At 53.8% G+C, this 57,671-nt stretch carries 49 protein-coding genes and 1 pseudogene (2 of these 50 cut by a window edge); 25 read left to right on the forward strand and 25 right to left on the reverse strand.

The features are described from left to right. The 5 genes from ACYZT3_RS10345 to ACYZT3_RS10365 form a co-directional block, all read left to right on the forward strand. Positions 1-321, forward strand: partial view of a metallophosphoesterase gene (locus ACYZT3_RS10345; protein WP_462032027.1) — the end only. It extends 411 nt beyond the left edge of the window; 321 of the gene's 732 nt are visible here — the last part of the coding sequence; its start codon lies beyond the left edge, outside the window; the stop codon is at positions 319-321. 137 nt (positions 322-458) lie between these two features. Further along, positions 459-767, forward strand: coding sequence for a hypothetical protein (locus ACYZT3_RS10350; protein WP_462032028.1), 309 nt, complete (start codon positions 459-461; stop codon positions 765-767). A 128-nt stretch (positions 768-895) separates the two neighbouring features. Then, entirely contained in the window at positions 896-1,318 is a 423-nt protein-coding gene (locus ACYZT3_RS10355) for a DUF6957 family protein (protein ID WP_462032029.1), read from the forward strand. Positions 1,319-1,322: 4 nt separating this feature from the next. After that, positions 1,323-1,700, forward strand: coding sequence for a hypothetical protein (locus ACYZT3_RS10360; RefSeq protein ID WP_462032030.1), 378 nt, complete (start codon positions 1,323-1,325; stop codon positions 1,698-1,700). A gap of 27 nt (positions 1,701-1,727) precedes the next feature. Further along, a complete protein-coding gene (locus ACYZT3_RS10365) occupies positions 1,728-2,138 on the forward strand; it encodes an antitoxin Xre/MbcA/ParS toxin-binding domain-containing protein (protein ID WP_462032031.1) in 411 nt (136 codons plus the stop codon). Between the two features lie 1,085 nt (positions 2,139-3,223). Here the strand turns inward: ACYZT3_RS10365 and ACYZT3_RS10370 are convergent. Further along, positions 3,224-4,443, reverse strand: a protein-coding gene (locus ACYZT3_RS10370; RefSeq protein ID WP_462031622.1) for an IS3 family transposase whose coding sequence is annotated in 2 segments (ribosomal slippage) — positions 3,224-4,098 and positions 4,098-4,443 — 1,221 coding nt in all. Because the reading frame shifts where the segments join, the coding sequence is not laid out codon by codon here. Positions 4,444-4,640: 197 nt separating this feature from the next. Here ACYZT3_RS10370 and ACYZT3_RS10375 point away from each other — a divergent pair. Both ACYZT3_RS10375 and ACYZT3_RS10380 read left to right on the forward strand, forming a co-directional pair. Beyond that, entirely contained in the window at positions 4,641-5,138 is a 498-nt protein-coding gene (locus ACYZT3_RS10375; RefSeq protein WP_462032032.1) for a hypothetical protein, read from the forward strand. Between the two features lie 54 nt (positions 5,139-5,192). Next, positions 5,193-6,412, forward strand: a protein-coding gene (locus ACYZT3_RS10380) for an IS3 family transposase (RefSeq protein ID WP_462031622.1) whose coding sequence is annotated in 2 segments (ribosomal slippage) — positions 5,193-5,538 and positions 5,538-6,412 — 1,221 coding nt in all. Because the reading frame shifts where the segments join, the coding sequence is not laid out codon by codon here. A gap of 311 nt (positions 6,413-6,723) precedes the next feature. Here ACYZT3_RS10380 and ACYZT3_RS10385 read toward each other — a convergent pair. From ACYZT3_RS10385 to ACYZT3_RS10400, 4 genes are all read right to left on the reverse strand, one after another. Continuing rightward, positions 6,724-7,035 (reverse strand): type II toxin-antitoxin system HicB family antitoxin, encoded by a 312-nt coding sequence (locus ACYZT3_RS10385; protein ID WP_462032033.1) that lies wholly within the window; start codon positions 7,033-7,035, stop codon positions 6,724-6,726. A gap of 89 nt (positions 7,036-7,124) precedes the next feature. Further along, complete coding sequence (locus tag ACYZT3_RS10390; protein WP_462032034.1) at positions 7,125-7,334, reverse strand: hypothetical protein; 210 nt, start codon at positions 7,332-7,334, stop codon at positions 7,125-7,127. An 84-nt stretch (positions 7,335-7,418) separates the two neighbouring features. After that, a complete protein-coding gene (locus ACYZT3_RS10395; protein WP_462032035.1) occupies positions 7,419-7,736 on the reverse strand; it encodes a DUF7693 family protein in 318 nt (105 codons plus the stop codon). A 344-nt stretch (positions 7,737-8,080) separates the two neighbouring features. Continuing rightward, a complete protein-coding gene (locus tag ACYZT3_RS10400; protein ID WP_462032036.1) occupies positions 8,081-10,348 on the reverse strand; it encodes a patatin-like phospholipase family protein in 2,268 nt (755 codons plus the stop codon). Positions 10,349-10,703: 355 nt separating this feature from the next. Here ACYZT3_RS10400 and ACYZT3_RS10405 point away from each other — a divergent pair, with 355 nt between their 5' ends. The 5 genes from ACYZT3_RS10405 (at position 10,704) to ACYZT3_RS10425 (ending at position 16,043) form a co-directional block, all read left to right on the forward strand. After that, positions 10,704-12,254 carry an amidohydrolase family protein gene (locus ACYZT3_RS10405; protein ID WP_462032037.1) on the forward strand — a complete coding sequence of 517 codons (1,551 nt, stop codon included), beginning with the start codon at positions 10,704-10,706 and terminating at the stop codon, positions 12,252-12,254. A 1,281-nt stretch (positions 12,255-13,535) separates the two neighbouring features. After that, on the forward strand, positions 13,536-13,949 hold the full coding sequence (locus ACYZT3_RS10410) for a hypothetical protein (RefSeq protein WP_462032038.1): 414 nt from the start codon (positions 13,536-13,538) through the stop codon (positions 13,947-13,949). 107 nt (positions 13,950-14,056) lie between these two features. Further along, on the forward strand, positions 14,057-14,893 hold the full coding sequence (locus ACYZT3_RS10415) for a hypothetical protein (RefSeq protein WP_462032039.1): 837 nt from the start codon (positions 14,057-14,059) through the stop codon (positions 14,891-14,893). 3 nt (positions 14,894-14,896) lie between these two features. Then, positions 14,897-15,304 carry a hypothetical protein gene (locus ACYZT3_RS10420; protein ID WP_462032040.1) on the forward strand — a complete coding sequence of 136 codons (408 nt, stop codon included), beginning with the start codon at positions 14,897-14,899 and terminating at the stop codon, positions 15,302-15,304. A gap of 493 nt (positions 15,305-15,797) precedes the next feature. Continuing rightward, complete coding sequence (locus ACYZT3_RS10425; RefSeq protein ID WP_462032359.1) at positions 15,798-16,043, forward strand: antitoxin Xre/MbcA/ParS toxin-binding domain-containing protein; 246 nt, start codon at positions 15,798-15,800, stop codon at positions 16,041-16,043. Between the two features lie 528 nt (positions 16,044-16,571). On the opposite strand, the gene ACYZT3_RS10430 is transcribed toward ACYZT3_RS10425, so the two are convergent. The 3 genes and pseudogenes from ACYZT3_RS10430 to greB form a co-directional block, all read right to left on the reverse strand. Beyond that, positions 16,572-16,733: a hypothetical protein gene (locus ACYZT3_RS10430; RefSeq protein ID WP_462032041.1), complete on the reverse strand. Its 162-nt coding sequence runs from the start codon at positions 16,731-16,733 to the stop codon at positions 16,572-16,574. 33 nt (positions 16,734-16,766) lie between these two features. Continuing rightward, positions 16,767-17,096, reverse strand: a complete 330-nt coding sequence (locus ACYZT3_RS10435) for an antitoxin Xre/MbcA/ParS toxin-binding domain-containing protein (protein ID WP_462032042.1) — start codon at positions 17,094-17,096, stop codon at positions 16,767-16,769. 94 nt (positions 17,097-17,190) lie between these two features. Further along, positions 17,191-17,643: pseudogene (gene greB, locus ACYZT3_RS10440) on the reverse strand (transcription elongation factor GreB). A gap of 638 nt (positions 17,644-18,281) precedes the next feature. Between greB and ACYZT3_RS10445 the strand changes: the two are divergent. The 3 genes from ACYZT3_RS10445 (at position 18,282) to ACYZT3_RS10455 (ending at position 21,468) form a co-directional block, all read left to right on the forward strand. Continuing rightward, positions 18,282-19,262, forward strand: coding sequence for an Abi family protein (locus ACYZT3_RS10445; protein ID WP_462032043.1), 981 nt, complete (start codon positions 18,282-18,284; stop codon positions 19,260-19,262). Between the two features lie 405 nt (positions 19,263-19,667). Continuing rightward, on the forward strand, positions 19,668-19,967 hold the full coding sequence (locus tag ACYZT3_RS10450; RefSeq protein WP_462032044.1) for a hypothetical protein: 300 nt from the start codon (positions 19,668-19,670) through the stop codon (positions 19,965-19,967). Position 19,968: 1 nt separating this feature from the next. Further along, positions 19,969-21,468, forward strand: a complete 1,500-nt coding sequence (locus ACYZT3_RS10455; RefSeq protein WP_462032045.1) for a hypothetical protein — start codon at positions 19,969-19,971, stop codon at positions 21,466-21,468. A gap of 188 nt (positions 21,469-21,656) precedes the next feature. Here ACYZT3_RS10455 and ACYZT3_RS10460 read toward each other — a convergent pair whose 3' ends face one another. The 3 genes from ACYZT3_RS10460 to gapS4a all read right to left on the reverse strand — a co-directional run bounded on the left by ACYZT3_RS10460 (position 21,657) and on the right by gapS4a (position 24,619). Beyond that, the gene (locus tag ACYZT3_RS10460) at positions 21,657-22,355 is read right to left on the reverse strand and encodes a hypothetical protein (protein ID WP_462032046.1); all 699 of its coding nucleotides are present in this window, start codon (positions 22,353-22,355) and stop codon (positions 21,657-21,659) included. Positions 22,356-22,536: 181 nt separating this feature from the next. After that, on the reverse strand, positions 22,537-23,691 hold the full coding sequence (gene gapS4b, locus ACYZT3_RS10465; RefSeq protein WP_462032047.1) for a GapS4b family protein: 1,155 nt from the start codon (positions 23,689-23,691) through the stop codon (positions 22,537-22,539). 4 nt (positions 23,692-23,695) lie between these two features. Further along, positions 23,696-24,619 (reverse strand): GapS4a family protein, encoded by a 924-nt coding sequence (gene gapS4a / locus ACYZT3_RS10470; RefSeq protein WP_462032048.1) that lies wholly within the window; start codon positions 24,617-24,619, stop codon positions 23,696-23,698. Positions 24,620-24,860: 241 nt separating this feature from the next. Between gapS4a and ACYZT3_RS10475 the strand changes: the two genes are divergently transcribed. From ACYZT3_RS10475 to ACYZT3_RS10485, 3 genes are all read left to right on the forward strand, one after another. Next, the gene (locus ACYZT3_RS10475; RefSeq protein ID WP_462032049.1) at positions 24,861-25,157 is read left to right on the forward strand and encodes a hypothetical protein; all 297 of its coding nucleotides are present in this window, start codon (positions 24,861-24,863) and stop codon (positions 25,155-25,157) included. 34 nt (positions 25,158-25,191) lie between these two features. After that, the gene (locus tag ACYZT3_RS10480; protein WP_462032050.1) at positions 25,192-26,541 is read left to right on the forward strand and encodes an RES family NAD+ phosphorylase; all 1,350 of its coding nucleotides are present in this window, start codon (positions 25,192-25,194) and stop codon (positions 26,539-26,541) included. A 159-nt stretch (positions 26,542-26,700) separates the two neighbouring features. Continuing rightward, positions 26,701-27,066, forward strand: a complete 366-nt coding sequence (locus ACYZT3_RS10485; RefSeq protein ID WP_462032051.1) for a hypothetical protein — start codon at positions 26,701-26,703, stop codon at positions 27,064-27,066. A gap of 136 nt (positions 27,067-27,202) precedes the next feature. Here ACYZT3_RS10485 and ACYZT3_RS10490 read toward each other — a convergent pair whose 3' ends face one another. From ACYZT3_RS10490 to ACYZT3_RS10510, 5 genes are all read right to left on the reverse strand, one after another. Then, complete coding sequence (locus ACYZT3_RS10490) at positions 27,203-28,870, reverse strand: hypothetical protein (RefSeq protein ID WP_462032052.1); 1,668 nt, start codon at positions 28,868-28,870, stop codon at positions 27,203-27,205. Positions 28,871-28,883: 13 nt separating this feature from the next. Next, positions 28,884-29,693: a TIGR02391 family protein gene (locus ACYZT3_RS10495; protein WP_462032053.1), complete on the reverse strand. Its 810-nt coding sequence runs from the start codon at positions 29,691-29,693 to the stop codon at positions 28,884-28,886. A 53-nt stretch (positions 29,694-29,746) separates the two neighbouring features. Beyond that, positions 29,747-30,913: a reverse transcriptase family protein gene (locus ACYZT3_RS10500; RefSeq protein ID WP_462032054.1), complete on the reverse strand. Its 1,167-nt coding sequence runs from the start codon at positions 30,911-30,913 to the stop codon at positions 29,747-29,749. Positions 30,914-31,105: 192 nt separating this feature from the next. Beyond that, positions 31,106-32,407: a phosphoribosyltransferase-like protein gene (locus tag ACYZT3_RS10505; protein ID WP_462032055.1), complete on the reverse strand. Its 1,302-nt coding sequence runs from the start codon at positions 32,405-32,407 to the stop codon at positions 31,106-31,108. Positions 32,408-32,640: 233 nt separating this feature from the next. After that, on the reverse strand, positions 32,641-33,744 hold the full coding sequence (locus ACYZT3_RS10510) for a hypothetical protein (RefSeq protein WP_462032056.1): 1,104 nt from the start codon (positions 33,742-33,744) through the stop codon (positions 32,641-32,643). Positions 33,745-33,878: 134 nt separating this feature from the next. Between ACYZT3_RS10510 and ACYZT3_RS10515 the strand changes: the two genes are divergently transcribed. After that, positions 33,879-34,373, forward strand: a complete 495-nt coding sequence (locus ACYZT3_RS10515) for a hypothetical protein (RefSeq protein WP_462032057.1) — start codon at positions 33,879-33,881, stop codon at positions 34,371-34,373. 224 nt (positions 34,374-34,597) lie between these two features. Here the strand turns inward: ACYZT3_RS10515 and ACYZT3_RS10520 are convergent, their stop codons facing one another. The 4 genes from ACYZT3_RS10520 to ACYZT3_RS10535 are packed head-to-tail and all read right to left on the reverse strand — an operon-like array spanning position 34,598 to position 41,055. Next, complete coding sequence (locus ACYZT3_RS10520; RefSeq protein ID WP_462032058.1) at positions 34,598-36,016, reverse strand: site-specific integrase; 1,419 nt, start codon at positions 36,014-36,016, stop codon at positions 34,598-34,600. Then, positions 35,997-36,602, reverse strand: coding sequence for a hypothetical protein (locus ACYZT3_RS10525; RefSeq protein ID WP_462032059.1), 606 nt, complete (start codon positions 36,600-36,602; stop codon positions 35,997-35,999). Before ACYZT3_RS10525 ends, ACYZT3_RS10520 begins: the two co-directional genes overlap by 20 nt. Positions 36,603-36,620: 18 nt before the next feature. Further along, complete coding sequence (locus tag ACYZT3_RS10530) at positions 36,621-38,699, reverse strand: integrase (RefSeq protein WP_462032060.1); 2,079 nt, start codon at positions 38,697-38,699, stop codon at positions 36,621-36,623. Next, positions 38,677-41,055, reverse strand: coding sequence for a hypothetical protein (locus ACYZT3_RS10535; RefSeq protein ID WP_462032061.1), 2,379 nt, complete (start codon positions 41,053-41,055; stop codon positions 38,677-38,679). Before ACYZT3_RS10535 ends, ACYZT3_RS10530 begins: the two co-directional genes overlap by 23 nt. A 23-nt stretch (positions 41,056-41,078) precedes the next feature. Here ACYZT3_RS10535 and ACYZT3_RS10540 point away from each other — a divergent pair, with 23 nt between their 5' ends. Further along, positions 41,079-41,363 (forward strand): 50S ribosome-binding protein YggL, encoded by a 285-nt coding sequence (locus ACYZT3_RS10540; RefSeq protein ID WP_027921750.1) that lies wholly within the window; start codon positions 41,079-41,081, stop codon positions 41,361-41,363. A 143-nt stretch (positions 41,364-41,506) separates the two neighbouring features. Here the strand turns inward: ACYZT3_RS10540 and ACYZT3_RS10545 are convergent, their stop codons facing one another. Beyond that, positions 41,507-42,697, reverse strand: a complete 1,191-nt coding sequence (locus tag ACYZT3_RS10545; RefSeq protein WP_282380481.1) for a benzoate/H(+) symporter BenE family transporter — start codon at positions 42,695-42,697, stop codon at positions 41,507-41,509. A 227-nt stretch (positions 42,698-42,924) separates the two neighbouring features. On the opposite strand from ACYZT3_RS10545, the gene ACYZT3_RS10550 reads away from it, so the two are divergent. Then, entirely contained in the window at positions 42,925-43,689 is a 765-nt protein-coding gene (locus ACYZT3_RS10550) for a GntR family transcriptional regulator (RefSeq protein WP_282380479.1), read from the forward strand. Between the two features lie 131 nt (positions 43,690-43,820). On the opposite strand, the gene guaD is transcribed toward ACYZT3_RS10550, so the two are convergent. The 4 genes from guaD to xdhA all read right to left on the reverse strand — a co-directional run bounded on the left by guaD (position 43,821) and on the right by xdhA (position 49,967). Next, on the reverse strand, positions 43,821-45,125 hold the full coding sequence (guaD, locus tag ACYZT3_RS10555; RefSeq protein WP_282380477.1) for a guanine deaminase: 1,305 nt from the start codon (positions 45,123-45,125) through the stop codon (positions 43,821-43,823). A gap of 8 nt (positions 45,126-45,133) precedes the next feature. Next, positions 45,134-45,979 carry a xanthine dehydrogenase accessory protein XdhC gene (xdhC, locus tag ACYZT3_RS10560; RefSeq protein ID WP_282380475.1) on the reverse strand — a complete coding sequence of 282 codons (846 nt, stop codon included), beginning with the start codon at positions 45,977-45,979 and terminating at the stop codon, positions 45,134-45,136. Between the two features lie 141 nt (positions 45,980-46,120). Then, a complete protein-coding gene (xdhB, locus tag ACYZT3_RS10565; RefSeq protein ID WP_462032062.1) occupies positions 46,121-48,520 on the reverse strand; it encodes a xanthine dehydrogenase molybdopterin binding subunit in 2,400 nt (799 codons plus the stop codon). Next, positions 48,513-49,967, reverse strand: coding sequence for a xanthine dehydrogenase small subunit (xdhA, locus tag ACYZT3_RS10570; protein ID WP_282380471.1), 1,455 nt, complete (start codon positions 49,965-49,967; stop codon positions 48,513-48,515). The genes xdhB and xdhA overlap by 8 nt, the downstream gene beginning before the upstream one ends. A 266-nt stretch (positions 49,968-50,233) precedes the next feature. Here xdhA and ACYZT3_RS10575 point away from each other — a divergent pair, with 266 nt between their 5' ends. The 4 genes from ACYZT3_RS10575 to ligA all read left to right on the forward strand — a co-directional run. Further along, the gene (locus tag ACYZT3_RS10575; protein ID WP_282380469.1) at positions 50,234-50,893 is read left to right on the forward strand and encodes a GntR family transcriptional regulator; all 660 of its coding nucleotides are present in this window, start codon (positions 50,234-50,236) and stop codon (positions 50,891-50,893) included. Between the two features lie 2 nt (positions 50,894-50,895). Next, a complete protein-coding gene (gene smc, locus ACYZT3_RS10580) occupies positions 50,896-54,384 on the forward strand; it encodes a chromosome segregation protein SMC (RefSeq protein WP_282380467.1) in 3,489 nt (1,162 codons plus the stop codon). 258 nt (positions 54,385-54,642) lie between these two features. Continuing rightward, entirely contained in the window at positions 54,643-55,497 is an 855-nt protein-coding gene (gene zipA / locus ACYZT3_RS10585; protein WP_282380465.1) for a cell division protein ZipA, read from the forward strand. Between the two features lie 91 nt (positions 55,498-55,588). After that, on the forward strand, positions 55,589-57,671 hold the 5' portion of the coding sequence (ligA, locus tag ACYZT3_RS10590) for an NAD-dependent DNA ligase LigA (protein ID WP_462032063.1). The gene runs 275 nt beyond the window's last position; 2,083 of the gene's 2,358 nt are visible here — the first part of the coding sequence; the start codon lies at positions 55,589-55,591; its stop codon lies off the right edge, out of view.

Below are 57,671 nucleotides of genomic sequence, written 5' to 3' on the forward strand. Positions count from 1 at the left end.
TTCGACCTGGTCAGCCGAAACCAAATCTCGCACGATTGGCTAGCTGAGGAATTGGACAACCCCTTTGATGGCGAAACCATCGTCGTGACGCATCACGCACCTGTTCCCGAGGTAATGGGTGGGAAACATGATGGTCATCTCTGCGCGGCGTACACGAACCGTTGGCACGTTCTGATTGAGAAAGCAGATCTCTGGATTTTCGGTCATACGCACAGGGCTATCGACATAACGCTGGGTCGATGCCGTGTAGTCTCGAATCCTCGGGGTTATCCAGGTGAACAAACGGGGTTCGACCCTGGCCTCGTGATCAGCCTTTCCTGAGTCCGCTCATATCCATGGACTGTAAACGGGCTCCGTGTAGGCCTAGTTGATAAGAAAGGGAGACTGGATGATGTATGGAGTAGACAAAGAAATACCTAGCTCGACTATTCCGGCTGACCTGACTGGTGTGTTTCGGCATGACTGAGCAACAGCGTGCACCATCCATTCCTACAGCGGTCGCCGAGGCAATGGAAAAAGATTTCGGCGTGTCTATCACCGCGTTCTTGTTCGCAGCCGTCGACAGCCCACCTGTGATCATGGGAACGATTTATGGCGATACCACGGGCCGATTTCGTGAGGGTGCGAGTGTGCGGACGTCCAGGATAACGAGCGTCCTCTTCATCGATGGGTATTCATTATTTCAAACGGTCTCAGGCAGCCGCTATGTAGTGGTCAGTTGGGCGCCTGGCGGCCACAACATCTACATGAACCGCATTTATCACTGAGCGATCTGCGGCTACGGATACGCGGCGCGAAAAAGGCTTTCGGGTTATCCAGGTGGTGATGGGAATCGGGAAAAATGATTCTTAACCTGGTACTCGCGGGGGAGAACAGTTAAAGCGAAATGAAGAATATGAGCGTTACAGACAATGAGCTGCTGGGAGATTTACTGTATGGGTCAGCACACCCCCTTGGGGGCTCAAAACTTGGCGATGATGAGTTGGTCGAACTAGCCGCTGATACCTTCAAAGAAAAACCGTTCTGCGTCGTCCGACACTGGCTGATTTTGGATGTCATGCTTCCAGAATCTACTGAGCAGGAAATCAAAGCCCAGGGCCTTGATGCGACTGTCTTGTATGCCCAAGCGGCAGTGTTCGACAGCCAGAACAAGCATTCACCTGGTGACAGCATTTTGAGCGGTTACCAATGTGACTTCGACGGCTGCATTTTTGAAAGCAAAACCACGATTTTTATCTTGGCCGGCCGAGGCGCTCGCAAACACGTGAGCTTGCCCGCTGTTCAGTCAATGGCCGCATACATAAACCGGAAACAATAATCCTATGATTGAAGATTTGTTGCCGATCCTGCGCGATCGCTATCCGGAGTTTTTCTCCCACGCGCCCCTTCGCGAAATCGCCTGTTTGCCGGGCTGGCTGGATTTGATAGATGAGCTGTGCCGCACGCTGAAAACTCACATGGATGCTCACTCTGAGCTGTCGCCAATCCAAGTCCGTCAGGTCAAGGAAAAATTCGGAGGGTTACGCTTCTACTATTCCGGTGGAGATTTGGTTTGCCGTGAAGCGGTGGCCGCTGCAGAACAGCGGTCATTTACGACATGCGAAGTGTGTGGCCATACCGGGACGTTAGGAGGGGAGCGCTGGCTGAGCGTGCGATGCCTCGATCACGTCAATTGGACACCCTCAGACGACTGCGCATGAGCTCACGAAAAGCTTCTTGTTGAATCCATGCAAACAGACATTTGGGTCACTGTGAATTTGCCTTCGCCGAGCGTTGAACGTCACGATATCGTTCGGCGCCGCATGCCTTTTCCGTCATTTCAATTGCTAGCCGAGATGTTGTGTATCGATGAAGAGCTGCTTAGTAAGCACATGGGTATTTCTTCCGAACTCTTGTCGAACGCGGCGACTGTAGGTTTTTTTTCTTTGTGCGAGAGCAGACGTCTGTATGGATTGATTGTTGCGTTACAGGCGTCCTGCGAACTGTTCGAAGGCGATGTCCAGGCAGCGAGGGCTTTCTTACGCTCGCCCCTGCGTTGTTTTAAGTCAAAAGCACCTTTGGAAATGCTCATTACCGAGGAGGGCGCGAGCGCCGTGATCGATCTGATCGGAAAGCTTGAACACGGCGTCCTCCCCTAAATAGTTTCCTTTTTACGCGCTGACAAAATGACGCCGGATGGGGAGCTTCTTGAAAGAGTATTTCGCAGTAGACCAGATGCTGACTTTGTTGAGCGCTGACATTTTTCACCGGCCCGAACGGTTGCAGCCGTTGAACTGGGAGTTGATCGCACGCATCACCTTACTCGTCGGTGATGGAGACGTTGATCTAAACGTATCGCTCGTATTCGATGATGAATGATGCAGGCGATCCTCTGATCTTCGTCAAACTCGGGTTTCACGGGCTGGTGTTGAGGTCATGCCATCATGCTGAGGTGCTCGATCAGTGTCTCTCTAAGACCCGTAGGGCATAGCAAAATCGTTAACCTTTGCGGCTGTAAGCCGCTGCTTTCAGGTTTGACTTCAAACAACGGGTATTTTTTAAATACCCGTGTTGGGCAACATGCCACGCAAAGCCACGTAATAAGGGGCGGTAATGTATAGAGAGCGTGAATCGGCCATTTGGAGGTCTGTGTATGAGACATGTGGTGCCCCTACATTTGTGCGCCTGATCGAAGAGGCGCTCGACAGCTACAAGCGTGTACCTTTGGTTGATTGGCCCACTCGACTTCACGTATCCGAAGTCGGGTTACCGTGCGTTCAGGTATTGCACGGCGTAGTGAGCAGTCGAGGGTTATATGCCAGCATCTCGGAGAATTACATCGAGATCGGATCCCGTCTGACAAATCATCTGTGTCAGCAGCTGCAATGGCATCTCGTGGTCAATGACCTGGCGTCTGACGCAATGAAGGAGGATCAATTGGGCATAGATTTAGGTCTGTAACCGGGTCACTTGCTGACAGGTCGCCGTATCTTCGAGTCGGGCTTTTTCATGCGTGTCAATTACTTCAGCCCGCACCTCAAGGCTCGGGTACTCCATTTGAGCGAACTTGATCACCGTGCTTCGTGGTCTTGACTGGCAGAGAACGACCCATAGCTGCCTATCGTGAAGGGCCGCAGTCGACCCATAGCTGCCTTTCGCGCAAGGTAGCTAACGGCCAATTTCTGCATGTGACGACTGATCTGAATCTGGACTTGCCCCTACAAAACCGGACACCAACTCCCCGTTAAATTGATGCTGCCGCCAAGCGCCTGAACTCCCTCGGTGAGCGATAGTTCAAGGCGCTGTGCGGATGCTGCTCGTTGTAATGCTCAAAGGCAATTGCCAGGTTACGCAGCGCCGTTTCTCGATCCGGCTTGGGCATGTGCGCCACGTAGTCACGCTTGATCGTCTTCACGAAGCTCTCAGCCATGCCGTTGCTCTGCGGACTGCGCACAGGTGTGGTCACCGGCTGCAAACCGATCTGTCGAGCAAACAGGCGCGTCTGTTCGGCGGTATAGGCTGAGCCGTTGTCGCTTAGCCATTGCACCGGCGTGGCGGGCAGTTGATCACCAAAGCGCTTTTCCACGCTTTCCAGCATCAAGTCGCGGATATCATCGCCGCTGTATCCCGTTGGACTTGCAACCCAGCCGATGGCCTCACGATCACAGCAGTCCAGGGCGAAGGTCACGCTCAGTTTGGCGCCGTCCTCGCAGCGGAACTCAAAACCGTCCGAGCACCAACGTGTATCGCTGGTTTCCACCGCAATACGGCCTTCGTGCCGACGCGGCATGCCGGGCTGTTTGATCCGGCGCTCCAGCAGCAAGTTGTGATCGCGCATGACCCGGTAAACCCGCTTCACGTTGATCGCCGGCAGCGACTGGGTTTCACGGGCGCGACGCAGCAATCCCCAGACACGACGGTAGCCATAGCTGGGAAGCTCGCTGACCTGTTGCTGGATTTCGACCACCAGCGCAGCATCGTCCACAGGCCTGCTTCGCCGTACTTTGGGCGATACTGATTGCTTGATTCGAACCGTTAATTGCGAGCGCGCCACACCGAGACATTCGCTGACCAGCTTCACTGGTCGTCCCCCGGCAACAAGGGTGAGTGCGCAATCCATTTTCGCGACCGGGCAATCTCCACGGCCTCTTTGAGGATTTCTGCTTCCATCGTTTTTTTGCCCAGCATCCGTTGCAGTTCACGGATCTGCTTGAGCGCATCACTCAGCTCGGAGGCCGGCACTACAGCCTCGCCAGCACTGACCGCCGACAGGCTGCCGTCCTGATACAGCTTGCGCCACAGGAACAGCTGGTTGGCATTGATGCCGTTGCGCCGAGCCACCACCGAAACGCTTTGCCCTGGCTCAAGACTCTCGCGAACCATGGCCAGTTTTTGCTCTGGGCTCCAGCGGCGCCGCCGCTCTTGGCCCAAAAGCTCCCCACTCTTATCGTTGCTGTTAGTCATAAACATAACCGTTTGCCTATCCCTTATCGTAAGGGGGAAACGGTGTCCTGTCTTTCATGGGGCTCGTTCAGAATCCAACGATTGCGGCTTCTGACTAGAGACATTTATGCGGATGTGGCTGCCGCGTTCTGCAAAATAGGCGAGTGGTGATAGACGGGAAATTGGTGTTGAATACGAGCCTTTTCAGGAAGGGTCGTATGAAGAAGGATTTGTTTGCTCTGGCCTTTGCCACCTCGCTGATTGCTGGATGTGCATACCAGGCGCCCTATGGAACTCCGGAGGCTACCTCTCAACTGGTGAGCGACCTTGCACTTGATGGAGTGCCGGAACTTGTTGTGCCGGCAAACTGGATGTCTGTGCCCTATGGGGTTACGAAACCAGCTGAACCGACAAAAGGGCTGCTTGTCTCGGAGCGTAGTGGTTTACGTTTGGTAATTTTCGACAATAAGCACTACCGGCAAGCTGGCGAACTTCGCGCGCCCAAGGTGCAATGCGGTTACATCTGGAGGGGGGAGCAGGACACGATGCCTGTGCACCTATTCGAGGCGGAGCATTTTTACGCGTTGAGCCTAGGCGAAACTGTAGGAGCAATGGACGTGAAAAAAAGGGCGCAAGTAGTTCGGTATTTACAGTCCCAACACATACCGTTGCTCACCGTACAAGACGGCTTGTTTGTTCGTGAACGAGCCCCATGAAAGACAGGACACCGTTTCCCCCTTACGATAAGGGATAGGCAAACGGTTATGTTTATGACTAACAGCAACGATAAGAGTGGGGAGCTTTTGGGCCAAGAGCGGCGGCGCCGCTGGAGCCCAGAGCAAAAACTGGCCATGGTTCGCGAGAGTCTTGAGCCAGGGCAAAGCGTTTCGGTGGTGGCTCGGCGCAACGGCATCAATGCCAACCAGCTGTTCCTGTGGCGCAAGCTGTATCAGGACGGCAGCCTGTCGGCGGTCAGTGCTGGCGAGGCTGTAGTGCCGGCCTCCGAGCTGAGTGATGCGCTCAAGCAGATCCGTGAACTGCAACGGATGCTGGGCAAAAAAACGATGGAAGCAGAAATCCTCAAAGAGGCCGTGGAGATTGCCCGGTCGCGAAAATGGATTGCGCACTCACCCTTGTTGCCGGGGGACGACCAGTGAAGCTGGTCAGCGAATGTCTCGGTGTGGCGCGCTCGCAATTAACGGTTCGAATCAAGCAATCAGTATCGCCCAAAGTACGGCGAAGCAGGCCTGTGGACGATGCTGCGCTGGTGGTCGAAATCCAGCAACAGGTCAGCGAGCTTCCCAGCTATGGCTACCGTCGTGTCTGGGGATTGCTGCGTCGCGCCCGTGAAACCCAGTCGCTGCCGGCGATCAACGTGAAGCGGGTTTACCGGGTCATGCGCGATCACAACTTGCTGCTGGAGCGCCGGATCAAACAGCCCGGCATGCCGCGTCGGCACGAAGGCCGTATTGCGGTGGAAACCAGCGATACACGTTGGTGCTCGGACGGTTTTGAGTTCCGCTGCGAGGACGGCGCCAAACTGAGCGTGACCTTCGCCCTGGACTGCTGTGATCGTGAGGCCATCGGCTGGGTTGCAAGTCCAACGGGATACAGCGGCGATGATATCCGCGACTTGATGCTGGAAAGCGTGGAAAAGCGCTTTGGTGATCAACTGCCCGCCACGCCGGTGCAATGGCTAAGCGACAACGGCTCAGCCTATACCGCCGAACAGACGCGCCTGTTTGCTCGACAGATCGGTTTGCAGCCGGTGACCACACCTGTGCGCAGTCCGCAGAGCAACGGCATGGCTGAGAGCTTCGTGAAGACGATCAAGCGTGACTACGTGGCGCACATGCCCAAGCCGGATCGAGAAACGGCGCTGCGTAACCTGGCAATTGCCTTTGAGCATTACAACGAGCAGCATCCGCACAGCGCCTTGAACTATCGCTCACCGAGGGAGTTCAGGCGCTTGGCGGCAGCATCAATTTAACGGGGAGTTGGTGTCCGGTTTTGTAGGGGCAAGTCCAGTTCGTGCAACCGGAAACTGGTCTTCCAATGTCCCCTTGCCGAACAACTATGCCCCATGGGACATCGGAGTACCTCTTCCCCGTGGGGAGTTGGAGGCATTCAACCCATGCAAGCATTAATCGGTACTCCGGATCACTCCAGATTATCCAAACACATCTGACTGGCTGCTCCTGGCCGCTCTCTGCCGGTCACGGTTACAAAGCCTCAATGCGTTGGTGTTCAGAACGGAAGCAAATGACGGATGAGGTCGAATGCAAAGGGGTGGACAAGTCATCAACCTCCGTTGCGCCGCAAAGTAGGTGAGCCAGTGTGTCTCGCTCCATCATGGCGTTCCATAGCGCGATCCTTCGCCACGGTTACCGCTGGCAAGCGGACTACATGCTCACCAGCCTCCGGAGCAGATGCTACTGGTATGACTCGTCGCTGATCGACGTAAATGGATAGAGTTGTCTCGATCGCGTCCAGGGCTTCGCTGATTGCTCTCTCCCGATCATCGCCATAGCTGTTCAGCTCTGGAAGGTCGCGGCAGAACATGGCAAGTCCTGAAGCACTGCATTCCTCGAAGCGGATTGCATAGTCGTACATGGTCACTCCTCGGAGGTCATCGCGGTAATTTCACTCGCGCACTGCGTCGGTAGGCGTCCTTCAGGTACGCATACGGATCATGGGGTAGATCATTCCGGTGCCATTAGCACCGCTAAAGTCATGGTGATGAACTCCTCATTCTTGCTGGTCGTTTCCAGCGCACCACGCACATTGCCTCCAACCTCACCCGATCCACGCTGCTCGACCCAGAGCGTAAGTTCCATGATGGCAGCCTCAAGGGCTTGCCGGTTTTCATTGATCTTGAATAGCAGGGAAGGGAGCAGGTCAGAGTTTGGCATCGCGATTCCTCCATGGAAAAAGGACAGCGTAGCAGTAGGAAAATTTGGTGGGATCTTGTCGCTGATATTGATGGTCGCACAGAGTCAGAGTGCGTTCAGCAGACGCTCAAGCTGATCACGCTCCCACCCACTCAATAGGTCGACTGGATCAGTGCCATAGCGCGGCCAGGTTTCAAGTGATCCAACTCTGCCATCTGGTGCCCGGCAATCCTCGCAGTAATTCAAGGCGCCGCCGTCATTGAAAAGCGTGAGATACCAACCATCGATCGCAACAGGTATGTGGCCGTTGTAGATTTCGCTCAAAGACTGGCTGCTGGTTCTTCTCATGATGCGTATGCCGAGCGCGACGTCCTTCAGGAACTGGTAGACCTCGCGGGAGGTGAGAGGGGCGTTCGTGTTCAAAGTAGTCTCTGCATGAATCATGGCTCTTACGTAGATAGCTCTAAGCGAGTGGATGCTGATTGGGTAATGCCACCCTAAGTCTATGAGCGTTTGATGCCACTCGCTTTGGCTTAGAATGGTACGGTCTTGGCCGTTTACTGGAACCCTGACAGCGCGCGACTGCCATGACAGACATCTGGGCGCCCAGGATCATTCCTACGTGGCGCGACTGGGAAGCCGCTGGGTACCAATATGCTGAGCGGCCGGAGATGCATGTAGAAGAAAATAGGAAAAAATCAAAGCCAGCTTAAATGACGAGATCAGTGTAAAGGACAACCCTCGACTCGTGCCCCTTTACGTCATTGCTAAGTCGATTTCATTGTCTGGCTCGGTGCTTTGAACTCGCATGATTTTGTTGCCCCCGGTCTACGCAATTTGGCATCCACTAGCAAAGGCATCGCATTGCCACGCTGGTAACGCAATTCTTCGAGGAAGCGATCTTCTTGGACGGCGCCCCCTTCGGCGAAGAACCAACTGACACGATTGGAGTAATAAGCTGCAAGATCGCGCATGGCGCCATAGATCCAGGGCGATGAGTCCATTGTCAGGGCGACGGTGCCGAACTGCGGATAGTTCGGACAGCCGTCGCTGGCTATGCCATCGCTATTGCCGAAGTTTTTGCTGATAAACGCATACACCTCGCAGGATGGAGGTGGGGCGCCTTGCCACATAGGACTGTCTTTCGTCCCATTAGGTGTGGTGCACGCATGGCGCACGATTTCCTGGCATTTTTTATTACTGCTTTCGTTGCAGGCGCCGCTTATGGATTGCAACTGAACCCGCATTGACTTCGTCCCCAATGCAGGTTTGATCAAGAACAGGTGAGCGGCGTACTGATTTTTGCTGAGATTGGCGGGAAGGTTTTCGCAGTCCGAATTGGCCAGTGCTGTAGAAACGATGCAGCCGACCAATACCGGGTGCTCCCAGGCGTAGATGTCGTAACCGGTGAGTTCGTACTTCACGATTTTGCACTGCTTATCCAGACTGCTCAAACCAGGCAGCAGCAGGGTCAGTCCTTGATCTACCAATCCTTCCTTTAGTCGACAGATGTCAGCCATCCAACCCTCCCGGTCTTGCGAATGGTCGGAAATGATCAGGTTGGAGACGCCTCGGCGAACGAGCGCGTAGGCGCCAAGATTCTCTGACATGCCGCCGTCTGACAGGTGAATAAAGGTTGAATGTTTGGCGTCGCCCAAGCGATCGACATGGTAGAGCGGGAAGGGCAAAAGGTAGTGCATCGCATAAATGGTATCGCTGGTGTTGTTTGGATTGGGAAATGAAAGACCCCAGTCCAGCGCTGCGATTTTTTGTCCGGCATTGTAGATATTGCGCAGTGGAGGTTCGGCTTCCACTTTCTGCTGGGAATCGAGGAAAGCTGCGGATGACACAACGGCTTTGGCAGGCGTCAGGCCCGGTAAAGCACCTGGCCAATACCCGTAAAGTCCTGAACCGTAGTGGTAAGAGTTGACCTCGAATGCAGAAAGGAAAAATGGCTGCTGCTCTCCGATGTCGAACACGCTGCGATCTTCCCCAGCGGTGGCGTTAATGATCCATAGTGGCGCACCCTTTACCTCGTAAGCCCTCTGAAGTTGGGTATAGCTTAGAGATCTGGCTTGCTCAATATCGCCTTCCAGTCGCACGCTGGTGCCGTACATCGTCGTCATGCAGGCGTCGTCTTTTTCGTCACAATTAGGTGCGCTGGCGCCGTAGGTTCGTGTAATGCCTTTGGCGTAAGCATGTTGTGTGCTTGAGAGATTGATGTTCCAGCCAAAGACAATATTGGCGAACGCATTGAGAACCATCGAGCCGATTTCCATTGGAACCATTTCCAGCGTTTCATTGGTAAATCGCTGGTCATCCTCAGTGGTGGTGTAGTCGAAGGCATGGGCGCCAAACATGTTCCGCCCTGTGCTGAACATGTCCTGGTAGCCACGTAAGGCATTCTGTACGCGGTATGGATCTTTGCCTAACTCAGGTCGATTCAACGTAGCTAGGCGCAGGTCATATTGATGCTGGGTATGCCGGCGCTTTTCGTCGCTCTCAAATTGATCGTCCCTCGCAATTTTAAGCAGATTCGTATTGTTTTGAGGCGGGCAGGGTAGGGGTTGGCCTACAAGCCAAGATTCCTCCGGTGCCCCGCTGACACCCAAAGTATCCATATACCGCGACGGTAAGCAGTCGAGAAATAGTGTCTGCCGGAATGCATCAGGGGTTGGCTTATTTTGTTCAAATTCTGGGTCGTCGAAGACGAGGCGGGTGTAATACCAGTAGGCGGCGTAGCTGCCACCGGATACCGAGGAAATAACATCCACGTGTTCCATCTGGCCGGACTCCACCAGCCCCTTGAGTATCCCAATGGAAAACCCCGATGCCTTTGTGCCTCCGCCCGCGAGCGCTAAACCAAGATTAGGGGTGTGGCCGGCAACAGGTCGTCGCTCGACAGCAAATTCACGATTTAGGGTTTTGCTGGTGAAATCCAGAGGGGGTGCTTTGGGAGGGGTGCCGCACCCAGCGATCAACAAGCCGGTGAGTACTAGCCAAGTCCACCACGACGAAGCTACTGGAGTTTTCATTTCAATCCCCATCCCTGGCGCGGTGCTGGTCTATTGCTAGTATCCCCAGCGTAGTAGCTACTTCTATGTACCGCTAACGAATAGTGGTGAACCATGCTCGACTGCTTCGCCTGCCTTGAACATAGATTCGTTTGCCGACGGCAAATCCAAATTCGCTTTGCTTGTAACGCAGATGAGTCAATAACCATTGGTTACATAGTTTATGCCGAATCGATAATAGCCCAAACCTCTTTCTGTTCGAAATATTGATCGCGAATAAACTAAGCTTTTGACAACAGCGATCGAACGTGTGGTTTAGTACGCCAGTTTTGATAAAAAAATCTAAATCCCCACGTTCAAAAAAAGGAAATAGCCTATGGACTTCCCGCGCCGAATTGTAGATATGCACACTCACTTATTTAATGCTTGCTATATGCCACTCGCAAGCGTCATCGCGGATGCAATGAGGAATGAGGACAGCGCCCTTGCAAAACATGTTGCAAGCCTTTTGGTGGCCCTTACAGGATCGTCCTACAAGGAACATAGAGGGGGATTCTCAGATACACATTTTTTGAGCGAAGAGGCGAAGAATGAATATCTAATCGATCAGATATGGAAAATCACTCAGCATGAACTTCTAGCTCGATCAGCCTCCAAGAACGCAGTCACCAACGGGCCCCAGGTGCTTCGAGAAATCCCTTTCAGCTCACAAAATTTAAATAGAATCTCTACCAGCGATATTTCAAAAATCGTTGATAAACTCGCAAAAATTAACTACGAAGCCGAAGGCTTTGATGAAGAGCTGCCCAAACCACTTGCGCCACCAGAGGTCATAGATGGCCTGTTGGGCACGACGCTATTTAAGCATGACTTGCCCTTCGGCAGTGTTCTTGACGGCGCTGAGGAGGCGGTCAAGAAATCCTTGCGAGCAGTGACCAAGCTTATGGATCCCATGGCATGGGGCAAACCAGAAAACTACCTAGAGTTCTTCCTTACGATGCTGAAGTCAGAGGAAGAGATGCTGGCGAAGGTATTTGATGGCTATGGCCCTGGGTTGCCTCCGCTTCAGATTGTCCATTTTATGATGGATATGCAAATGGCCTATCCGGGCAAGGAGGAGCCTAAGTATCCATTCTTCCCGACTCAAGTCGAGTATATGCAGAAACTGCAGCGTCTTCATCCGAACGAAGTATATGGCTTCTGCGCCTTTGATCCACGCAGACCGGGTGATTGGCGTAAGCGCTGCCAGGACGCAATCGAAAAAGGCTTCATTGGCTTCAAATTCTATCCACCTCTTGGATACAAGCCTTCGGGCGATAAACCAGAAGTTCAGGAAATCACAAACGAATTTTTCGATTTCTGTGTTGAGGGAGACTTCCCTGTTTTTGCCCACTGCACACCCCAAGGGTTTCAAACCCGTCTGAAAGAAGGGAGGAACGCTCATCCGAACAACTGGAAGGCCGTCTTGGAAAATGAAAGATGGAGCAATCTGAGGCTGTGCCTTGGACATGCAGGCGGCGAAGATGTCGTAACTGACGACATTAACTCTCCTGGTTGGATGGCAGCCGACGACAATGAATGGAAGTCTGCTGATAATTTTGCTCGGATCGTAACCGAACTTTGCACAACCTACCCGAATGTCTACTGCGAAGTTGCCAATATGTTCCCAATGCTTAATCCAGATAATGGTGCAACCTTTGTAGCCAACTTGGAGCGTGCCAGAACTTCAGCCTCCAATCAGGGGCGCCCCTATGATCTGATGGATAAAATTGCTTATGGTACTGACTGGCATATGCCGGACATGGTCGATAACACCAGAAGATACTTTGATGTGTTTTTGAAAATCATGAATAGAGATGAATACAAGCAATTTTTAAACAGGTTTTTCTGGCAGAATTCGTACAAGTACATGAAAATTACTGAGTAGATCAGAGTTAACATGAGTCGTTGATGTGTCGAGGGTTTTACTGGAGTAGCTCTGGTAGGCCAGCGTGACATTGTAATGAAATCTATAAGGAAGTAATTGGAGGATTAGGGGAAAGCGCTCCGAATCCGTATCCAGAGTATGTCCTCAGAACAATAGATTTCGTATGGGCGTCAAGGGTTATGACCAGTTGACGGATGTTGGTGCGAATTTTAGATTTTTAGGTTAGCCGTGAGTGGAAGGTTTTTACGATGTCAGAGCGGATCCTGAAACGCCTCGGTTGTTAGCTGATCACCTTGCGTTTCAGTTAAAGTGCTAAATTGGTGAGACAAAATTGACTGGAGACAAGCGTAAGCCGTTTGAGAACTGATTGTTTACACTGCGTTAAAATAGCGGCATTCAAATTTTTTCTGGTGTTACTTGACTAGGTCGTCATGTGTGCTAAACCTACAGTAGTATATCGTTTTCTTAATTCGTCTTTTTTGTATTTGTGTATGTTTTTAACCTCTGATGTGTTGAGGTGCGCCTAATGGCTATTTGTGTTTTGGTGCCTCCAGGTGCCTTGCTATGTGTCGTCATGGTTTTGAGGTTGAACGCTAATTAAGCGGTTCAACATTCGGTAAAAGTTGGCCGCTTTAAAGTTGGTAGTACTTACGTGCAAATGAGTCTGTCGTATTTCATGTTGGTGCTGTAGTTTTTGAGGTTTCAATGCTCAGTCTTTATTTGTTGCTTTCTCTCTGAAGCGGGTGTGTACACTGAGTGGTATCGTCGGGGTTGCAGATATTTAAATTTTAATTGGAAGAAAGGGGAAGATATGCGCATAACGATTCTCTCTCTAGTTTTTTTTATGTTATCGGGTTGCGCCATAACTTCGACTTCTAATAGAGGGACACCACCTGCAATTGATGATTTTCCCAGCGAGGAGATTTCGTTTCGAGTTGTGGGTGATAACAATACCGTACTCAGGGAAATTCAAGATCATCTAGCTGTCCGTGGGTTACCCTCGATTGAAACAGTTCGGGTGCCTAAAACCTTTATTGTTACGACTTATATAGAGGAACCAAGTACAAAGCAGGATCGTCGCGTCCGGAGGACGGCGTTCCGATTTGGTCTGGCTAAAATCTCTGATATCGCTGCGCCAGTCTGTACGTCGGTTAGTGTTGTTACATTAACAAAGTCTCGTGGAGTGCGCGAGGAGCTATGGTCGGTTCAGGATCAGGATGTTACCTATGTTTCGAGCGCTTGGCCTGACCTGCGGAATCTATTTGAGAAGCGAGCTTGCAAATGACCAAATCACTAATAGGTAGAAGAATTATACTTGTATTAATGCTTTCAGGATTTATTCTTTCGTTCATTGTTTTATGGTGGATTGGTCGGAACGGCGCAATTTCCTTCGAGGCGGCTGCTCCTGCAATTAAAGTGCTCATGCAGCACTATCTTCCACTGTTAGCAATTTTGGGAGGTTTTTATTTTTCGGAGCGCGCTTTCGTAGATCAAGGGGGCGATACTTCAATTGAGACCGTGGCTTTTGCACTAGTAGTGGTCGGGATTTGGGTGTTAGGGCCGCCAATACTTATTGCGATAAGTCAGACGATTGAGGGAGCGATGCGTCTCCTAGATTCCGGCGCGGTAATTGGAACTTCGCTTGTTTCTGCATGTTTGGCTTTCTATTTCTCGAAGAGCTCGAAGACTGCGTAATGTAATAAGGCGTAGTGTTGTATTTTTGGCAGTTATGTAAAAATCCAATAGGTATAGAATGAAGTGTGAGAAATGAATCGTATTAACAAATAAGGAAGAGGTTATATATGAATTCGAAATTCATGAGTCTGGCAGTTATGTCATTGTTGATGACGGGCTGCGTGTCGATGGATGCTGTAACAAAGTACTCCGCGTACTCAAAAGATACTGTAGATAGTATTAATGTTGTAGCGAGAGATTATGCTTTATCGTGTGCAAGAAGTAATAGCTACAAAGCCTTAAGTGAATATAACGATTGCGTTGATGCAAAAAAGGGCTCCAAGGCAATAATTGATGTGTCAAAAGTTCTTAGTGATTATAGTGATGCTTTAGGGGCATTAGCTTCAGACGAGATTGTCGACTATAACACGAATATCGATAAGGTTGTGGCTGAAGCAAAAAATATCAAAGGATATGATGAAGGAAAGGTAAGTTCTTTGAAAAAGCTTTCGGGCTTTGTAGGGCAGATGGCTACAAATCTTTATCGCCAGAAACAAATCTCTGAAGTCATTGTTTCTGCGAATTCAACAGTTGTTAAGTTTTCTGACGATCTTGCTCAGGTAATAGATGAAAACATAGTTTATCAATATGATAATGAGCTTGAGACATGGAGGCAAAGATACCAATACCTTGAGCAATCACAACGGAGCTCTAATCCTTTTGTATGGGAAGGTTATTCAAAAAATCAGTGGGATAAGCGAATCGAGATAGAAACCAAACTAGCTGCCGCAAAGTCGCTAGCAAACGGAGTTCGCGAAATTGGAAAGACTCATAATAAGTTAAGTAAGGATGCTGGGGATTTATCGGGGAAGGAAGTTTATGCTGCTGTCCGTGCTTATGTGAATCAGGCAAAACCTATTTTGAAAGAGGTACAAGAAGCATTTTCAACTAACAAGGGAGATTAGGGTATGAGCAATACACTTGAAACTCAAGATCTTTTCCGAATGGCAAAAATTTTTCATGGCCTCGCCAAATATGTTGGTGACTATATGTATGAAAACTGGGACGATATTTCTGAGGAATCTAGAAAATCTTTAGATCACCAGGCGATGGTGCTGCTCACGATTTCAAGTCAACTCAACTCAAAAGCCTTGATACAAAATATTGATCTTCTTGATGATGAAGCAGAGGCTATCAAGGTCGGAATTAAGAAAATCAAAGAGACTATTGATAATGTGAATGATGTTAAAGAATTGATCGATATCGCCGCAAAAGTTATTGCCTTTGGGATCGCCATTGGTGCAGGAGTATCGACCGGTAACTTAGGAGTTGCCGTTCCTGCTGCAGTGGCACTAGCACAGGAGGTCGGCAACTAGTTTTTAAATAACGTCAGTGCCGATGATGTGAGTCGACGAAGTCAGATGCTGGGAGGAGGTTGTCCAGTAAAGTGTAGAGCCTAAGTCTGCGAGACGAACTCGTTCGAAAGACTGAGCAAACTCATGGATACGATTCTTGATGATCAGAAATTACGGCGTTTCAGTTGTAGAGGGTGCGCTAATCATACCAGTATCCTGCGCCATGTGATGCCCAGGACGAGAAGCAAGTAGTGGCCGAGGAGGCTTTGAATATGCAGGGCAGTGCCCTCGCAGGTCGGTAATGATTTCTAGCTGACAAAGTTAGTTTGAGTACAAAAGGGCCCTTCGAGGGCCCTCTTTTTTGATGTGTATGACAAGTCTGTCTTCGTGGCTGATGATGCTCTGGAGCTAGTCTATAAATTCGCTTTTCGCAGTAGTCTTGCTTCTCACCATCATTATTCAACATCCATATTGAAAGCATCTCTCTGATTTTTTTATCATAGAGAGCGATCAGATATGCGCGCTTGTTGGTGTTCTAAATGCCACTCTTGAACTCTTCGAAGGTGATCTTAGCGCTGCCAGAGAATGGAGGAAGTCACCCGCGCGAGGGCTTAATTCAAGATTGCCGTTGGACATGACAAGCACCTGGGTAGAGGCCCAAGCCGTCATTGATCTCATTGGGCAATTGGAACATGGGTACACGTCTGAATGGCGCCTGGATAGGCTTGACATCTCAAAGGTGATCATCCCGCTCTGGTGACGCAGGTCATATGCCCAAGTCGAGCTGTAGCCTCCATTCAAGTAGATGTCTGGGCAATCGATCCGCTGGTATCGTTTGAACGATGCCGCGCAACAGTTGAGAGCGATGTCCGTTCGGGAGCGCGACGGCGTTTAGATTCTCCTCGAATAGCAATGGCCCCCTTTTTGCCAGGCGCTGACCAGCACGTAGCGCTGCCATTGCTTCAGGGCCTAGCCACTCGCGCCGCAGGTATCCGAGGTTGTCCACTTTGTGGGTATTCACATAGCTTTCAGAAGCACTTCCACGAGCACTTGTAGTTGCTGCGCCCCCAGCGTTTCAACGGCCAGCTTCCAAATTTCCCATTCCCTTGGCACTGTGATCGCCATGCCGCCTCCAAAATCGTTATGTGCTCGGCAATTTCATTGCGGACGCGAGTTTCGTTGCTGGAATCGTTGCAACGCACGTGGACAACATCACGCGAAATGAAGATTTGGCTGGAGTCTTGTTTCGGTCGACAGCGAAACAAACGAGGTAAGAGACGTAGCTTAGCTAATCTGAATCTTTAAGGTGCGACACCAAAGCTTCTCTCAATTCGAGCAACGCGTCACGCAGTCGAGAGTCTTCGCGCGCGTCACCCGGCGCAGGTCTGAAATCTTCAACATGCCGGAGCAGGGCTTCGCTGTCGTTTCTGTTGAGATCAAAAACAATCATGTTGAGTCCGGGGATTTGGAGGAGGGACTCGCATTAGCAGGTGAACCCGTGACTGAGCTTTTCGAGCTCAGCTTTTACGAGGTCGTATCCCGTTTCAGTGTGAGCGACTTGCAGTGGTGTCTTTCCGCCGAGGATAGCTTTCGGTTGGTTTAGCCAGGTGTCGGCTTTGTTTTTGTTGCCAAAGACTCGCTCGGCTTGATGCTGAATCAACTCTACATAATTCATCGTTGGCTCTCGTGAGGTTTGCCGATGTGCGCTCGATTTCAGCTTGCTGCCGTAGCGGGGGGCCTTGGCATAATATTCGCGAAAAGCTTTGATGCCACGCGTGGTTCCGGCAAGTGGAAGCCCAAAGAAGATGCCCACCAAATTGCGTTCATTCTGAGCTCGTTAAGCTGAGGAGGGAAGGCGTGTGTGTTGCGTCCGCGGAGAATACGGAGAGTGGCTGACATGGGTGATTTCATTCACTTATTGAACGACTAACGTTGCCGCTATCTACGGAGTTCTCATCAGAAATGCTGTTGACATACCAAATAGCTTCGCCGGTCGGGGTCTGCACCACGGCCTCGTCACCTTGCCCCTTCTTTAGCAGCGCCCGGGCCATGGGCGAGTCGATCGAGATGTAATCGTTGCGCCCGTAAATTTCGTCGCAGCCCACGATCCTGAATTTCTTTAGCTCTCCTTCGTCATTTTCAACCTCAACCCAGGCTCCAAAAAATACCTTTCCCTCCTGCTCGGGGGAATAATCGACGACCCTGACGTCCTCTAAGCGTTTGCGTAGATATCTAACCCGTCGATCAATTTCTCGCCGCAGCTTTTTGTTGTACTGGTAGTCCGCGTTTTCGCTCCGATCCGCGAGGGAAGCTGCTCACGTGACCTTTTGGGTGATCTCAGGTCGGTAAACGCGCCACAAGTGATCGAGCTAAGCCTTGAGGGCGTCGTGGCCGCCGCGCGTAATAATGTTTGTGGCCAAAGCAGCCTCCTTTTGAAAAATTTTGCATACCAAGGGGGGCGAAGCAGAATGCCTTAAGAGCGAAGATCAGAATCTCGTGGGGCTTTGCGAGTTTGCCCCAGGACATACGGACAAAGGCTACCATGCGAGCGCTAGCGTTCGTACTGGATAGAGATTGAGGTAGGAGAGAGCTTGGAATACCGCCGTTGAAAAGAGTGATCGGTTCTTGATTTATGTGCGGTAAAAAAGATCGGCGAAAACGGCGTGTTTGTTGGAGAACACGGTGGTGATCCAGCGTTCGATAAAAACCGGGATACTGACTGTAGGGTGTCTTTCACCGGCGATTGATCAGCGACTGAGGGGCAGTTGGGCGAGTGCTCGAACGTTTTGATTATCGCCAATTCAGCGTGGGTAATTTACCGATGAATTTTTCCTTTGAATTGGAAAGGAATGAGGTTTCAATGGCCCATTCGATTCGACCTGGATTGGATCAGTAATAGGGCTTGGTTTGATGCCCCGCATTCTGTAAAGACGACCTTGCAGAGGTCACCTTTAAGGTCAAAATCATAGAAGCGGCAGCGAACCGTAGTGGACTAAGAATGTATACGCCAACGCCTGTAAACCTCATCAATTCCTTGGATGCCTTGTCGCCTGCACGGCTGTCTTCGTATCGCCAGTTTTTTTCCCCAGCTTCTGATCAAGAGCTCTATGGCATTTATTGCTGGAATGAAGTCCTTTCCACGAATTTCATGCGCCTGATCGGCAACGTAGAGATCACGCTGCGCAACAAATTTCATTACTACCTCAGCCAACATGTCTCGCGTGTGCAAGGGGCGGCATATGTGGGAACACCCGATTCCAATGATTGGTACAACCATGTGGGGTTAAGAGGTAAAAGTCTCAAAAAAGTGCAGGATCTAACCCACGATAGCCGTTTCAATCCTCGGACGAACCAGCGTGTCTGGACGCCAAAACCGGTGATGCCAACCGCTAATCAAGTGGTTTCAAACATGACCCTCGGATTCTGGGCGCCACTTTTGGATCTGCAGTTGCCCTGGACGGTCTTGATTCCTCAGATTTTTCCTAAGCATCGGTATGCCTCCAACGCCAATCACTGGAGAAGCTCAACGAATATTGGGCAGGTATATGAGCGTCTAAATCGGGTTAGAGACATTCGAAACCGGGTGGCCCATTTTGAACCGCTTTGGAAGATCAGAAATATTGACGAGGAAGTGCGCAACATCCGGGGCGTAACCCCATTGGTGGAATTTATTGCGCCTACGAATGAGGTAGAAGCTCTTGATCGCTTGCAGATTTTTTATGACAGGACGGTGCAGCTGCTGCACTGGTTGTCACCCGATCGCGCGCTTGATCATCGAAGCACGGAGCTTCATCTGAAGACCTGCTTTTTGATGACTCAGAAGGGTCTTGATCGCTACAAGCGAGGTGAGGCAACTCAATCCTATCGGACGAGTAGCTTGACGAAGTCTTGGGGGGCAAAGCTGATGGTGAAGGATCGTCGACCGATGGAGCTGATGCACAGAGGGCAAGTTATTGGTGTTTTCTACCCCACGCCGTAGGCCGACGGCGAGATTTTCAGTCGATTTTTTGGTTCGTGTTTTTCAGTGGAAAAAGAAAAAGCCACCCTTTCGGAGTGGCTTTTTCAATGTTTCTCATTGCCCTTGGATCTTCAGTGGTACTCATAACCTGCTGAGGATGTCTTCCAAGCGCCTACGGATTGAATCTTACACTTTTGGATATAAGGTATCTAGCTATAGGGTGTAGGTGTTTTGATAGGCTGTGACTATTAGAGGTGATCCACCTGCCGTTGGACGCCCCTTTTAGCCGCACGACATGTTGACGAACACTGTGTAATCCCATTCGGCAGAGCTGCGTTCCCGGATTTGTAAGATTCGATCCTGTGACTCTAGGAGTCGTTTCGGTATCGTCCCGCTCATGACGAACGTGCCCTATAGGAGCATATTGTGAGCAACAATATCGTATTTACACCAGGTCGGCAGATGTATCACTTCACCCAGCTTCGCCAAGAGGTCGGCGATCTGCAACTCATCGGACTGATGGCGCAGCGGCTGCTGCATACCAATCAGCTATCCGCCCCCATGGCTGTGAGGGCAGCAGCAGATCAGTTTGAGATTCTTGATCAACTGCAGCAGGGCAGTCCGGTATTTTCGCAGATGAGGGCGGACGCCGGCTTTGGTCGACTCGCCGTAGATCCTGCTTCGATGAATTCAGAGATACAGCTCATTGAGCATAAGGACGAATAAAATGAATGCGCAACAGAGCACATTGCACGATGACGCGCGCTATGAACCGGCGCTCCCGGTAGACACGATCAAACCGTTGGTGCCGTTCAGCAAGAAAGATTTTGCTACCTACATTGAGGGGAGGTTCGATGTCTCAGAGAAGATCTATGAGCCCTTGAAAGACCTGCTGGCAACCTACCGCATTGAGCCCCATCAGATATTGGGCACGGACTTTGCGGATGAGGAAAACAATACAGAGTTGTTCGAGTATGAACAGGCCAAGCTCATGGTTTTGGCGCGAAAAATGTCCATGCGCAATAACAAATGGCGCACGATCGTGAGCCGATCAAAACCCACGATGAGCGCAGTTCTGGGCTCTAGTGCACCCGGCAGCTTGGCTCAGAAGGAAAAGATTGAGCTGTTCCAGTACTACATATCCTTACTCAAAGCTGGCATCCCTGCAGCTCGAATGGACTCAGCTCAGCCATTGCTCGCAAACGCACAGGGTGAGGAGTACGAGGGAGGGCATTTTGAGAAGCTCACAGCACTGATGTCGAAGTACACCGCCGATTTTATCTCGGCGCGCCAGCGTGAGATTTTAGTCGCCTCGAATAAGCAGCACGACCGCGTGCACCCCGAAAAAGGCCATAAATTCTGGCCGGTGGATGTTTCACCCGAGTTCGGCGCGGCAGAGGCTGTTCATGCCGCTAGAGAAAGTTTCATCTCGATGTTGGAATCAACCCCTCCTGACGCAGCGAAGGATATGGCTCGCGTTCGGTTACTGAAGGATTTCTTTCTTGATGCCGAAAGCTCTTATTGGAAGGAAACCCATGAGCTCAACAAAGCCGTCCTAGGCGATCTTCCTCCTGAGCTTGGGAAGGTGAATCTTTCAGCGTCGCGAGAAGATATACCTGAAAAAGTGGCTCAAGCATTCGGTGTCGGCTCAGGTGGTCTTCCTGCCAGTCTGATAGCTGAGGCTGAATGCTTGATCTGGCTTTACGGGCTCAAGCACTGCCCATTCGAAGTCGGAGCAATGGACGACAGGCGAGCTGAGTATTTTGAGCAAAACCAAGTGCCACACTACGTAGCAATAGCTGCAGTGATACTGAATTACCTGCGACTCACGTGTAAAAATATAAAAATCAGCGTTCCCGGAGAAACCTACGGGAAAGTACCGGTCTACAAGGCATTTCGAGAGGCATTGAAGAGCGCAGGTGTAGATTTGGCGCTTGGGGTGGAAGCGAATCAAGCGCAGCTTGCTCAAGCATTTCGCTCAATAGACACCAAGGCGATGACGTACCTGGCATCACTGTTCTCCATCGCTACCAACGCAGACGATGGCCAAGCCCAATTCCTGCGTATGGACTATGTCGCTGGGCATGTAGAAGTCAGAGTCGAGCGCACCGCGCTTCTCGCTGAATTACCGAAGATGCTGAAGCCCTACAGTTGTCAGACTGCCTTCATGCTGATCTGCACCTACATGAGTGCAATGCGTGATTGCACACATAACCCTTTGGCGTGACCCGGGACTTGAGGGACTCGGGAATACACCTGGTTTCGAACCGGAAACAGTGAGCGACGAGCCGCTAGTGATAGCGGCTTCGTACGCGGATGGAGCCGAAGGCGTCGGCTACGTGAGTTTCGATGCCACTGAATTCTCGCACCCTGGGCAACCTGTCTTCTTTACCGACCCTTGAGCATTTGAGCGACTTAATGGCTGTAAAAATGCTGCCCCAGAAGGCTTCCCAGCAAGTCTTCAAAGACCATCGACTCTTCAAGATCCAGTTCGAATGGGCCATAACCCTCGATGAAATAGGTGAGCTTTTCGTAGTTGTAATCGAGCACCTTGCTGACGACGAGCTTGCCCTTGAGGAAATGCACCTCCCCTCTGCTTGCGGGATGAAGCTCCATCATCAGATTTTTGATGTCATCTACCTCCAGCTCATATTGATGCTCATCGATTTTCAGAAGCAGGGTGTCACCACGCCACTGGATATCATTGAACCTGTCCCGCCCAGCACTACATAGTCTGAAGGGGCTCAAAACTTCATTCGCTTTCTTGAATCTTTCGTAAAGCTCTTCAAGAGGCGGAATACCGACGAAGTCAGAGTGGATGACGTTGTTCCTCAGGTTTTTCAGCTGCTTGGCCTCGTCTACAAACTTAGGCCAATATTCTGGGATCTCAGGAAACAGAGGGTAGTCCCCCAGCATTTTCTGAACGATGTGCCCAAGTGGTTGCTGAGGGGCAGTTCCTGACTTTCGGTGGACATAGCTGACAATGGACTTTTCGAATTCGATAGCTTCAAAGCGCAAGTCATCAACGGACGGCACTCCGTAGCCCGGTAATTCCTTGTAATTTATTTCACTGAGAACGTTCATATTTTTCTTGCGGCGTAGGCGTTCAAACATCTCGCTATCGGTTCCTTCGTCAGGTTGGGCCTTGGGGGTTTACAAGTAGACTTAGCCATCCTCGAATGACAAGTATCGAGGTCTTGATCAGGGGGGGATCGGTACTGCCAGGATATTTACGGCTCGCTTTATCCCACACCCATAGCGCCACTCCGAGTTCGAATGGCGCTGGGTCGTTAATCTACGCGGCAGGTGACAGCGGCGTGGGCGTTGCTGGTTTACCCGAGATTGAGAGTGTCTTGAATGTCTCGATTTTCTCTGACTCCAGCTCCTTCAGGATCGTTTCTTTCGCATCGTTCTTGTCAATCGACTTGCCGCTATTGTCGAAGGTGATCTGCTTGATCCGTAACTCGATTTCGCTGTCCTTGCTCTGACCGGCAGAGAATTCTGGGAAGCCAAGGGAAATAACGCAGTTGCCATCGAGGCCCGACGTGCTGAAACGAAATTTTGCGTCCAAGCGATGCAAGAACAAGCTCGGTCGATAGGACACATTGGAGAGAAAGTCCGAATGTTCCAGGCTGAATCCCTTCAGATCCAGGTTGCGGATTTTCTCTTTCATCCACTCCAATTCGTTTGGAAGCAGGATGTCGGGATCCGGCGCTATCCCCATGTCCACGACCTCGATAAACGAGATGGCCACCAACTTGCTGTGCTGAGTCAGGCCCAAAAGATATTTGAATCTGTTCTCATTGGTAAAATCGCAGAAGCGGATGGCCGTGACCGTCTCGTTCTCGTCGATTTGCTTAACTGATTTGAAGTGCGAGACCAGGTGCTTGGACATCGCTTTGTTCGTGGTTCTTGTCTCTGGTGCAGTATGCGTGCTGATCAGGATCAGTTCATCCTGGGCCTTGTTTTTCTTGATCTCGATTGACCCTTTGAAGGTCTTGTGCGAATCCGCCCAGCTTTTGGATCGATCAATTCGTTCCAGGAGGTAGTCCATCCGGATGGTGTCGAGGTCTTTGTTGACGGGATAGAAGCCAGGCGTGCCCAGTACCTTGAAATTCACGAAGTCGAGGTCGAGGAGTTTGTTTACGTCGATCGAGTCGGGTACAGAGTCGAGCAGCGTGTCTTGCCCTTGCCACTTGATGGTTTGGGTGGTGATTTTCGGATTGTCTTCCTTCGTCGTGTAGGCAAGCTGGAGCTGAGAGAATTCGCTAGGCCTGATCAGGGACAACGTCAGGGCAGGGATAGACTGTTCCTTTTCCTGACTGTTGATGAAGACGCCCCGACTTTTCAGCACAGTCTTAATATCAGCTGCGCCGATGTAGGGTTGGGCCAGATAGGTGCGCAGCGCCTCACCTTGCGGCAGGATCGAGTCAATATTCTGATTACTCACTGTATCAACCTCTGAAATCTGCCTGGTAAGACTCCACATCTACTATGGAGGCGAATTCTTTGTTCGCGATTGCCAGCTTGGCAATGTTCGCGATTTCCTCGTGTTCAACGTAGTTGAAGTCAGGGAAGGCAAGCGTGACCTTATGTGGAAATTCAAGGGCGATCGCCATCGAAAATCCGATCATGCGTTTCACCGCTTCTTCGCTGAAACCATCCTGGCAGCAGATGACCAAATGCTTCTTGTCATACTCCTGAACGAAGAAAGGGATGAGGCCGCTGTTGAGATATTCGGGAGGTAAAATCGGGCCATTAGTCAGCCTTTGGATGGGACTGACGTTCTTCCCTGTAGAGGGATACAGGAAGCTCACGTTCTCAGCTCCAAACGTGTTTCTAACGTAAGTGATGGTGTCGAACAGGAAGCTCGCGCGGTAGTTGTCCACCACATAGATGGTTCCATAATTGGAGTCATCAAGCTTGCGCGAACCTGCGACCTGACTGACCACATCTGCCTCGGCATCTGATTTTGCGCTGAGCCAAAAAAGGACGCCTGCGATCGCTTGGGAGCTTGCATCGGTGTAGCCCGAATTGATGGACTTTTTTACGGTCGAGCGATTGAAGCATTCGACCGTTGTCGCCAGGTCGACGAAGTGTTCTTTGAATTTGGTTCCCGGTGAGGTGGGGTAGGACACACTCGAAAACTTGGACGAAATGACCATGTGCTTGAGCACGCCATCCTCAAGGGGGGACAGGCAGCTGAAGATGAAATCCGCCCCATGCGTCTGCCTCGGGTTCTCGGACGTACTGTGTGGCTTTGGCTTGACGCAGTCGATGCTTGTTCCCTTGAGTGCCGCTTTCCATCCGATGAGGTTGAGCAGAGTCTCAACAACGTGTTCCCCACGTTCACCCAATTTCTTTGACCATTCGCCCATCACAAGTCCTTTATAAGTCGAGACGCACCAACCCTATGTGAGCCGAACGCTACGGAGTCTGAGCGGTGATGTCTAGTGGCACTTTGTCCACAAAACTGAAGCACAGCGTTGCGTACTGTGGATTGCTGAATATTCAACTGATAGACAGCAGGGGTCATGAGCTTAAAAGGGGTATACCGGTAGGTGTAGCCTGTAACATTCGATGACATCCAACCCGACGTTCCAGAGGTACATTCTGCTCATGGACTTATCCGTAAAAAAATACGTCCCCGTCGGCTCTGCTCCAGTCAATGTATGGAGGATGGTAGGAATACCTTCACGCGGCGCGCAGCTGCATAAATGGATTCATGAAGACTTGCGTCTTTTGTTTTACAAGCGGTTGGCAGCCGTCTTGGACGTACCCGAGCGACGGCTTCGCCAGTACCTGTGTATCACGCCTTCAGCGTTTTCTAGAAGGGTAAGCGGCTGGCGCTGGCTGGCTGATGTGTATGCGAATGGTGTTTTGAAGAAGGAATTTTCGGCAGGGCAGGCTGGTTAAGTTAATCTGGACTACCCAGCAAGGACGCGCCCAGATGAATCTCGTATGTCTTGAATGTTTAACTGATCACTATCTTCAGCAATTCTTCGCTGACAACGATTCAGATGAGTGCAGCTACTGTAGTAAAGAGTTACCTGTAGTCGAGCTGGATGAGCTAGCCAGCCACTGCGAAAACTTCATCCTTGATGCCTTTCAGCTGGTGGAGCAATCTGACGCGGTCATTCATTACAACCGAGATCCCGTAGGCGATCCTCTACCCGTTGTTTTGGAGCGAATGCTGCGGGCCCCGGAAGCAATCCTGGACGACCTGACGATTGCTTTGCTTAAGATCTGGAGCGAATGGCCAGACGAGGATCTCTTCTTCATTGAGCAGACGTTTGTATCATCCCATATGGACTCAGAATGGCGGAAAATGGAGCGCAGTCTGCGAGATGAAGCGCGATTCGTGAATCCGTTAGCTAGTCGGATGCTTGAAAAAGTCTTCGGATCAATCGACCAGTTTCGCGCCCCTGATCAATCCACCGCGATCCTCACCGTCGGCCCAAATGAGCCTATTCGAACCTTCCAACGAGCTCGGGTTTTTTCTGATGCTGATGAGATGGCCAAGGCCTTGCTTCACCCTGAACGTCATCTTGGCCCACCTCCTTCAGGCGTTGGCGCTGCCGGGCGGATGAACGCTAAGGGTGTGTCGGTTTTCTATGGTGCTACCAATGATGAAATCGCCATTGCTGAAGTGCGCCCGCCAGTGGGCAGTCTTGTTGTCACCGCGACCTTTGAGGTTATCCGGCCATTGCGCCTACTAAACCTAGAACATCTCAGCTTGATTCAGCCTAGCAGCGAGCTCAGTTATTTCGATCCAGCGCGTCAGGATGAGGCTCAGCGTTGCGCATTCCTGAAGGCGCTCGAAAATACGCTGTTGATGCCGGTCATGCCGGAGCTGGTTGATCAGGGGTATCTGATTACTCAGGCTATCGCAGATTTTCTTTCGACACATCCCTCCCTTGCGGTCGACGGCATATTCTTTCCTTCTGTGCAGCATGCAAAGAACGTTGGGCACGCCATTGGGCATAACGTCATTTTGTTCAACAAAGCATCTGGTGTGCTCAAGTCTGAGTTGAAATACCAAGCCTCGTCAGTCAGCTTGTGGGAACACGAAGAAGGGTACAGCCGCTACCGTCCTGAAATTTGGGCCGGGAGCGAGCACTCAAGCCCTTTAAGACGTTCGAGCGATGTGCGTCTTATGGTCGCCTTGGCGTCTTCAATTGCGCCAAGCCTGGAGTTGGATCGCACGCGTATATGTATCCACCATGTGGAAGGTGTGAAGTTCACGACCAAGGCAGACGCTGTTGAGTACCATCAGGATGCTGAAGAGAACAGTGGTTAACCACTGCCGATAAACACTCGAGCGGATTTTTGAGAGGTGGGGGAGTTGGCGCTTCGGATTCAGCTCTTGGGGCCGTCAGGAGACCAGGCTCGCTGCTGATAAGCAGCGCGCATAATGGAAAGCTGCAATCGAACATTTAAACGAAAGGACGCGACATTTATGGAAATCTCCTTTGCTCAAATCAGCGAGCGTTTGAACAATCGCCGATTTACCGTAGCGGACAACACTCACGGGCTCTCCGGGGCAGGCACCGTATTCCATTACCAGGTCGAGGGAGATACCATTTCGGGCACTTACCAAGGCGGCCGGATCCGCATCGGTCATCAAATCGGGCGTGTGGCCGGCCCCGATACCATTGAGCTTCTTTTTCAGTGCTTGACTGTGGATGGCGAGATTCTTTGTGGCTGGTCGCGCGGCACGGTAGGCGTCGATCATACAGGACGTACCACGCTGACATTTGTATGGGGTTGGTTGTCGGGCGCGACTGGAGGTGGGGAGTCTAGCTACGTTGAGCTTGCTGCTTAGCCTAAGATTTTTTCGTCGGGGCTTGGTTGCGAAAGCCGGGATGGTTTGCTCCAGCTCTAAACGTCCCCCGTCAAAGCATGGCCGTGTGGGGGTAGGTAGGTGCCCGCGAGCAGTGATATCCCGGCACTCATCATGCTCAACGAGGTAGGCTGAGATCCAGCATCACCGAGACTAAATTCACGATTGGAAGAGAGTGCTTGTAGTTGGCAATGATCGACTCAAGCCGAAGAAGGATTTTCTCCCTGTTTAGCTCTTCCTCGCGCAACACTGTTTTGTAGAGAAGATCGAAACTGGTTGTAGCAACAGTGTATCGTCCTTGTTCTGACCGGCTCATGTCTCCGAACATCGCAAGGACAACCAAGTAACATTTCCCGCCTACCCTTAGGGCAAGCGGCACTAAGCATGCAGCTTCAAACGGCTCGTGAGCCTCGACAAAGCTAAAGGAGATATTTGCCCCAGCCTCGCTGTTCAAGAAAGCAAAGATGCCTCTAATGTTTCGATCGCTGCGCATGAGTTCTGTTGCAGAGATCACCAGGTTCCCCCTATCTGCGAAAAAGCTCTTCGTCTTGAGCAATATGTCAGCTGTTTCTAGTGCCTGTGAATAGTCGGGCAGGCCTATGCCGTTTTTGACGATTACAGAGCTCTGGGAACCGTAGAAGTCCATGTCTATGGAAAGGCCTTTTGGAGCATGCAGCAAGCAAACGATCTGAAAAAAATTAGAAAGCTCCTCCAGGTTTACCGGCAAGTCCGGGTCAAGCGTTGCGGTGAATTGGGCGCTCGAACCATCCTCATACATAAACCAGTCAAAGGTGCCGCAATCGAACCGGATTTTTTTCAGGTTCTTGGGGAGCCAATCATGCATTGGGCTGAAATAGGCTGAAGCATCCACCTGCGCGCTCGCGCCAGTAGACAGATCTCGGAAGGTCAGTGTGCCCTTTGCAGCTGGCGCCACCGGCGTGAGTTCCATAACACCCGCAAATGATTCACGGCGACTACAGGGGTCTTCATGCCCAAACCGTTTGGTGGAAAAGTGCATATTCTGCAAGTCGACGCTTCCGCCCATTCCTAGGGTAGCGTTCACCAATGCGGTTAGATTTTCCATGCCTTCAAGCTGGAAGTGCATTGCGTGGCAGCCATCCTCAAAGCCAACATTTTTTAGAAACATTGATTTCTTGTCGGTGTATTCAGCCGGTGAGCTTCCGACGGCCCGTAGGATTTCTGATTTGAAGGTGCTGGGTTCGCTGAGCTTTATTTCGCGACCTAGCCCAAAATCAATGCGTAGCGTGAGCTTGTGTAACCTTTTTGCTTTGCCGGCGATGATGTGAGTGTTGACCCTCTCCAGGATTTCACGGATCAGGGCTTCATCCACGTGGCGTATGAATGCCCTTTGGGGATGCGGCCCTTGCGAAAAGTCCATCAGCACATAGAAGGAGGGAAGCGGGCTGGTGGCCATCTTGCGAAGGTTGGACAGGGTGACATCGACTTTCAATGACGTGGTACGGGTGGACTTTACCTGGACTTTGCCTGCAATGATGGGCTCATGAAGCGTCAGCTGAGTAAGATCGCTCGCTTCCTGTTCGACCTCGACGAAGACGTCCCACCCATGTTTGTCAGCATTGCTTTTATTGGCGGTCACTCCATCGACGGAGCAGAAACCCATAAAAAAATGCTCACCACCCGCTCCTATATCGCCCATAAATTCCTCTGACTTTCCTTTCTTATCTGACGTTCTTTCTTTATCTGATTTGCTGGCTGGAGGCTCTTCTGTTGCCCACGGCGGTGGCTCGTGATTAGGTGTGCTCATCCAACCCTTATGCTCACGAAGACGTTTTTTGAGTGCGATCGAGCTTGCGATGCATCAGCGACACCATCGTGAGGATATCTAAGGCGTCCTGCTCGGACATTGGCCAGTTTACTTTTGGAGCGTGGGCGAGGGGATTGCGTACAGCTCCGAATAGACCGATCAGCAGGTTGGCAAATCCCTTCTGTTCGCTCTTTTCAGATTCGGAAGTCAACGGCCCCAAAGCGAGGACGGGGTTTTGACCAAGGAATGCCTTCGTCACCAAATCGGCACCATCGCCGTTCAAGCCTGACAAAACGCGGATCCTTTCAGCGATCCCCTTGGTGGCCTCAAAAACGGCGTGGAAGTAGTTATCGCTTAGTAGCTCGGCGCGACAGTAGTTCAGAACCTCCTGATGCACAGAACGGGACTCCAGCGCAGCCCTGAGTCGTCCTACTCGTGCGCGTGCCTCGTCCAGGGTGGTGGCTTTGTCCGAGTGCCCCACTTTTCCATCATCGCGTACGTAAAATCCAGAAAAGAAGAGAACAACATTGAGCTCGTCCCGACGCCAGATGAATGCCGCGCGGTCTCGGGCGTAACTGACGGGGTTCATCGCGTTGTTGATGAACAGGACAAGATGGTTGCCGGCCTTATACTGGTTCTGCATGTCCGCCAATGCATTGAACAGACGTTTCCATTTGGTATTGTTCGGGTCTATGTCTGGAACCCGTATATCTTGGAGAAGACGCCCTATTTGAGGGCCGGTCAAGCCTCGTTCGGTGTCAGCCAGAACACGACAGGCAGCTTCAAGGTGTTGTGAATTGAATGGTTCGATCCGTTTACCCAAAGCTAATCTCCCTAAGTAGGCGAAGCGACATCGAGCGGTTGGCCTGGAACAACTCAGTACAACACTGGCCAGGCTACGCGCTCAAGTCTCGCCTTAATGGCTTTACCGTACGCAGGCTCGATCTGAATAGCGTAAGCGGCAAGGCCCATCAGATGATTACGCATACCTGCAACCGCTGAAAAACCCCGACGCTCTGCATGCTTCAAAGGGCCGACATCTTCACGCTCAAGATAATGCAGATGCATGCGCATCTTCATTTTGAAGGCGCGGGTCAGTCTCGGCTCATCCTGATCAACCTGAAGCCCTAGAACGATCTTTCTGCTTCGTGGCGAGACGATTGCCGTTTTGCTCAGGTTAGGAGCCAGCCCGAATCGCCTCAATATTCCATAGATTTCGTAGACCGCCTTTCGGGCATCATCTCTTTGAAACTCAGGAGCACCCGTGGAGAACGTAAGGTCGTCAGCGTACCGCGTGTAGGTCAGACCGTATCGGTTTGACAGGGCGGTCAACAACACGTCCGCCTCTCTCATGGCGAGGTTTGCAAGCATTGGACTTGTCGCAGCCCCTTGAGGGAGATGCCCAATCCTTGGTACGGCATAGGATCTGATTTTCGACTTTGTAACGGGAGCCTTGCGGAACCATCTCCAACTGCGGCGCAAGCCATTAAATGGCCCGATACGAGTACAGATGCGCGTCAGCTCCAACGATACGAGAGGTTGATAACCAAGGCTGCGGAATACTCGGTAACAATCGACTTCTGATATCGATTCAAAGAACCGCTGCACGTCGACCTTGATCAGCCAGCGACTGGCGCAGTGGGGGGCAGCAGCGTCGACCAGGCGGCAGTTCGGGGCAAATGCTGTGCTGGCAGAATGGGGCTTCCCTTTCGCCAACACGTGCTTGGCAATCCATTGCTGAGCCACTGCAAGGCTATGTGGTGGCACACAGATCACTCTGAATGAGGTGGGCTGGCCCGGCCGTGCACGCTTACGAACACGGAAGATTTTGTAGGCGTCTATTTCTCGCGTGACGTAATCACGTAGGTGTGGGTATGGCACCTGAGTCAGATGGGCCAGATGCTTCAAGGTCAATATCGGAGGAAGAGAGGAGTGTACTGCGACGGTTTTTTCGCCCGTTGTGATCGCCGCAGCCATCACTGATGCCGGTACGTCACCTGCTCCCGGGGCGCGACGATAGTGTTGAGGCTTCCAATCCTTCATCTACTTTGACACCCGCAGGGTGAGTGCTCCCGCCGCAGGCCGAAGGCTACGCCACGTGAACTGTGGCGAGAGCGCTTAGCCGTAAGCAGGGGCTAGGACATAGGGCTGCAGTAATCTGCGCCCGGTAGATGAGTCGTAAAGCCTGACTCATCTTGGCGGCAACATTCCAGGAATGCACGCCGATGCTAGAATCTAGACTGGTCGCCTCAACGAGGTGGGATAGTACGGTTGCGGCTCATGATTGCCAACAGACATTGCGTTTGAAGCGAGCTGAAGCTGCTTTTTTGCATGCATGAGTTGGCCGACGCCTTGGTCAGTGACCCGCCGTTGGGAGTCTATCCAGCCGTGTGCTGTCATCACTCTCAATAGCTTGGTCAGTTCGTGCGTTGGCAGGCCAGTTCTTCCAGCGAGCACTCTGTCATTGAGCCGTAACGGACGTGATAGGGCGCCCAGAAGAAGAAATATCTGCCCGGTCGGTATATCTGATTTCATTACCGCATTGGATTTGGCGAGGGTGTGCTGACCGAGATTATTCAGGCGTGCGTTGATTTTTTCCGTAGTCAGACCAATCCCGAACTCGTCTTTGCTAATGCCGGCAGAAACTCTGGCCGGGAACAGCGGCGTCCAAGGATTCTTTTTATTTTTGGAAGCCTTGTGAAACATCAACGGGACATTGTTCGGCGCACCATGGGCGAAGACGAGCAGTGCGCCAGCACTTCCATAACCCAGGCTTGGCCCACTCCATCCCCATGGCGCGTGACCTGGCTCTCCATCAGTTGGGTTGTAGGCCGTGCAGAGTCTTTTCATTTGCTCTGCCACCGGCTTTGAAAACGTCGTGTCGATGGTCGGGCAGGGCAGAACGATGTGAACCTTGGGACGGCAGGGATGACGCGACACAAATTTTTCGCCGTACTGCGTGGCCGAATAGCTCATGACTGCAAATTTCATCAGTCCGCCTGACCACCAGCTGCGAACGGATCTCACACGCCAAGCAGCTTCAAGGTAGCGCCGCGCTCGATCGCCACTGCCAATCAGATCCGTCACGACCCAGAAACCTCGTGCATGCTTGCGTCGAATTTGATCAGGCCCCGGATGGTTGAGGAATTTTTTGGGGAGCTCACGGCAGAGCTCTGATATCAGCTGCGCGACAATTCCTTCACTACCGACGGAGGGGTCATATGACTTGGTTGGTTTAACCGCTGCCGGCCCGGCCGCCCCACAGGCTCGCCGAGGAGTTCTTCTAACCTCCTTGAACAAGCGATGAGGTATCCCCTGGCGATGTCGAAGTTCGCGTTCGGCATACAGTGCGACAGCGCCATCAATGCTCTCGGCTTCATTGATGAGCATCGTGCGCATGTGATCTATGAAGTCGTCACGTGAGACCAGGCAAAAGGCTTCAAGCAGCTTCTTAGCGAGCGCACGGTCTCCCAGATTAAACTGCCCCAACCACGCCTGGGCTTGGTTATTACCACCTATAGCTGTCAACTCATCCATGGTGCATCCTGATTCGAGAAGCCACTTCGATCCCCTCGGAGTAAGTCTACCAAGGGCTGAGCGCATTGATGCCTCAGCGTCAGCCGGAGGCTTGGCAGCGTTTCCAAGTTACCATGACAGGCATCATCGCGCGTTTAGTGGCAAAGTGCAGATCGATCCGATCGGTCTATGGGATGGTGACTCGACTTCGCGCCTCGAAAAGAAGGAAGTAAAACCTTGAGTGTGACGTCTATTCAGATCGACGGCGGTCGTACAAGGATCAGCGATTCTTCACTTAAGCCATCCTGCAGGTAAAGCTCGGGTATGAATTCTTCCCCAGGTGCTTCCATTGCCACCAATGCTTTGGCTTGATCGAAGGCCTTGGAAACGGATAGTCCAAAACCAATGGCCGAGTAGAACTGCGCAGAAAAAATGCGTGCAGGCAGGTCTCCCACATCCCTGTTCATCCCGATGGTCGCTGGAATGTACCGCGTGCAGCCTTGGGCCTGATTGAAAGAGAAGCAAGTATTGAAGAACACCAGCTTCACACTTTCCGAACCCAAGGCCATCGCGCTCACAATCGCTTCCATGGACACATGTTTCGGCTGGCCTTGGTCGTCTTGCAGCACCAGAGTATCGGCGATCGTGCCATGACCACTGAAATGCACGATGGTCGGCCGCAGCTCATTGATGGCCTGTAGTACATCCATCGGCCTCACAGCCCAACGAGTGTGAAATTCCACGGCGTCTCTAAACTCGGATGCCCGAATTCGTTCCCTGATCAACCTGGCTTCCTCATCGAGCGCAAGCTTGGTGCTTGAAGTGCTGCCGGGATCTGCTGCGAAGAAAACGACCGCTATCTTCTCTGGCAGAGCCTTCAGTCGCTCGATCTCCCTTGCAGTCTCGGCATGAAGGTCAGCGTGCTTAGACAGACCATCGTCCAGCACCCGCATCTTGCGATTTTGTTCTCTCATGGCACGTTCTTGATCAGCGAACATCTTCTTTTGATCCTTCACGTGCTTAGACTGAACAGCATCCTGTTGCTTGAGCTCTCGTTTAATCTCATCGTCCCGGCGACGTTGAACCGCAATCAGCTTTTTATTCTCTGCGGCAATTTTCTTCTCGATTTTGCCGACCTCCACCTGCGCTTTCGCTTGGTCGCCTGCATATCGCACTGCGTCTCGATGTCTCGAGGTAGCCGTGGAGATCGAAGACGTGCGGGCAGCAGCGGTTAACGCATCGGAGCTTCGTTTTCCTGCCTTCGCCGCATCCTCGACTTTCTTGGATTTATCGCCTTGAAGTTTGACAATGATTTTTTGAAGGCTAGCCACCTGGTTGCGAAGCTGATCTGCACTCAACGACAAACTCCTTTCGGGCAATGCTATTAAATCGCTACTATACGCAGAATGAGTCAGTTGCCGTATCGGCTCCTGCAAGCAACGCTCCTGTGGCAATTCTCTTGCAAGCAGCGTGAGTCGAGATTTCTGTTCCGATGAATGAATCCATTTCGTACCTGAAAGACCGCTTCAAGGAAGAACAAGCTCGCTTTGATCAGGTTGAGAACAAAAGCGCGAAATTCTTCACCGCAGTGTCGGTGCTGATTGCCGGTTTGAGTGCGCTGGCGGGGCTGAAGAATGGCATCCTCTTTCAGCTTCAATCTCCCATCGCTATCCTCGCCTTCGTATCGTTCGCTGTGGCAGCTTTTGCCATCGCATGCGCTTGGGGCCATGCCTTGAGTGCCCTTAGCATCAAGGCCTACCCAAACCTGCCTTCCAATCGGGAAACGGCAGAGTACTTAAAGGTGGCGAACGAAGATGAACGCAATAAGCACCTCTACAACTGCTACATCGACACCCTCGAAAAACTCAAAACATCGATCGATGAAAAATCCAAACCACTGAGCCTTGCGTACTCAGAAATCATCATTGGTGCCAGTGCCTTCGCAATGCTTGCCGTACTCATCATTATCAGGGAGCTAACAGCGTGACAGACGAGCAAAAACCACAGAACAATGAACAGACGCGCACACCGCCACCGCCTGCCACTACGGAATATCAGCGACGCTCCCAAGAGCCTCCAGTGAATCAGCAGGATCGATCCGGGCGCCGGTAATTGGTGCCGGACTCGTTTCTTTAGGGGCACGCGGTCGTGTGATAACTCACGAAATCACTGCCATCAGGGGGGAGTGAGGTATGCGGTCGCTACTAGGTCTCATGCGGCCGTAAGCACGCGCTCCATGGATGCTTCCAGAGCCTCTTCCCGCTCGATGTATTCATCTTTGCTGAATTTTCCTTTTTTATAATCCGCCACCAGCCGTTTTCTTCGCTTCTGGTATGTTTCGAAAGTCCTGGCGACTTCAACATTATGAATGACCTGTTCGTATTTGGATTTGACCTTGAATGCAGTGTCTACGTAGTCCAGTAGGCTCTCAAGTGTGGCATGACCGCTCTTGGTCATCGCTCGCTCGGCCAGCATTTTGTTGGTCATTAATGTCTGCTTGAACGAGTCTGGGCTTAGTGCCTGTGTTTCGGCAATTAGCTGGGCGACAATGTTCGTGCAGAATGCGTGCCTGAAAAGGTGTGCGCAGGCCTGCTCTTCGACTCCAGCTGCGCGCCGGATCAACGAAAACTCAGTTGTGAAAGTGTCTATCCCAAGGGGGCGCCCACCACGCTCGGTGACAAACAGGAAGCCGTGATCTGGGACGCCTTTGAATCGCTTCATGATGGTGAAGCGGTCGCCGCGAATGTAGTTCAAGAGCTCCTCAATCATGGGAGGGCTAAGTTCAAGCGCTCGCGTCAAACCCATCCCTCCTCGTTTTAGAGTGGTAACTGGAATAGTTGGTTTTTTTACTTTGGACGCAGCAATCACTTTGGCAACTGTAATGGGTTGAATCTCGCCCCGCCGCGCGCCTAATTCCTCAAATAATGAAATCATCAGATGCCGACGATTACTTAAAAATTCCGACGTCGATATTTCATCTATAGCACTACGCAATTTTGCGATAGTAGCTTCTCCAATAGGCTTACGGGTCTTCCTGGCATCAGGCGTCCTGAACGACCTGTGGTGAACGCTGGAGCGCTTGAAGGCCTTTCCATTTCGATAGAAAACTGAATCCACCATGTAGATTGAGATGGTTCCACCTATACCGACGAAATTGTGTACACCGCTCATTTCTCCCACCTGGGCGAGAAAGTTCAAGCACCTTCTGCCAATGCCGGTAATGGTGCGTTCACTTCTTTTAGGCAACTTTGGATTATTGGGCTTTTTCTCTATGCGCAGACCATCTATGAACTCGCAGAAGTCGTCATCAGAAAGGGCTATAAAACTGAGATTGTTGTAATAGCAGAATCTGATCAGGTGGCTGATCTGGCCAGCGTATTCGCCAAAGGTGCCCCCTTTGGTTCCCAATCTTGATGGGCCATTGCCACCTCGACCGGGTTGCATACGTGTCTTGATCATATAAGAGTTGGCTTGAAGGCAAGGCATGCCATTTGGCCACGTCATGAAGGGCATGTTGCCACCGTCAAGCGTATTCAGCTTATCCAGCGATAAGTAGTCGTAAAGCCGAAGCTTTGGAATTAAAGTAAATAATTGAGCGGCTTCGGGAAACTTAACGCGTCGTTTGATCATGGGGCACCAACTGCAAAGGCTTCTTCATGGTTAAAAGGGTCACGTCATCAAAAGGTGCAGGGTTCAGCCCTAGTATTTTGATGATCCTGTTGATGGCATCTTTGATCCTTTTTTGCCGCAATCCCGTATTGGCTGTGTCGGAGATTGTGATCAAGTCCCTCCGGTTAACCTCTAATGCTTGTATCAGTACCATGTTAACGGCTTGTAGCGAGGAGATGGAGTTCTTCAGCTCGTCGACCTGCTCCTCTAGCGCGGTTCGAGTTCGCTTCTTCGGCGCAGTTAGTTCCTCTTCTGATCTGTGTATCACTTGCTGCGCGTGTGAGCGTAGCCTGTCTAGATACTGAAAATCTCGATCGGATTCGGCTCCTACGAGTCTTTTCTTCAAAGTATTGAGACTGATCGGCCTGATCGTGAACTGTTCATCTCGAATTGAGAAGTCCATGTCCAAGGAGCATAAGCCGCCTTGGCTTTTGAGTGCATTCAGAATCTGTTCGTTTTTTGCATACGTGGCTGGTGAGCGGCTTATGTCAATCAGCAGTCTGAAAATGCTTTCGATGGAGTGATCAATCAGCTCACGCTTGGTCATTGTGCTCATTTTTTATTCTCAGCTAACAATGAAAAGAATTTTCATGGATTTGCCATTTTCATCTTTGAAGAACTGCGGCTCTACCCTGGCTTTCCCTTCTTCCAGCATCGCTGTGAGGTAATTTTCAATTTTCTGATCATCGACCAGCGAAAACTTAGTAGTGCCGAACTCCGCAGACAGTAGATCCTGCAAGTTTTGGTAATTTTCCAACCGGTCTTGCTTGGCCAAGTCTGCGAAATAGCGCGCGCCCGCACCACGTAGGTCTTTAGGTTCCAAGCACTCGGTCAGATAGTTCCAGACGTGTTCGATGTCGCGGTGGCCGAGCATCCAGCGCAGTGTATCCAAGTCGCCAAAGCTGTTGGTATAGAAAAACATGATGGCAAAAAAGCGCCGCAACTGGTGTTGGCGAACGTAGTAGCGCTCACCGTCTGCAGTGACATCGCTTTCAAAGTAGTCACAGGCGAAATCCAGGTGGCGGTTGAAAAGGTGCAAGGAGCAGTCCTGGAGTACTTTATGTCCCATAGACGACGGGGTGGCAAAAAGGTCGGTCAGATCTTCGATAACGCCAAGACGCTTGAGTAGCTTTTGGAAGCGACGCAGTTCCTCAATCATTTCGACGGCGATGGCGTCGATGGGGCGAGACTCGCGCTGTCGAATACCTAGGGCGTTGCGTGTGGACTTGGCTAGTTTGAAGATCAGCCATGACTTGGTCATGTCCAAGCATTTTTTAGCCTCCAGAGTGACCAGCTCATCAACGCGTCTCGCCATTATCATCCCGACGGTCAGCTGTATGCTGCCGAGGTAGACGTAAACCAATTCAAGTAGTCCGTGGTTTGCACGTATCTGCTTGAAGTATTGATTCCTGTCTCCTTTTCGTCGGGATCTCGTCCCGGTTTGGCGGTGACTAGAAAGACCTAGTTTTTTGACGCCCAAATCTACGAGCTCTGGGCCGATGATTTTCAGGAAATCGGCGTCAGCTAGTCGGATCATCGAAATGTTTTGGGCGTGGCAGTAGCTCGCGACTCTAATGAATCCATTCAGAATCTTCCTTCCGTGGTCGACATGGAACTCCATGCTGCTACGGAACAGTTTCAATAGGTTTCCAGAGGGCACGCTTCTAAATCGGGATGGTTGATTAAGCTTTGGAACATATTCTTTGATCGTAATCGTATCTGAGGGGACAGGTAGTCCTAGCGCACTGAGCGATGCACTATTTACGAGGGTGTACCTGTAGTAAAAATACAATGATTCTTGGAGAAACTCGGCTTCGCCGGTGGTAACTCTTACTGAGGGATATTCTCGTTTGTAGTTCTGTTCGTTAGGGTAAAAACTCAGTGCCTCCAGCGCTGATTTTGCGGTCTGTCGTCCTCGTAGCGTGTCTGGGTACAATCGTTCAGAAAGCACTTTAGTGCTGATCTTGTAGCCGTTGTGGTTGTTTCCGTAATACAGGTTCGCTTTCATCATTGCCGCACGAATTCTCGGAATGTCGGAGGCGGTGATGTCGAGCCTGAGATCCTCACAGACGTCATCGCTGACCTCCAGCATGCTCGGATGCTTGGCAAAAAATTCCTTTGCCTCAGCATTGCTGAGGTCGCCTAGTTGAAGCTTGCAAAACGCGGACACGCGCTCATGCCATGCATAAATGGAGTCTTCAGAACGTGCATAGGAGGCCAGTTGATTGAGTATCCCCTTCAAGTCATCGGCGTTCAAAGCGCCTAGGCCGAAGGTGATAAGGTCGTAGCTTTGAGCATTGATCAGCAAGTAGTCGATGACTCTCAATGTGCAAGCTAAGCGCATGTTTTGAGAATCGTGCGAGAGAGTAGCAAATTCATCGTTGACGCCATTTGTGCTGATGATGAGTAGATGCTTAAGCGAGCGAAGCAAGATCTCATTCTTGCCGTCAGTCAAGACGCTGCCATCCCAAAGACGAACCCCCCAATCGAGTTCGTATGGTTTTTTCTGGTTGGTCAGTATTACCCAGGAATTCTCTTCGAATTTGCACCGCAGCCAGGATGCTGTTGTGTGGGGTGATGCTTCGACCAAGTCAAAGTCATCAAGAAACTCATATCCGGATTCACGCCCAGTGAGCAGGGACATAGATCAGCGCCTCCATCTTCTTTGAATCGACCAATTTCAAAGCAGCATCCAAGTGCTTCTTCAGCAGCCGGTTATATCCATTGGAAATCTCGGCTTTAACTTTCTCTGCAAACGACGCCCAGTACTCTGCTTTGCCGCATACACGAGCTCGATTAGTGGACGTCGTCACTGCTGCTTCAAGTGAGAGCAGCGAAGCGAGGAAAGGGACGCCGATTGAGAGCACGGCCTCGCTGGTTTCAATGGGGGTGCGCTGTTCCTTGCGCTCAGGATCTGAAGCTTCAGATGGGATCTCTTTGATCCGATGGTTATCCAGGAAGGTATCCAGCTCGTCCATGTTATTGAACTGAGTCACGCGAAGCAGGTGAGGGCTGTCCTTCATGGCCTCGCACACCATAGCCTTCTGAAAAATCCTGATCCATCGCGCCTTAATGAAGGCCAGTAGGGCGTCCGGCAGGTAGTGACTGAGCAAGTCTGGGTAATAGTGTTCATGGCCAAGAGCCTTGGACATCGCCTCAGTACTTTTACTCGTAATGAAAACTGCGACCGCTGCAGAAGCTCTGATGCGCCCCAGTCGCACTCTCTGAATAAAGTCCACCAGCTGCATCTCTGGGAGATTGATGTGTGGTGTGAATTGAGCGATCAGTTGCTCGCGCAGACCGCTATTGTTAGCAAAGCTACTGTTATTCCATTGGGGAATAATGTCGGCCCCAAAGACGGTTGTACCCCTGGCGGAATTCACAAACAGCTGGCGCCAGACATCATTACCTTGGGCCTTAAGTTTTCGCCGACCGAGGCTGGTTATCTCGATGATGTCTTTAACGATGGCAAATGAGGTGTCATTGAGCTCAATGGTCTGCTCCCGGACATCCGACTGTTTACGGTCTTTATAGCCAATGAGCAGCCGTTTCTCTTCATCAAACCCTGACAACTGCCCTCGCGGGTTATAGAGCTCGAATCCGTTGAGAAAGTCCGCCGTGATCTCTGGGTGCTCAAGCACGAGGAGGCACTGCAGCGGATACAGACAGCCTTTCAATTGGAAGCCGTAAGTACTGGCGAGGTGCATGGCGCTGCAACTTTCACCCGTGATCTGCTCGTGAACTTTGCAAAGAAAATTATGTGGCACCGCGGAACCTATATCTTCCAAAGTCGCGCAGATGTCCGCCTGTGTATACCGCTTGACCATGCCACGGCCTGTGTACTCGATAATTGAAGTACCCTCCTGAGCTAGAGAAACTCGGCGGGCCCAGCGAGATTTCAGATCTGCTGCCTGCTTGCTAGCCCAGTTACGTACCGTCGCGAGATCGTTCTTGATATGAAAGAACAACACGTCGATAGCCTCGGCATCGGTTACGTGCAGTGGAATACTCGTGATTAGCTTTTCTTGTATAAGCAGGCCGTCCTCATCTTCACGCAGCCTCGTTTCCGATCCATGTTTGGTAGCTGGAGGAGGGCGCCGGATCGGTGAGGTAAGGCTCGCCCATACGCCTGTTTTGCATAGGCAAGATTCAACAGCGTTGAGGAACTTGTTCCACGCTTTGATCTTGTATTTGCTGTCGTGGCCGTCTTTCTTAGCCTTATAGAAATGAGCAAGAGTGAAAGCGTGCATGAATCGCTTCACTCCTTGTTCGCTCTCGAATGTACGCAGAGGCCATTGGGCTTGATGTTTGTGGAGGTAATCGAACATGAAGCCCCATTCGAGACGATAATCACCTCCTCGGCCACGGTAGTGTTTCTCTAGCTGGGCATACATGCCCTCGACAAAAGCCCTTCCATAAGCGGCCACGAGAGGTGCTAGTCTCAGGTGCGAGCTCCCACCGCCTTCCCGAAAGATCGTCCAACCTCCCCAGTACCACCTCTTGAAATCGTCCGCCGATGCCACTTTCGCGCATTCGGCTGCATCAGGTTTGAATAGGGCGAAGTCCCAGCTAACGGGATAGAGATCCGAGTGCGCGAGCTTAGCTGCAGCTAGCGCCTGATAGATGCGGCGACAGAAATTCACTGACTCTCTATTTGGTAAGTCAAGCAGCTCATCGCCAGCCAAGGCGGCTGTGTAGCCTTCCAGGACTGCCTCGATCGCGGGGCTTCTAAGCGTCTCCATCGTGATCCGCTGGCCAGTGATATCGCAGTACGCTTCGAGTACCTGTAGAGCAGGTCGAATCGTAAAACTTCTCGCCTTTGTCGACTGTCGGTAGACCTCGCCAGCCTGAAGGATCAGGTCACCGACCTCTGGGTCGATCGCGGTAAGTGGATGGTAGAGGACAGTAGAGGCGTTTTTGATAATTGTCATTTTTTTTGAAGCTGTCCGTGGTGTCTTTTGAGCCCGTGTTAGAGCTGTTAAACCAATAATGACACCCATCGCTAAATAGTCAAAGCAAAGAGCTGGGTTTCGAACTGAACCTGGATTTCAAAGAAGATTTGGCTGATGAAGCCATTGATGCTTTCCTCGACGCGTTCCTGAAAGAAGCCATGGAAGCCAACGGTCTGGGCTATGTTGGCGGCGACGACTTCGGTCTGGTTTGCCTGCAGAAGCGTGGCTCGGTTTCCGAAGAGCAGCGTGCCGCAGTTGAAGCCTGGCTCAAAGGCCGCAGCGAACTGACTGAAGCAACCGTCAGCCCGCTGATCGACGTCTGGTACCCGGAAAAGCCGATCAATCCGGTAGCTTGATGTTCTAAAAAACGGCGACCCAAGGGTCGCCGTTTTTTTATCAAGATTTAAGGCTCGCAGCCTCGTTTCACTCGACAGCTGCTACACGGATCGCATTCCATGTAGCAGCTGTCGAGTGAAACGAGGCTGCGATCTTTTGCTTTTCAAGCCTTGCGCCAGTTCAAGATCACCAGCGTCAACACCCCCGCCACAATCCCCCAGAACGCCGAACCGATGGAAAACAGCGTCAGCCCCGACGCCGTGACCATAAAGGTAATCAGCGCCGCTTCACGTTCCTTCACTTCGCTCATGGCAATGCTCAAGCCATTGATGATCGAGCCGAACAACGCCAGTGCCGCAATCGACAGCACCAACTCTTTCGGCAGTGCGGCAAACAACGCTGCCAGCGTTGCGCCAAACACCCCCGCGATCCCGTAGAAAATCCCGCACCAGACGGCCGCCGTGTAGCGCTTGTTACGATCCTCATGGGCATGCGGCCCGGTGCAAATCGCTGCACTGATGGCCGCGAGGTTGATCCCGTGGGAACCGAACGGCGCCAGCAGTAACGAGGCGATGCCGGTGGTGGTGATCAGCGGCGAAGCCGGCACGGTGTAACCGTCAGCGCGCAGCACGGCGATGCCCGGCATGTTCTGCGACGTCATTGCCACGACAAACAGCGGGATGCCGATGCTGATGGTCGCGGCCAGGGAGAAGTGCGGCGTGGTCCAGACCGGCGTCGCCACTTCCAGATGGAAGCCGCTGAAATCCAGCAGCCCCATGAACCCCGATAGCGCCGTGCCGATCAACAGCGCGGCCAGCACGGCATAACGCGGCGACAGGCGTTTGACCACCAGGTAAGTGAAGAACATCCCCAGTACCAGAGCAGTGCGATGCTGGGCGGCGACGAAGATTTCGCTGCCGATCTTGAACAGAATTCCCGCCAGCAAAGCGGCGGCCAATGACGCTGGAATCTTTTTCACCAGCCGTTCGAAGCTGCCGGTCAGGCCACAAAGGGTCACCAGTACCGCGCAGGTAATGTAGGCGCCAATGGCTTCGCCGTACGTCACGCCGCCCAGACTGGTGATCAGCAACGCCGCGCCGGGGGTCGACCAGGCGATCGTGATAGGGGTGCGATAGCGCAAAGACAGGCCAATCGAGCACACCGCCATGCCAATGGAGATCGCCCAGATCCACGATGAAATCTGCCCGCTGGTCAGCCCCGCCGCTTGCCCGGCCTGGAACATCAGGACCAGCGAGCTGGTGTAACCGGTCATCATCGCGATGAAGCCGGCGACGATCGCCGAAGGCGACGTATCGGCCAAAGGGCGGAGCTGCGTGTGCGTGGCGTCGTTCATGACCGCGGTGTTCCTTATACTTTTGAAAGGTAAAACCCGGGTTCAAGCCTAAACTCAAAAGTAACCAAGCGTTGCAATACAGCCGAGGCCGCAAACAGCCGTACAGTCGTGTTGCCACCCTCCATTGTGTACAATCGCAGTGTTTTTTACGCGATACTTGCCAGCGACCCACTGTGCCGTATTACAGTCACGGTCAATTCGCCGCAGTTCTTCCGACTCGAGTGCCCATGAACGAACAGTTGCAACCCCTAAAGAAACAACCGCGAGCAGGCAAAGCCGGCCGTAGCGGCACCCAGGACGATATTGTCTACGCGCATATTTTCGAGGCCATCCTCGAACAGCGTCTGGCGCCCGGCACCAAGTTGAGCGAAGAAGCGCTGGGGGAAATTTTCGGGGTCAGTCGCACCATCATTCGCCGCGCGCTGTCGCGCCTGGCCCATGAAGGCGTCGTGCTGCTGCGTCCGAACCGTGGCGCTGTCGTCGCCAGCCCGAGTGTCGAAGAGGCTCGCCAAGTGTTCTTGGCCCGGCGTCTGGTGGAGCGAGCGATCACTGAACTGGCTGTGCAGCACGCCACTGCCGAACAGATTGCCGAGTTGCGCCAGATGGTTAACGACGAGCGCGACAGCTTCTCCCGGGGCGATCGCGGTGCCGGCATCCGCTTGTCGGGCGAGTTTCACTTGAAGTTGGCTGAAGCGGCGAAAAACGCGCCGCTGATCAGCTTCCAGCGCAGTCTGGTGTCCCAGACCTCGTTGATCATTGCTCAGTACGAAAGCGGCAATCGCTCCCACTGTTCCTACGATGAGCACACCCAACTGATCGACGCCATCGAAGCGCGCAACGCTGAGCTGGCGGTGGACCTGATGATGCATCACATGGATCACATCGACAGCAAACTCAACCTCGACGAAGAAAGCGCGTCGGATGATTTGCATGCGGTGTTCTCGCATTTGTTGCAGACCAAAAAGCCAGGGCGGCCGGTCGCCAAGCTATAAGTCAGACCGAGTGATGATCGTTCCCACGCTCTGCGCGGGAATGCAGCCCGTGACGCTCCGCGTCACTGGACGCAGAGCGTCCCTAGAGGCATTCCCACGCGGAGCATGGGAACGATCAGCGTGGAGAGATTTTAGCGCTGATGCACCTGATTACCCGCCGCATACGTCTGCAGAACAGTCCGGTCATCCCCCAGCGTCATCAATACAAACAACGTTTCGGCAATGTTATTGGCCTGCTTCAAGCGATAGCTCAGCAGCGGCGTGGCGTTGTAGTCCAGTACCAGGAAGTCGGCGTCGGTGCCCGGTTGCAGGGTGCCAATCTTGTCTTCCAGGCGCAACGCGCGGGCACCGCCGAGGGTCGCCAGGTACAGCGACTTGAACGGGCTCAGTCGCGCACCTTGCATCTGCATGACCTTGTAGGCTTCGTTCAGGGTTTGCAGCAGCGAGAAACTGGTGCCGCCACCGACGTCTGTGCCCAAACCAACATTCAATTTGTGCTTCTCGGCCATCGGCAGGTTGAACAGGCCGCTGCCGAGGAAAAAGTTCGAGGTCGGACAGAAGGCGATCGCCGAGCCGGTTTCCGCGAGCCGCGCGCACTCGTCATCGCACAGGTGCACGCCGTGGGCGAATACCGAACGCTCGCCGAGCAGTTTGTAGTGGTCGTAGACGTCCAGGTAGCCCTTGCGCTCTGGAAACAGTTCCTTGACCCACTCGACTTCTTTCAGGTTTTCGCTGATGTGGGTTTGCATGTACAGGCCAGGGAATTCGCTGAGCAACTGGCCTGCAAGGGTCAGCTGTTCCGGGGTGCTGGTCGGGGCGAAGCGCGGGGTGACCGCGTAGTGCAGTCGACCCTTGCCGTGCCAGCGTTCGATCAGTGCCTTGCTTTCGACATAGCTGGATTCAGCGGTGTCGGTCAGGTAGTCCGGGGCGTTGCGGTCCATCATCACTTTGCCGGCGATCATCCGCAGGTCCAGCTGCTCGGCGGCCTCGAAAAACGAGTTCACCGATTGCGGGTGCACGCTGCCGAATACCAGCGCAGTCGTGGTGCCGTTGCGCAGCAGTTCCTTGATGAAAATGCCCGCGACCTCGTCGGCGTGAGCCTTGTCGGCGAACTGGCTTTCGCACGGGAAGGTGTAAGTGTTGAGCCAGTCGAGCAGTTGCTCGCCGTAGGCACCGACCATGCCGGTTTGCGGCAGGTGAATGTGGGTGTCGATGAAGCCTGGGGTGATCAACGCATCCTGGTAATGGGTGATTTCGATGTCGGCCGGCAGGGTCGGCAGCAATTCGCTGGCGTGGCCGACGGCGCTGATCTGGCCGTTATCGACCACCAGCAGGCCGTCCTCGAAATACTCGTACGAGGCTTCGATGCCCACTTCAGCGGGGTCGGCGATGCTGTGCAGAATGGCGGCGCGGTAGGCTTTTCGAGTCAAAGGCATGTGAGTTCTCAATGGGTGGCTTGGCTGCGGCGTGAAGCAGGCAGCAGTTTGGCAATCGATGATCCGGCGCTGGCGGTGTGCTGGCCGAAATTCGCGTTATAGGTGGCGATGATTTCGCCGGCGATGGAGATGGCGATTTCCACAGGCAACTTGCCTTTGACTTCGCCGATGCCCATCGGGCAGCGCATGCGTTGCAGCGCGGCGCTGTCGAAACCACGGTCACGCAAGCGGTGTTCGAACTTCACCCGTTTGGTCTTTGAACCGATCAGGCCGAAGTAGGCGAAGTCGTTGCGTTTGAGGATCGCGGCGGTGAGTTCGAGGTCGAGCTGATGGTTGTGGGTCATGACGATGCAATAGCTGCCGGCGGGCAGGTCATCGATTTCGTCCACCGGTTCTTCGGCGACGATTTTACGGACGCCGTGGGGGATCTGTTCAGGGAATTCGGCTTCCCGCGAGTCGATCCAGCGCACCCGGCAGGGCAGGCTGGCGAGGAGCGGCACCAGCGCCCGACCGACATGACCGGCGCCGAACACGGCAATCTGCGCCTGGACCTGGCCCATCGGTTCGAACAGCAACACGGTCACGCCGCCGCAGCACTGGCCCAGACTGGCGCCGAGGCTGAAGCGCTCCAGATGGGTGTCCTGCTTGCCGCTGGCAAGCATCTCCCGGCCGATCTGCATGGCCTTGTATTCCAGATGCCCGCCACCGATGGTGTCGAAGGCCTGGTTGGCGCCGATGACCATCTTCGAACCGGCATTGCGCGGCGTCGAGCCGAGCTCTTCGATGATGGTCACCAACACGCAGGGTTCACCCCGGGTTTGCAGGTCGGCGAGGGCGTCGATCCAGTTGTACATGTTTCACCTCAACATCTCTGTTGTCTGTTCGGGCGTCTTCGCGGGCAAGCCTCGCTCCTACAAGTTTTGCAGCGAATGTATTATCGCGATACACCGTCAATCTGTAGGAGCGAGGCTTGCCCGCGAAGGCCGCGCCTCGGTCTAGAGCGAAGCCAACTCCGGCTCAGCCTCGGCAGCTTTCGCCGCCTTCAACTGCCGCATCTGCTCACACCCCCACAACACCCGCTCCGGCGTCGCCGGCGCGTCGATGTTCGGTTGATGCTTGTAGTCGCCAAGGCTCGCCACTGCGTCCTTGATCGCACACCACGCCGCGATGCCGAGCATGAACGGCGGCTCGCCCACCGCCTTGGAATGGAACACCGTGTCTTCCGGGTTTTTACGGTTTTCCACCAGCTTCACGCGCAGGTCCAGCGGCATGTCCGCCACCGCCGGAATCTTGTAGCTGGCCGGGCCGTTGGTCATCAGTTTGCCTTTGTTGTTCCACACCAGTTCCTCCATGGTCAGCCAACCCATGCCCTGGATGAAACCGCCCTCGACCTGACCGATGTCGATCGCCGGGTTCAGCGAGTCGCCGACGTCATGCAAAATGTCGGTGCGCAGCATCTTGTACTCGCCGGTCAGGGTGTCGATGATCACCTCGCAACAGGCTGCACCGAAGGCGTAGTAGTAAAACGGCCGACCACGAGCCTGGCTGCGGTCGTAGAAGATTTTCGGGGTCTTGTAGAACCCGGTGCTCGACAGCGACACCTGAGCGAAATACGCCTGCTGGATCAGCGATTCAAAGGTCAGGATGTGATCGCGAACCCGCACGTGACCGTTGTGGAATTCCACGTCTTCTTCGCTGACCTTGTACTGCCGCGCGGCGAATTCCACCAAGCGCTTCTTGATGATTTCAGCGGCGTTCTGCGCGGCTTTACCGTTCAAGTCGGCACCGCTGGAAGCGGCGGTCGGCGAGGTGTTTGGCACCTTGTCAGTGTTGGTCGCGGTGATCTGCACGCGGTCCATTTCTACCTGGAACACTTCGGCCACAACCTGCGCAACTTTGGTGTTCAAACCCTGGCCCATTTCGGTGCCGCCATGGTTCAGGTGGATGCTGCCGTCGGTGTAGATGTGGATCAGCGCGCCGGCCTGATTGAGGAAGCTGGCGGTGAAGGAAATACCGAATTTCACCGGGGTCAGCGCCAGACCTTTTTTCAGGATCGGGCTGTTGGCGTTGTAGCGACGAATCGCTTCGCGGCGCTCGGCGTACTGGCTGCTTTCTTCGAGTTCGGCGGTCATTTCCTCGAGCATGTTGTGCTCGACGGTCTGGTAGTAATGGGTGACGTTGCGCTCGGTCTTGCCGTAGTAGTTGGCCTTGCGCACGGCCAGCGGATCAAGGGCCAGATGGCGGGCAATCGCGTCCATCACTTCTTCGATGGCGACCATCCCCTGCGGGCCGCCGAAACCGCGGTAAGCGGTATTCGACGCGGTGTTGGTCTTGCAGCGATGACCGTTGATGGTCGCATCGCCCAAATAGTACGAGTTGTCGGCGTGGAACATTGCGCGGTCAACAATCGACGCCGACAAGTCTGGCGAGCAACCGCAGTTACCGGCGAGCTCCAGGGCGATTCCGTGCAGCCGACCGGTGCTGTCGAAGCCCACGTCGTATTCGACGTAGAACGGGTGACGCTTGCCGGTCATCAGCATGTCTTCGACGCGCGGCAGGCGCATTTTGGTCGGTTGTCCGGTGAGGTGCGCGATCACCGCGCACAGACACGCCGGGCTGGCGGCCTGGGTTTCCTTGCCGCCGAAACCGCCGCCCATGCGGCGCATGTCGACGACGATTTTGTTCATCGACACATCGAGCACTTCGGCCACCAGTTTCTGCACTTCGGTGGGGTTCTGCGTCGAGCAATAAACGATCATTCCGCCATCTTCAGTCGGCATCACTGAAGAGATCTGGGTTTCGAGGTAGAAGTGTTCCTGGCCGCCGATGTGCAGCGTGCCCTGGATGCGATGCTCGGCAGTTGCCAAAGCGCCGGCCGAATCGCCGCGCTGATGGGTGTGGCTGTCGAGTACAAAGTGGCGTTTGCGCAGGGCTTCGACCACGTCCAGAACGGGTTCGAGATCCTCGTATTCGATGATCGCGGCCATGGCGGCTTTGCGTGCGGTTTCCAGGTCTTTCGCGGCGACGGCGAGCACCGGTTGACCGACGAATTGCACATCGTCGATGGCCAGCAGCGGGTCGCCCGGCAGCAATGGACCGATGTCTTTCAGGCCCGGCACATCTTCGTGGGTGATAGCGATGCGCACGCCTTCAAAGGCGTAGCAGGGCTTGGTGTCGATGCTGATGATTTTCGCGTGGGCGCGGTCCGACAGCCGTGCGTAAACGTGCAGCTGATTCGGGAATTCCAGACGGTCGTCGATGTACTGCGCTTCACCGGACACATGCTTGTCGGCGCTGTCGTGCTTGACGCTGCGGCCGACGCCGGTGGTCAGGTCCTTGGCAAACAGTTCAGCCAGTTCGGCTTGGGTCTTCTCTACAGCGTGATGATTAGACATAAGCGGTCACCCGAGTCTCGATGTGCGGTGTTTGCAGTTCGATGAAGTATTTGCGCAGCAGATTTTGCGCGCTGAGCAGGCGGTATTCCTTGCTGGCGCGGAAGTCCGAGAGCGGCGTGAAATCTTCGGCCAATGCGGTGCAGGCGCGTTCGACGGTGTCGTTGTTCCACGTGGCGCCGAGCAATACAGCTTCGCAGGCCTTGGCACGTTTTGGTGTAGCCGCCATGCCGCCGAAGGCGACGCGGGCGTCGGCGATCACGCCATTGTCGATGCGCAGGTTGAACGCGGCGCAGACCGCGGAAATATCATCGTCCAGACGCTTCGACACCTTGTAGGCGCGGAACAGTTGTTCGGCGCTGGCACGCGGCACGATGATCTTTTCGATGAACTCGCTTTCCTGACGCGCGGTGACCCGGTAATCGATGAAGTAATCTTCCAGGGCCATGGTGCGGCGGACTTCGCCTTTGCACAGGACAATCTGCGCGCCGAGTGCAATCAGCAGGGGTGGGGAGTCACCGATCGGCGAGGCGTTGCCGATGTTGCCGCCGAGGGTGCCCTGGTTGCGTATCTGCAGGGAAGCAAAGCGTTGCAGCAATTCGCCGAAGTCCGGGTACTCGGCCTTCAAGGCCTCGTAGCAATCGGAGAGGGCCGTGGCGGCGCCGATTTCCAGGCGATCGTCGAAGCGTTCGATGCGCTTCATCTCGGCGACGTTGCCTACATAAATCATCACCGGCAGAGTGCGGTGGAATTGCGTGACTTCCAGCGCCAGGTCCGTACCGCCGGCCAGCAGGCGAGCCTGTGGATAAGCGTCATAGAGGTCAGCCAGATCGGCGACGGTCAGCGGCACCAGGCAGCGTTTGTCGCCGCTGTTGAGTTCGCCGATGTCGGTAGGTGTGATGGCTTTCAGTCGAACGATGGTGTCGGCTTCGCGAACATCGAACTGATCCGGTTGCTTGCCGCAGCAGGATTGTTCGGCGGCAGCCAGAATCGGCCGATAGCCGGTGCAGCGGCAGAGGTTGCCGGCCAGGGCTTCGTGAGCTTTATGAGCATCCGGTTGATCGCTGTTCTTTTGCAGCGCGAACAGCGACATCACAAAGCCTGGCGTGCAGAAACCGCATTGCGAGCCATGGCATTCGACCATGGCTTTCTGCACGCTGTGCAGTTGGCCCTGGTGCTTGAGGTCTTCGACGCTGATCAGTTGTTTGCCGTGCAGTGACGAAACGAACGTCAGGCACGAGTTGAGGCTGCGATAGCGAATGTGTTCGCGGCCATCGTCATCCGTTTGCAGCTCGCCGACCACCACGGTGCACGCACCGCAGTCACCGCTGGCGCAGCCTTCTTTGGTGCCGGGTTTGCCCACATGGTCGCGCAGATAATTGAGCACGGTCAGGTTTGGGTCCAGGGCGTGCTCGCTACGGAGTTCCTGGTTAAGTAAAAACTGGATCACGGAAGGCCTCGCAGACTCATTATTGTTGTTAACCGACTTGAACCGAATTTATCAGGTCTGACTTTTCGGTCAATGATTTTCTGACTTAAAGGTCAGGAAATGGCATTTTGTCGATCAACGACTCGTTCCTTCATTATTGACCCTCACGGGATAGCCTGCTTTTTGCTTGAATCGTGCCAAAAACCGCCAAGTGGGCACTCCGCCATGACCCTTTATGTGCGGTACACTGCGCCGCTTGTGCAAATCGAAGAGTTTGAAGGACAACCATGACGTTCAAGGCGCCGGACAGCCTCGCCGAGCAAATTGCTCACCACCTCGCCGAACGCATCATTCGTGGCGAAATGAAGCCCGGGGAGCGCATCCAGGAACAGAAGGTCACGCTGGCTCTCAATGTCAGCCGCGGTTCGGTCCGTGAAGCCTTGCTGATCCTCGAGCGCCGCCACCTGATCGCGATCCTGCCGCGACGTGGCGCCCACGTGACTGAGCTCACGGTCCACAAGGTCCGGAGCCTGTGCACGCTGATGAGCGAGCTTTACATCCTGCTCGGCAATGCAGTGGCCAGCGGCTGGCAAGTCCAGGCCGACATGGCGCCGTTCGTGCAAATCCAGCAGCGTCTGACCGCCAGCTACGAACGTCAGGACATTCGCACCTTCGTCGACGACAGCTTCAGTGTGATGCGCGCCGCGTATCCGTTCGCCAACAATCCGTACTTGCAGGAAACCGTCGAGAACCTGCAGCCGGCCATGAGCCGCGCGTATTTTCTCGCCCTGGAACAGCGCAAGGCCTCGATGAGCGAGTTCCTCGAGCTGTTCGAACGCTTGCTCGCCGCCGTGCTGGCCCGTGATTTTCCGCAGATCCGCATCGTGCTGACGGCGTACGCCAAGCGCAGCTGCGATCTGGTGGTTTCTGCCCTGACGGACGCTTAAGCGTGCGGCTAAAGTGCATCAAACTGGCGGGGTTCAAATCCTTCGTCGACCCGACCACGGTGAACTTCCCCAGTAACATGGCGGCCGTAGTTGGGCCCAATGGTTGCGGCAAGTCGAACATCATCGACGCCGTGCGCTGGGTGATGGGCGAGAGCTCGGCCAAGAACCTGCGCGGCGAGTCGATGACCGACGTCATCTTCAACGGCTCCACCAGCCGTAAACCGGTGAGTCAGGCGAGTATCGAGCTGGTTTTCGACAACTCCGACGGCACCTTGATTGGCGAATACGCCGCCTATGCGGAAATTTCCATTCGCCGCAAAGTAACCCGCGACAGCCAGACCACTTACTACCTCAACGGCACCAAATGCCGCCGCCGCGATATCACCGATATCTTTCTCGGTACAGGCCTGGGCCCGCGCAGCTATTCGATTATCGAGCAGGGGATGATCTCCAAGCTGATCGAGTCAAAGCCCGAAGACCTGCGCAACTTTATTGAAGAAGCGGCCGGCATCTCCAAGTACAAGGAGCGCCGGCGCGAGACCGAAAACCGCATCCGTCGCACCCATGAAAACCTCGCCCGCCTGACCGACCTGCGCGAAGAGCTCGAGCGTCAGCTCGAACGCTTGCACCGCCAGGCCGAGGCCGCCAAGAAGTATCAGGAATGCAAGGGCGAGGAGCGTCAGCTCAAGGCCCAACTGTCGGCGCTGCGCTGGCAGGCGTTGAACGAACAGGTCGGTCAGCGCGAAGCGATCATCGGCACTCAGGAAGTCACGTTCGAAGCCCTGGTTGCGGAGCAGCGCAATGCCGACGCGGCCATCGAACGCCTGCGCGACGGTCACCACGACCTGTCCGAGCGCTTCAATCTGGTGCAGGGGCGCTTCTATTCGGTTGGCGGCGACATCGCCCGGGTCGAGCAGAGCATTCAGCACGGACAGCAGCGCCTGCGCCAATTGCAGGACGACCTGAAAGAGGCCGAGCGTGCGCGTCTGGAAACCGAGTCTCATCTGGGCCTCGACCGCACCTTGCTGCAGACACTCGGCGAAGAGCTGGACTTGCTCACCCCGGAACAGGAAGTCTCCAGCGCCGCCGCCGAAGAGGCCGCCGCCGCGCTGGAAGAATCCGAAACCACCATGCACGGCTGGCAGGAGCAGTGGGACACGTTCAACCTCACCGCTGCCGAGCCTCGTCGTCAGTCTGAAGTGCAGCAGTCGCGCATCCAGCAGCTGGAAACCAGCATGGAGCGCCTGGCCGATCGCCAGAAGCGTCTTGGCGAGGAGCGCGCGTTGCTCTCGGCGGACCCGGAAGACGCGGCGATCATGGAACTCAGCGAGCAACTGGCCGCGAGTGAAGCGACCCTCGAAGATTTGCAGGCCAGCGAAGAAGCCCAGGTCGAACGCCTTGAGCAACTGCGTCAGGAATTGCAACAAGCGCTCTCGGCGCAGCAGCAAGCCCAAGGTGATTTGCAGCGCCTCAACGGTCGTCTCGCATCGCTTGAAGCCTTGCAGCAAGCCGCACTCGATCCGGGCACCGGCACCGCTGAATGGCTGCGCGAACAACATTTGGCGGACCGTCCGCGTCTGGCCGAAGGTCTGAAAGTCGAAGCCGGTTGGGAGCTGGCGGTGGAAACCGTGCTCGGCGCCGACCTGCAAGCGGTGCTGGTGGATGACTTCGGCGATTTCGATCTGGCCGGTTTTGCCCAAGGCGATTTGCGCTTGCTCAGCCCGGCCAGTGATGGCGTGCGGGTGCCCGGCAGCTTGCTTGATAAAGTGGAAGCGCAGATCGATCTGTCGCCATGGTTGGGGCAGGTTAAACCGGTCGACAGCCTAGAACAGGCGTTGGCCCTGCGCAGTCAATTGAGCGCCGGCGAGAGTCTGATCAGCCGCGATGGTTACTGGGTCGGTCGGCACTTTTTGCGTGTACGTCGGGCCAGCGAAGCGCAAAGCGGTGTGCTGGCTCGTGGTCAGGAAATCCAGCGCCTGGGCCTTGAGCGCGATGAGCGCGAAGCCACGGTCGAAACCCTGGAAACCCAACTTCAAAATCTCAGGGCGCAGCAGCGTCAGCAAGAAAACGGTCGCGAACATTTGCGTCGTCTGCTGCAAGACGAAGCGCGTCAGCAAGGTGAGTTGAAAGCCCAGTTATCCGCCGGTAAAGCCAAGGCCGAACAGCTTGAGTTACGTCGTACCCGTCTCGACGAAGAGCTGACCGAGCTGGGCGAGCAGCGCGCACTTGAACACGAAAACATCGGCGAAGCGCGCCTGCAATTGCAGGAAGCCCTTGACAGCATGGCGCTGGACACCGAGCAGCGCGAATTGCTGCTGGCCCAACGCGACAGCCTGCGCGAGCGCCTCGATCGAGTGCGTCAGGAAGCCCGGCAGCACAAGGATCACGCGCATCAACTGGCGGTGCGTCTGGGCTCGCTCAAGGCCCAGCACGATTCCACGCGTCAGGCGCTGGAACGTCTGGAAATGCAGTCCGAGCGCCTGACCGAAAAACGCGAACAGCTGAGTCTCAACCTGGAGGAGGGCGAGGCGCCGCTGGAAGAGCTGCGGTTGAAACTTGAAGAGCTGCTCGACAAGCGCATGACGGTCGACGAAGAACTCAAGACTGCGCAGATCGCCCTGGAAGATGCGGATCGCGAATTGCGCGACGCCGAGAAACGCCGCAATCAGGCCGAGCAGCAATCCCAATTGATCCGCGGCCAACTCGAACAGCAACGCATGGAATGGCAAGCCCTGACCGTGCGCCGCAAGACCCTCGAAGATCAATTGCTCGAGGACGGCTACGACCTCCACGGCGTGCTCGCCACGCTGACGGCCGAGGCCAACGAGAAGGACGCCGAAGAAGAACTCGAACGCATTGCCGCACGCATTCAGCGTCTCGGCGCGATCAACCTCGCGGCCATCGACGAATACCAGCAACAATCCGAGCGTAAACGTTATCTTGATGCACAGAACGCCGATCTGGTGGAAGCACTGGATACCCTCGAAAACGTGATTCGCAAGATCGACAAGGAAACCCGTAACCGCTTCAAAGATACCTTTGATCAGATCAATGGCGGATTACAGGCGCTTTTCCCAAAAGTTTTCGGTGGAGGCCGCGCGTATTTGGAACTGACGGGCGAAGATCTACTCGATACAGGGGTGACGATCATGGCGCAACCGCCCGGAAAGAAGAACAGCACCATCCATTTGCTCTCCGGTGGCGAAAAAGCCCTGACCGCACTGGCCCTGGTTTTTGCGATCTTCAAGTTGAATCCGGCGCCGTTTTGCATGCTCGACGAAGTTGACGCACCCCTGGATGACGCTAACGTTGGACGCTACGCACGGCTGGTCAAAGAGATGTCCGAGACGGTGCAGTTCATCTATATCACCCACAACAAGATCGCCATGGAGATGGCTGATCAACTGATGGGGGTGACGATGCATGAACCGGGATGCTCGCGTCTGGTGGCAGTGGATGTCGAGGAGGCGATGGCGATGGTGGATGCGTGAGGGGGCACTTGTAGGGCAAGTATTTTTGGTCTGTAGGACTTTTTTACCCACATCTACTTGCTGGCCAATCGACATATTCGCGCAAGCCATTGTGACAGACGGTGTAAAGTTGCCTTTGGTCGTGCTAGTTTAATGTCAATTTTTCGTATACGTGGGCAAAACGCCTGTCAGAACATAGAGTTGGCGCCACGTTTTAAAGCGGTTTACGAGTTGTAAACCCCTTATTTTTCAGCATTTTTTATAGAGGCACGGGATTACATGGAAATCGGTCTGCGCGAGTGGCTGATCGTCATCGGCATTATTGTCATTGCCGGTATTCTTTTCGATGGCTGGCGCCGTATGCGCGGCGGCAAGGGAAAACTGAAATTCCGTCTTGATCGGAGTTTGTCCAATTTGCCGGACGAGGACACCAGCGCCGAGCTGTTGGGCCCGCCCCGCGTGCTGGATGCCCATAAAGAACCGCAACTGGACGAGCACGATCTGCCATCGGTGAGCATGCCTGCCCGTGAACCGCGTGAGTCGGGTTCCAAGCGCGGCAAACGTGGCCACGGCGAGCCTTCCCAGGGTGATTTGAACCTCAACCTGGATCTGGACGGCGGCCCGAGCTTCAGCAGCCGTGACGACGATTTCCCGGATGACACCAAGGCGTCCAGTTCGACCAGCGACAAGGAACACCCGCAAGCCGAAGAAGTGCTGGTGATCAGCGTGATCTGCCGCGACGCCGCTGGCTTCAAAGGCCCGGCGTTGTTGCAGAACATTCTGGAAAGCGGTCTGCGTTTCGGCGAGATGGACATCTTCCACCGTCACGAAAGCATGGCCGGCAATGGCGAAGTCCTGTTCTCGATGGCCAATGCGGTCAAGCCGGGCGTCTTCGATCTGGACGACATCGACCACTTCAGCACGCCGGCGGTGAGTTTCTTCCTCGGTCTGCCAGGCCCGCGTCATCCCAAGCAAGCCTTCGACGTGATGGTGGCCGCAGCGCGCAAACTGTCCCAGGAGCTGAACGGTGAGCTCAAAGACGATCAGCGCAGCGTGCTGACCGCCCAGACCATCGAGCACTACCGTCAGCGCATCGTTGAGTTTGAACGTCGCGCCCTGACCCAGAAGCGTTGATTCAAAAGGTTGTTCCCGCGCTGTGCGCGGGACGATCAGCAAAATAGATTGAGCAGCCTCGGCTGCTCTTTTGCTTTATGAGAGAACACCCATGACCGCCGCCAAAAACCGCATTCTAGAGCTGCGCGCTGAGCTGGATCAGCACAACTATCGCTACCACGTGCTGGACGAGCCGAGCATTCCGGACGCCGAATACGATCGGTTGTTCAATGAGCTCAAGGCCCTCGAAGCGGCCAATCCCGAATTGATCGCCAGCGATTCGCCGACCCAGCGCGTCGGCAGCGCGGCGCTGTCGGCGTTCACTCAGGTGCGTCACGAAATGCCGATGCTCAGCCTCGGTAACGCCTTCGAAGAAACTGACATGCGCGAGTTCGATCGTCGCGTAACCGAAGGGCTGGACCTGCCGGTCGGCGATCTGTTCGGCGGCGGCGCGGCGGTGGAATACAGCTGCGAACCCAAGCTCGATGGCTTGGCGGTCAGCCTGCTGTATCAGGACGGCGTGCTGGTGCGCGGTGCCACTCGCGGCGATGGCACTACTGGCGAAGACATCAGCGTCAACGTACGCACCGTGCGCAACATCCCGCTCAAGCTGCACGGTACTGGCTGGCCAGCGACCCTGGAAGTGCGTGGCGAAGTGTTCATGTCCAAGGCCGGTTTCGAGCGCCTTAACGCCACGCAACTGGAAGTCGGCGGCAAGACCTTCGCCAATCCGCGCAACGCGGCGGCCGGCAGCTTGCGGCAGCTGGATTCGAAGATTACCGCCAATCGTCCGCTGGAATTCTGCTGCTATGGCATCGGTCAGATTTCGGCCGACATTGCCGGCACGCACATTGGCAACCTGCAGCAACTCAAAGCCTGGGGCATGCCGATCAGTCATGAGCTGAAGCTGGCGCAGGGTATCGATGAATGCCTGGATTACTACCGTGACATTGGTGAGCGTCGCAATTCGCTGCCGTATGAAATCGACGGCGTGGTATTCAAGGTCAACAGCATCGCGTCCCAGCGTGAACTCGGTTTTCGCGCGCGTGAACCGCGCTGGGCCATTGCTCACAAATTCCCGGCGATGGAAGAGCTCACCGAACTGCTCGACGTGGAATTCCAGGTCGGTCGCACCGGTGCGGTGACGCCCGTAGCGCGCTTGAAACCGGTCAAGGTGGCCGGCGTCACCGTGGCCAACGCGACGTTGCACAACATGGACGAAGTGGCCCGCCTTGGCTTGATGATCGGCGACACCGTGATCATCCGTCGCGCCGGCGATGTGATTCCGCAGGTGGTGCAAGTGGTCACCGAGCGTCGCCCGGATAACGCGCGGCCGGTGCAGATTCCCGAGAAGTGCCCGGTCTGCGGTTCCCATGTCGAGCGCACGCAACTGGTCAAGCGCAGCAAGGGTCGCGAAACCGTCAGCGAAGGCGCGGTGTATCGCTGCGTCGGTCGTCTGGCCTGCGGTGCGCAGCTCAAGCAAGCGATCATTCACTTCGTCTCCCGTCGCGCCATGGACATCGAAGGCCTGGGCGAGAAGAGCGTGGAGCAACTGGTGGACGAAGGCCTGGTGAATTCACCGGCCGATCTGTACGCCCTGACGTTCGAGCAGATTGTCGACCTGGAAGGCTTTGCCGAGCTGTCGAGCAAGAACCTGCTCAGTGCCATCGAAGACAGCAAGAAGCCGAGCCTGGCGCGCTTCATCTACGCCCTCGGGATTCCGGATGTCGGCGAAGAGACGGCCAAGGTGCTGGCGCGTTCCCTCGGCGCTCTGGAGCGGGTTCAGCAGGCGTTGCCGCAGGTGCTCACGTACTTGCCGGACGTTGGCCTGGAAGTGGCTCATGAGATTCACAGCTTCTTTGAAGATGCGCATAACCAGCAGGTGATTGCCGATCTGCTGAGGCACGGTATGCAGATTCAGGATCAGGGCGAGCTGGGTGCCGAGTTTGCCGCGAGCACCACGTTGGGTGGTTTCCTCGACAAGTTGCACATCCCTTCGGTTGGACCGGGTGGGGCGCAGAAATTGGCCGACAAATTTGGTTCGCTTGAAAGGGTTTTCAGCGCCGACTGGCTGGATATGCGTCAGGCACTGCCGGAGAAGCAGGCCAATTCCGTTCGGGAGTTCTTCGCGGTTGCGCAAAATCGTCAAGTTGCTGAAGCCGCCGAGAAGCAGCTGCGCGATTTCGGCATGCACT

It is taken from the genome of Pseudomonas sp. MDT1-16 (genome assembly GCF_054898115.1).

Coding starts and splice junctions, on each gene's coding strand:
- ACYZT3_RS10350 (WP_462032028.1), top strand. CDS start 459: ATGACTGAGCAACAGCGTGCACCATCCATTCCTACAGCGGTCGCCGAG.
- ACYZT3_RS10355 (WP_462032029.1), top strand. CDS start 896: ATGAGCGTTACAGACAATGAGCTGCTGGGAGATTTACTGTATGGGTCA.
- ACYZT3_RS10360 (WP_462032030.1), top strand. CDS start 1,323: ATGATTGAAGATTTGTTGCCGATCCTGCGCGATCGCTATCCGGAGTTT.
- ACYZT3_RS10365 (WP_462032031.1), top strand. CDS start 1,728: ATGCAAACAGACATTTGGGTCACTGTGAATTTGCCTTCGCCGAGCGTT.
- ACYZT3_RS10375 (WP_462032032.1), top strand. CDS start 4,641: ATGAAGAAGGATTTGTTTGCTCTGGCCTTTGCCACCTCGCTGATTGCT.
- ACYZT3_RS10385 (WP_462032033.1), bottom strand. CDS start 7,035: ATGTACGACTATGCAATCCGCTTCGAGGAATGCAGTGCTTCAGGACTT.
- ACYZT3_RS10390 (WP_462032034.1), bottom strand. CDS start 7,334: ATGCCAAACTCTGACCTGCTCCCTTCCCTGCTATTCAAGATCAATGAA.
- ACYZT3_RS10400 (WP_462032036.1), bottom strand. CDS start 10,348: ATGAAAACTCCAGTAGCTTCGTCGTGGTGGACTTGGCTAGTACTCACC.
- ACYZT3_RS10405 (WP_462032037.1), top strand. CDS start 10,704: ATGGACTTCCCGCGCCGAATTGTAGATATGCACACTCACTTATTTAAT.
- ACYZT3_RS10410 (WP_462032038.1), top strand. CDS start 13,536: ATGACCAAATCACTAATAGGTAGAAGAATTATACTTGTATTAATGCTT.
- ACYZT3_RS10415 (WP_462032039.1), top strand. CDS start 14,057: ATGAATTCGAAATTCATGAGTCTGGCAGTTATGTCATTGTTGATGACG.
- ACYZT3_RS10420 (WP_462032040.1), top strand. CDS start 14,897: ATGAGCAATACACTTGAAACTCAAGATCTTTTCCGAATGGCAAAAATT.
- ACYZT3_RS10430 (WP_462032041.1), bottom strand. CDS start 16,733: ATGATTGTTTTTGATCTCAACAGAAACGACAGCGAAGCCCTGCTCCGG.
- ACYZT3_RS10445 (WP_462032043.1), top strand. CDS start 18,282: ATGTATACGCCAACGCCTGTAAACCTCATCAATTCCTTGGATGCCTTG.
- ACYZT3_RS10455 (WP_462032045.1), top strand. CDS start 19,969: ATGAATGCGCAACAGAGCACATTGCACGATGACGCGCGCTATGAACCG.
- ACYZT3_RS10460 (WP_462032046.1), bottom strand. CDS start 22,355: ATGTTTGAACGCCTACGCCGCAAGAAAAATATGAACGTTCTCAGTGAA.
- gapS4a (WP_462032048.1), bottom strand. CDS start 24,619: ATGGGCGAATGGTCAAAGAAATTGGGTGAACGTGGGGAACACGTTGTT.
- ACYZT3_RS10475 (WP_462032049.1), top strand. CDS start 24,861: ATGGACTTATCCGTAAAAAAATACGTCCCCGTCGGCTCTGCTCCAGTC.
- ACYZT3_RS10480 (WP_462032050.1), top strand. CDS start 25,192: ATGAATCTCGTATGTCTTGAATGTTTAACTGATCACTATCTTCAGCAA.
- ACYZT3_RS10485 (WP_462032051.1), top strand. CDS start 26,701: ATGGAAATCTCCTTTGCTCAAATCAGCGAGCGTTTGAACAATCGCCGA.
- ACYZT3_RS10490 (WP_462032052.1), bottom strand. CDS start 28,870: ATGAGCACACCTAATCACGAGCCACCGCCGTGGGCAACAGAAGAGCCT.
- ACYZT3_RS10500 (WP_462032054.1), bottom strand. CDS start 30,913: ATGAAGGATTGGAAGCCTCAACACTATCGTCGCGCCCCGGGAGCAGGT.
- ACYZT3_RS10505 (WP_462032055.1), bottom strand. CDS start 32,407: ATGGATGAGTTGACAGCTATAGGTGGTAATAACCAAGCCCAGGCGTGG.
- ACYZT3_RS10515 (WP_462032057.1), top strand. CDS start 33,879: ATGAATGAATCCATTTCGTACCTGAAAGACCGCTTCAAGGAAGAACAA.
- ACYZT3_RS10520 (WP_462032058.1), bottom strand. CDS start 36,016: ATGATCAAACGACGCGTTAAGTTTCCCGAAGCCGCTCAATTATTTACT.
- ACYZT3_RS10525 (WP_462032059.1), bottom strand. CDS start 36,602: ATGACCAAGCGTGAGCTGATTGATCACTCCATCGAAAGCATTTTCAGA.
- ACYZT3_RS10530 (WP_462032060.1), bottom strand. CDS start 38,699: ATGTCCCTGCTCACTGGGCGTGAATCCGGATATGAGTTTCTTGATGAC.
- ACYZT3_RS10535 (WP_462032061.1), bottom strand. CDS start 41,055: ATGGGTGTCATTATTGGTTTAACAGCTCTAACACGGGCTCAAAAGACA.
- ACYZT3_RS10545 (WP_282380481.1), bottom strand. CDS start 42,697: ATGAACGACGCCACGCACACGCAGCTCCGCCCTTTGGCCGATACGTCG.
- ACYZT3_RS10550 (WP_282380479.1), top strand. CDS start 42,925: ATGAACGAACAGTTGCAACCCCTAAAGAAACAACCGCGAGCAGGCAAA.
- guaD (WP_282380477.1), bottom strand. CDS start 45,125: ATGCCTTTGACTCGAAAAGCCTACCGCGCCGCCATTCTGCACAGCATC.
- xdhC (WP_282380475.1), bottom strand. CDS start 45,979: ATGTACAACTGGATCGACGCCCTCGCCGACCTGCAAACCCGGGGTGAA.
- xdhB (WP_462032062.1), bottom strand. CDS start 48,520: ATGTCTAATCATCACGCTGTAGAGAAGACCCAAGCCGAACTGGCTGAA.
- ACYZT3_RS10575 (WP_282380469.1), top strand. CDS start 50,234: ATGACGTTCAAGGCGCCGGACAGCCTCGCCGAGCAAATTGCTCACCAC.
- zipA (WP_282380465.1), top strand. CDS start 54,643: ATGGAAATCGGTCTGCGCGAGTGGCTGATCGTCATCGGCATTATTGTC.